Below are 57,671 nucleotides of genomic sequence, written 5' to 3' on the forward strand. Positions count from 1 at the left end.
CCCCGTCAGGCCCGGAAGGGAGCAGCGGTAGCAGTTGATTCGGGTGCCGGGGTGTGGCTCTTAGAGCTGCCGCCCAACTTGTGAAGCCCTATGAGCTATTTGGCATTAGCACGTAAATGGCGACCACGTACTTTTTCTCAACTGGTTGGCCAGGAACACATTAATAAAGCGCTAATTAATTCGCTTAACCAGCAGCGATTACATCATGCTTATCTTTTTACAGGAACCCGTGGTGTAGGAAAGACAAGCATAGCTCGTCTTTTAGCTAAAGCTCTGAATTGTGAACAAGGAATTGGAGCAGAGCCTTGTTTAAATTGTGAAGCCTGTACCTCTATCGAACAAGGACGCTTTTTAGACCTGATTGAAATTGATGGAGCCTCAAGAACACGTGTCGAAGACACGCGCGAATTACTGGAGAATGTTCAGTACGCCCCCACCCATGGTCGCTTCAAAATTTATTTAATTGATGAAGTCCATATGCTTTCACAGCATAGCTTTAATGCCTTACTAAAAACACTTGAAGAGCCACCAACACATGTAAAATTTTTACTGGCAACAACTGATCCACAGAAATTACCTGTAACTGTACTTTCACGCTGTTTGCAATTTCATCTTAAACATTTGACAGCAGAATTGATTAGTCAACATCTGCACTATATTCTTACAGCGGAGCATTTAAATTTTGAGGCAGCTGCCTTGGAGATTTTGGCTAAAGCTGCTAAAGGTAGTATGCGCGATGCCTTAAGTTTGCTCGATCAAGCCATTGCCTGCTGCAATGGAAATTTAGTAGCCTCCGAAGTAAAAGCAATTTTAGGGTATACCCAACAAGATTATGCAATTCATTTAATAGAGGCTTTGGCAACTGCAAACCCCCAAATAATTTTACAGATTAGCCGACAAATTGCAGCCGAAGGCGGGCATTTTCGCTATGTGTTAGATGAGTTTCTGCACCACCTGCATGATATTACTATTTATCAAAGTATTGGGGATAATGATTTATTGGAAATTAGCTTACAAGTTAAATCATTAGCTAAACAATTTACTCCAGAAGATATCCAACTATTTTATCAAATCGGTATAAAAGGTTCGGAAGAGATGTATTTAGCACCCACTTTGGCAATGGGATTTGAAATGACTATCCTGCGAATGCTAACTTTTAGACCGGCTCCGAAAATCAAACCACCTGCTCTAGCTTTTGAGAGGTCAACTGACAATATGCAGGTTACGAATAATGAAGTGAATAATTTCAACAAAGAATCTTCTGCACCAGATTTGTCTGCCTCCTTGCAGAGTACAGACACCGTTGTAAAACTCTCACCAACAGAATCAGAGTCTGCACGCTTTGAAAAACAAATAGATGCGCCTTCTATAGAAAGTGTTAGCACTACAGAACAACTTGCTACCGGAGAAAATTGGGCGCAAATACTAGGCCAGCTTAAACTTACCGGATTAGCATTTAATGCAGCCGAAAATGCTGAACTCCTTGTTAAAACAGGACGTGAGATAACGTTGCGCGTTGCTAAAGGTCATGAGTCGCTATTCACTCCTGCGATTGTTCATCGCATTGAGCAAGCTCTATCAAATTATTATAGAGAAGCAATTAAAATTGCATTAACCTGTGAAGAAGTGATACATTCATCCCCCGCTCAACAAAAGCAGGTCGTACAACACCAACGTCAACAGGAAGCGGAGCTTTCCTTAGAAGAAGATGCTTTTTTTCAGCAATTAAAACAAGAGTTTTCGGCCGAACTGGTCAAAAATTCTATTGAGTCCATTAAAGATGAATTATAATTAATGAAAGTAATCCTAATGAGAGGTCAACATGGATATTAATCAAAATCTTGGCAACATCATGAAAGAAGCGCAAAAAATGCAACAGCGCATGCAGGAAGCTCAAAAGCAATTAAGTCAATTGGTTGTAAGAGGGGTTTCTGGTGGCGGCATGGTGGAAATTGAAATGAACGGTCGTCATGAAACTCATAAAACTAAAATAAACCCCTCATTAATGGATGATGTTGAGATGTTAGAAGACTTGGTAACAGCAGCATTTAATGATGCAGTTCGTAAGGTGGAGCAAGCTTCAAAACAAAAAATCAGTGAATTGACCGCCGGTCTTAATATTCCTACTGATTTCCTGAAAGATGAGGAGAGGGAATAATTCGAGTGATGGATACGTTGGGTCGTTTGGTGGATGCATTGCGTTGTTTGCCTGGGGTAGGTCCGAAATCAGCTCAGCGAATGGTGTTTCATTTGTTGCAGCATCAACGTCAGCGTGGTTTGCATTTGGCTTCTTGCCTTCAAGAGGCCATGCACACTATTCAACACTGTAAGCGCTGTAAAAACTACACCGAATACGAGTTATGCAAACTTTGTCAAAATCCCGAACGTAATTTAAAAATCCTCTGCGTGGTAGAGACACCTGCAGATGTTACAGCCATCGAACAAAGTAACTCATTTAATGGGAGTTATTATGTATTGATGGGGAAAATTTCGCCGCTTGATGGTATGGGTCCAGAGGACATAGGTCTACCGCAATTACGCACTTTAGTGATTGAAGAAAAAATTACAGAAGTAATTCTTGCTTTAAGTCCTTCTATTGAAGGTCAAACTACAGTTCATTTCATTCATGAGTTACTTAATGATCAACCGGTACAAATAAGTCAGCTCGCGCACGGTATTCCTTCCGGGGGCGAACTGGAGTTTTTGGATGGCAGTACTATAAGCAATGCATTGCGAAATCGAGCTATTGTGAATATATAAGATGCAAAAGATTTATCGATTACTACAAGGTTGTAGTTTTTTTATTCTATTTTTGATTAATGCCAGTGTATTTGCTTCATTTAATAAAAGTCTTTGGCCTATCTGGGAAACCAATAATCCTTTATCCGAGAAAACCATCTCACATGCCGAATGGCAGCAATTTTTAAATAAACGCGTGGTTACTAATGAGGAAGGAATTAACCTGGTCGATTATCCAAATCTTACTGATACTGATTATGATCTATTGAAACGTTATCTCACCAGGATGAGTAAAATTGATATAGATGCCTATAATCGGGACGAGCAACTGGCTTTTTGGCTAAATCTTTATAATGCACTTACAGTACAAATCGTTGCTGATTATTACCCGGTAGGAAGTATTGAAGAAATTAATATTTCACCAGGATTATTTAGTATCGGTCCTTGGGGCGCCAAACTTATTACTATCAATGGGACTCCCTTATCACTTGATGAAATCAACAATCGAATTATTAGACCCATTTGGAATGATCCACGTACGCATTACGCCATAAACAATGGCTCCATTGGGGCTGCCAATTTACGTAAAAAAACTTATCATGGCTCAACCATTGAAGCCGACTTAAATGAAGCAGCCTCTGAATATATTAATTCTCTGCGCGGGGCGCAAGTCATTGAAGGTGAGCTTATTGTCTCTAAAATTTATGAATGGTATAACGAAGATTTTGGTGGCTCTAAAGCAGATATTATTACTCACTTAAAACAGTTTGCTAAAGAGCCATTACGCAGTCAATTGAAACATATTAATACTATTGATGGTTATGTCTATAATTGGCATTTAAATAGTACCATCGCACCCAAACCGTGAATAAAAAATTTTTTCCCCATTATTTTACCAATTTTATTTTGTTCAACGCCCTATTTCTAGGTTTACAGTTTATTGCTGTGCTTAGTCAAAGTGGGGGTTTTCTTAATGCGATTCCACTGCCACTGAATGTTTATTTGCAAATCGCTGCTGCTGCCGTCATTCAAGTACTTCTTTATTTTTTATTAGCCTTGATACAATTATTTTGGCTTTGGGGAATAAAAGATAATTATTTAGCCAAAATCTCCTTGGAGCGCTGGCAACTCATTATTTTTGCGTTTTCTGTTATAACCATCCTTAGTGCCAACTGTTACTTCTTTCCTTTGAGCCTGTTTAGTCGCTTGTTTCTACCTGCTATTCCTATTTTTTTCATTCAAATAGTGATGATAATTTCTCTACTATTTCTTGGATTATTCACTGTTATAGCACTTCTCAAGGCTTACTTTCGCTCTCCGATATTGTTGACCGCGGTATTGGGAATAGTAATTTTAATAAGTTTTTTTAATTTTTTTTATCAGCACGTACCCTTTGCAGATCAACGGCAAACTCAACAACCTAATATTATTCTCATTGGTATTGACTCTCTCAGTGCTGAACGAATTAATAAAGTAAATACACCTAACCTCTATCAATTTATTAATAATAGTGTTTCCTTTAAAGAAGCGATTACACCCCTGGCAAGAACCTACTCTGCCTGGGCTAGTATTCTGACAGGACTATATCCCCTTCATCATAAAGCGCGTTATAACTTAATGCCTTCTCATCTTATTAAAAGTTCCGAAAGTCTAGCCTGGATTTTACAAAAAAAAGGATATACCACCATTTTTGCGACTGACGAACGTCGATTCAGTACCATTGATAAGGATTTTGGTTTTCAGAAGATTGTGGGTCCACGTTTAGGGGTTAATGATATTTTATTAGGTACTTTTTATGACTTTCCCTTAAGTAATTTTCTCATCAACTCCTCGCTTGGTCGCTATCTATTTCCTTATAACTATTTAAATCGTGCCAGCCATTTCTCCTACTATCCCAGCAGTTTTGATGAGGCATTAAATCAAACTCTAAAAAAAACTGCCCCACAAAAACCTCTATTTCTGGCTGTGCATTTTGCGCTTCCACATTGGCCTTATGCCTGGGCTGCCTCATCACCAGCAGAGGTAGGTGATGTCTACAGCGTGCAAGAAAGAGAAGGGCTTTATTTTTCTGCTGTTTATGAAGCGGATAAACAGGTGGGGACTCTTTTAGGAAGACTCAAAGAAGCGGGTTTATTACAAAATGCCATGGTGGTTATTTTAAGTGACCATGGCGAATCATTGTATCAATCCGGTAGCAGAAGAACCTCACTGACCAACTACCAAGGCGAGGGAAAAAGCAGCCTTGCTGATTATTTTAAACGTAAAACATCCACAGAACTTGAAATGAGCGCAGGTCACGGCTCAGACTTACTCAGTCCAATACAATTTCATTGTTTGCTCAGTTTTAATTTTTTTAATCACAATAAATTGGTATTACAACGAAAAATAGTCGATGCAAGAGTGGCTTTAATTGATATTGCACCTACCATATACGCTTATTTAAAATTACCTTTAAAACCACACTTTGATGGCATTTCATTGCTAAATGCTATTCTGAGTAATCAACGCCCTGAAAAACGCATTTTTTTCCTGGAGAGTGGGGAGCTTCCCAATATGATTGTATCTCAAGAACGCGCCAGAACCTTAGGAAGGTTATTGTATGAAGTCAATTCAAATAATAATCAACTGCAATTGAGAGAAGATAAATTACCATTACTGGATGCCTTAAAATTATATGCAATTCTTGATGGTGATTGGCTGGTTGCCTTGTATCCTGATGATTATCGATATATTACAGTTATTTTGCGCTTAAGCAATGATCAATGGACCGATAATTTGAATTCACCATTTGCCCGCTCCTCCCCTGCCAAATCAATGCTCAAACAATTACTACAGTTTTATCAGCAGGAACTGTCCTCCTATCCTAAATCAAAGGTGACTCCCGACCTCCTGGAATAACTGCTCAAGCGTTTTATTTTCTAATAGGACAGGATTCGCATAAAGTGCCATAATACGCCTTATAGCTTCCAAATTACGACGACCAGGTTTTAGCGGTTTGTGGGAATTACTTCTTGAATAAGGTGCCGTAGTAATATGTCGGCTTAGTAGCTCTTGACGAATGGCCTCCATGACACAATCAAGTGCATGATAAACTCCGCTAATTGCCTCTTTTTGTACTTGTGTAGCCAGGGGTAAAGCAGCAATTTTCTGATCTTCTAATACCGCTGCAAGACTTCGCATGAGGTAACAGCTATCTTTATTCGCGAAGTAACCATAAAGATCAAGACATTCTGTTGTTGATAATTGCTGAAATAATGCTTGCATGTAAAGGGAAAACTTCATGTAATTATCGCTGGTGTCACAGTTATGGCCTGACTGCTGCTGTAGTGTCATTACCGTATCAATTAAACGATTAGGGTTAAACCAGAACTTATAAGCTCGAAATAAATTATTTAATTTATTTTTAGCCGCCAAATCATCCGAAAGAATAATATTGGGTAGTCGCCATTCCTTGAGGGCTGCAATAATTAATTGATGATTTTCCTCTTCCATTGCAACGGTAATTCCTTGCGGCAAATCATCACCATGCAGTAAATAATCATGCAACTCACCGAGTCCACGCTGCTTTAAAGACTGCATGATTGTTTGATGCATGGTTTCAATAAATTGATGAAGCATAGTGAGTCTGGCTTTTACCGATAACAATTTTTCAGGGTGCAAAACTTGCTTAAAGAGTTGATGCGGATTGGATTTATAGAAAAAGAGATTATTAATGGTGAATATAATCTCCGGTCGTTTAAACAAAGCTGCTAACTGCAGTATTTCTGTGTCATCCAGTTTGGCTAACAGAGCTAATGCAGCAAGAATATTTTCCCCAGTATCATTGGCAAAAGCTACTGTGGCATGAAGCCACTCTGCACAAGACTGAGATTCAATCAAAATTTTAAGTTGTCCCGTTAATGAGCGTTGGGTGTATTCCAAGGACTGAGGTTGAAGTCCATTTAATTGTTCCTGCAATGATTGATAATAAAACTTTAGTTTTCGGACTAGTTTTATCTCATCTGATAAAGTCATACTTGAGTTAAACTGTTGTTTGAGCGTTTGAATTGTTATATAGCATCGAGAGGGACTATTTTCAGAAAGAGGGTTTGTTACATTGCAATCTTGCGAGGAAGCCGGTTTCAGTAAATTTAATAATTCCTCGTATCTGGAGGCCAGTTCGGAGCAGTACTGTGCCGCATCAGCGATACGCAACCTCGTATTTTTTCCATCTCCCATCGCCTTTTGTAAACGATTTTCAATGTATTTGATGGTATATTTGAGTAAAGCCTTGGCGCGGTAGGAATCATTCACCAGCCAATCTTTTGCAAATCCTTTTGCATCACTCATAGTGACTCCTAACTATCCTTGTAGCTAGAAATGCCTTTATACGCAGAGTATATCCAAGACAGAAATAGAGTACTTCTTATTTCATTTAAGCATGATGTGTTTATTTTTGCCACTTCAGAGATGAAAATCAAATAAAAATGATAAACCATTAGAAAGGAGATGCTAAAAGGCATCTCCTGATAGAATCATAGACCAGTGCTGCTATCGGGTAAAATACGCGTCGTTTTACCATATACCACTAATACTTTTTGTTTAACTTTCAGATTTAGATCTTCCGCTTGCGCTACTGAAACAATTGCGCCACTGTTTAGTTTAATCACATAAACATAGCCATGCCCACCGTCAAGATATTCACTGCCAGGGGCTTTATCACTTCTACCCGTACCCACTTGGCTATGGAATTTAACAGGACGCTTGGAAATAATGACGCCGGAAGCTACTTTTTTTAATTTACCCACTTCGTTAACATCATAATCTCCAGGAGGTACATCTTTAGAGCAAGCGCCCAAAACTAAACATAACGCTACTCCTAAAGCATAAAGTAATTTAGTCATTCTTTTTATCTCCAGGTAAAATTTAAAATTAGGTATCAGGTAAAAATCTGCTCTATTCTACAAATTCAGATTCTTTATTGCCAGTAAAGCGACTGAGATTTTTAAATGCTCTAATGAAAATTACTACAGGATGCAAAATCCCCCCCAGGCAGTGTATAATTTCTAATTTAATGCCACTAGTGGAGGGGAATCGACAAATGCTGCATCGAAAATATTTACTTATTATTGACGATGCCCCTCTAGACGAGCAGCTTGTAGATTATTTTGCTAAATTTGATTTTAACATTATTCAACAGTCTGATTTCTCCCAGCTCGATAAGGGGATTAACCCACCACCTGCTGCATTACTGGTTAACTGGGCATTGATTCAAAAAGATGAAAGTATCATTAGTAAATTGTATCATCGTTATACTGTACCACTATTGGTGATTAGCGACAAAGTTGATGAAGACGTTTGTGTGCACATGTTAGAAAGCGGCGCTGATGATTTTTTAGTAAAACCCATTCACCCCAGGGAGTTACATGCTCGTATTAGCGCTATCTCTCGACGAGTGCAACGCGCTGCTAAAGAGGCAGAACAAGAGAAAGAAGTGTTACTTTTTGCCAATTGGCGTTTATACCCTGCTTCCCGACAAGTGTTTGACAGCAATACCCACAATGAATTACAGCTCAGTGCGGGGGAATATGATTTACTGTTAGCTTTTGTACGTCAACCTCAGCGTGTGTTAGGTCGAGAATTTTTATTACAACTCACTAAAAATAGTGATCTTACACCTTTTGATCGACGTATCGATGTACAAATTAGCAGATTAAGGCAGAAAATTGAGACGGATGCAAAAAAACCAGCACTCATTAAAACCATTCGAAATGGCGGCTACTTGTTTACTGCCAGGGTATTATCTATTAAAGAACAAGGTGAGCCCGTTAATTAACTCGTATTAGCGACGTTGCCTGTTGAAATATTTTAAGCCACTAGGCTTGCTAAAATACTTCAACACGATTAAGTAATTATTTTTTTCTTAACCACTTTTAGCATCCGCACTGTTTTAATAATATTTTCGCTAACTTTTAAAATTTCAATTTGAAAATGGTCAATCTGCAAACAACAGTCAGCCGGTGGAATATACCCTAAATATTCGATAATTAAACCACTTAGCGTTCGCGGACCAATCGCAGGTAACTGCCACCCCAGCAACCGCTTTAATTGGCGCAGTGTCACGCTGGCATCGACAATGACCGACCCATCTTTTTGCTGAATAATATCTTTGCTTAAATTGGCCACATCCGTGGTAAATTCCCCCACTACTTCTTCAAGAATATCTTCCATGGTGACCAAACCTAATAAATCACCATACTCATCCACAACAAAACAACTGCGTTTCTTCATTTTTTGAAAATTTAAAATCTGCAAATTGAGGGGAGTAGCCTCAGGAATAAAATACGGAGCGTCTGCAATTTTAAGTAAATTATCCATATCCAAACGCTCTTCGAGCATCAAATTAAGAATACTTCTTACATGAACTAATCCTACTAAATTATCGATAGTGTCTCTATAAAGAGGCAATCGAGTATGTTGTGCTGTTTCTAATTCCTCAAGTATCTCGTGCCAGGGTTGCTCCAGATCAATACCAACAATATCCGCCTTGGGAATCATAATATCTTCTACCGTAGCTTGCTCTAAATCTAGTAAGCCTAAAACCATACTTTTATGTTCAACCGGTAATAACCCACCCGCTTCATGCACCACAGAACGTAACTCTTCTCCAGATAATGACTCTCGTTGATTTTTTTCTATCGAAATACCAAATAATTTCAAAATTAAATTAGTTATCCAGCTAATAACATGGATGATAGGCGCAAAAAATCCTTGCAATATTTTTAATAAAAGAGAAGCCTTAAAAGCCACTTGTTGGGGATGTAATGCAGCTATTGTTTTGGGAACCAATTCAGAGAAAACTAAAATAACTAAAGTAAGAGAAATAGTCGCAACAAGTACACCTACATCACCATAAAGTCGCTGGCCAATTAGTGTGGCAACCATTGAAGCGACAATATTTGCAAACGTATTACCAATTAAAATTACACTCAACAACCTGTCAGGTCTTGTCAGCATCTGATTGACGCGGATTGCCTGCTTATGATTTTGCTTGACTAAATAACGTAGGCGATAGCGGTTTAATGACATCATTCCAATTTCTGAGCTTGAAAAAAACGCTGAAATGAGAACCAATGCCAATAGTACCAGTGAAAGGGTTGTCAGAGAAAACTGCACAGGTCTTCCTTAGGTGATAAGAAATTTCATCATAGCAAACTGCAATTCGTCCATAAAGAAAGTCTTTTATCATTACTAGAGGCTCTAATATCAAGTAAAACGCATCTCTACAGTAAGGAAAAGCTCAGGATTGGTCTCTTTAATCTTATCCATGACCTCTTCGGCTGCTTTTTCAATACCTGTTTTACCAGGACCTTCTGTGTTATTGGTTACGGTTAAATTTGCATGAGTTTTACTGGGAGCAATGAAACTAAAAAATGCAGGACCCACGGTACTACGCTCCCTTGCTTCAGTTTCCTCGGGTGAAGTTGCTCGAGAACGTTGATCTCTTTCTTTTCGACGAGCAAGAATTGCACGATAACTATCAGTTTCTACAAAAACTGACAGCTTATTGGGCAGATTTATCTCTTTGACCTTATGCAGGGCCAGAATCCCCTCAATCACAACCACTTGCACCTCTTTAGGATCAATAGTTTGCGTTTTTTCTAATCTATCTTTGGCTAGAAAACAATAAGTAGGTCTGTGTATTATTTGACCTTCTGACAACAATTGTAACTGGCTCTCTAATAGCTCCCAATTACAAGCTTCAGGGACATCAAAATTAATCTCAACAATGCCACCTCGTTCTTGCTGGCTTTTATAGTAGTGATCCATAGACAGGATTGCTGCTTTTATTTTAATTTGATGAAGCATTTCAACAACTTTATTCGCAATTTCTGTTTTTCCTGAAGCCGATGCACCCGCAATAAATAAAAATAACATCTATTCATCCCAACTAATTTGAACACGGGGGTGATAATAGGAAAATACTACTCGCTTGTACAGCTAGAAATTGTATTTAATTCTTTTGGAAAGAAAGCCTATTATTTCGTCATAGCTCATACTGAAAATTATTTATTTCTAACCTTTGCCAGTTTTGGCAGTACTGTCTACTATGTTATAGTAATCCTTTTGCACTCGAGTAACTGTCATGTTTGAGAATTTAAGCGAACGCTTAACCCGCGCATTTAAAACTTTAAGTGGTCAAGGACGTCTAACGGAAGAAAATGTTCACGATGCCCTGCGAGAAGTAAGACTTTCTTTGCTTGAAGCCGATGTGGCGTTTCCTGTTGTCAAGGAGTTTATCGATGAAGTTAAACAAAAAGCCTTAGGCCAGGAAGTCGCATCCAATCTGAAGCCAGAGCAAGCCTTTGTCAAAGTGGTGCATGATGAATTGGTTCATATTTTGGGCGATTCACGCGCTGAATTAAATTTTAAAACGCAACCTCCCGCTGTTTTTCTAATGGCTGGTTTGCAAGGTTCAGGTAAAACAACCAGTTCTGCCAAACTGGCGCGCTATTTAAAAGAGAGCGAAAATAAAAAAGTTATGCTGGTCAGCCTGGATGTCTACAGGCCCGCTGCTATTGAGCAGCTTAAGTTACTCGCAGAGCAACTTGACGTCGCATTTTTCCCTGCAGAGTCTCATGAACAACCTTTAGCCATTGCAGCCAAAGCCTTGGAGAGTGCAAAAAAACAATTTATTGACGTCGTCATTTTTGATACCGCCGGTCGCTTGCATATCGATGAAGAAATGATGACGGAAATCAAAGCAATTCATAAAGCAGTCAATCCAGTAGAAACATTATTTGTCGTCGACAGCATGACCGGTCAGGATGCCGCCAATACAGCCAAGGCATTTCATGAAGCCTTAGCCTTAACTGGTGTGATTTTAACCAAGATCGATGGGGATGCGCGTGGTGGTGCCGCGCTCTCCGTTAAATATATTACAGGGCAACCTGTTAAGTTTTTAGGAAGCGGCGAGAAAATTGATGCACTTGAACCCTTCCATCCAGACCGAATTGCCTCACGTATTCTTGGAATGGGGGACATTCTTACTTTAATTGAGGAAGTTGAACGTAAGGCAGACAAGCAAGCCAGTGAAAAATTAGCCAAGAAACTTAAAAAAGGGAAAGGGTTTGACTTGGAAGATTTCAAACAGCAGCTACTACAAATGGATAAAATGGGTGGTATTACTGGAATGGTTAGCAAATTGCCAGGTATAGGGCAGTTACCGCAAAAAGCAATGAGTCAAATTAACGATAAAGCAATGGCCCAAACCATAGCTATAATTAATTCAATGACCCCCAAAGAACGACGCATTCCCAAAATTATTGTAGGTTCTCGTAAAAAGCGTATTGCTCTTGGCTCTGGCACACAAATCCAGGATGTTAATCGTTTATTGAAACAATTTGAGCAAATGCAGAAAATGATGAAGAAATTCACCAAACCAGGTGGCCTGAAGCAAATGATGCGAGGCATGGGTGGTATGGCAGGATTTGCCGGATTGAAAGGTTTATTTCCAGAGGATAAGTAAATAATTTCAAAATGGCTTCCAATGCCGAGTTAATTTTCGTACAATACACGGCATTTTTACGTAAACACTCTTAAAGTAGAGGAAATAATGGTAGTTATACGTTTATCACGAGCTGGCGCAAAGAAGCGTCCTTTTTACAATATGGTTGTTACTGATAGCCGCAAACGCCGCGATGGAAATTACATCGAGCGTATTGGTTACTTTAATCCTGTTGCACGTGGCCAAGAAGTTCGTCTCCATTTGGAAATGGATAAATTAGCTCACTGGCAAAGTGTAGGTGCACAACTTTCTGATCGCGTTCGTGCATTAGTTAAAGAATACAACAAGAAGAACGCTCAAGACGCCAAGTAATAGTGGATAAGGTTACAGAGAGAATTATTGTTGGTCGTTTCGGTCGCCCACATGGGATAAAAGGGTTTATTGCTGTACATTCTTTTACAGACCCTCGCGACAATATTCTTCGTTACACTGATTGGCATGTTTACCTTAACAAGCAGTGGCAACCACTTAAAATATTGCATGTAGAAATGAACGAAAAATTCATTCTCGCGCAAATCGAAGGTTATAGTGAGCGTGAGCAGGTAGCTTCACTGACTAATGCTGATATTGCTGTTAGTCGTGATCAATTACCCGCTTTGGAAGAGGGAGAATACTACTGGCATGAATTAATTAACATGCAGGTAGTTAACCAACAAGGGATATTGCTTGGTACAGTGGTGGAAATTATGCCCACCGGTGCCAATGATGTTTTAGTGATCCAAGGCGAAAAACGATATCTGGTACCTTATTTGCCAGGTCAGTTTATTGCTGATATAAACGCCAGCCAACGTATTATTACTGTTGACTGGGATCCGGAATTTTAATGATGTTACATTTGGGTGTAATAACCCTGATGCCCGAAATGTTTGACGTGTTCAAACATGGCGTTGTTGGACGAGCAATCGAGCAGGGTTTAGCTAAGTTAGACTGCTGGAATCCGCGAGAGTGGGCACCAAGGCCGTACCGGCAAGTCGATGATAAACCTTACGGTGGCGGCCCAGGCATGGTAATGATGTATGAACCCTTGCACAATGCAATTAATCATGCAAAAGCCCATCTGCCTGCCTCTTGCAGAACGATTTATTTAAGTCCGCAAGGTAAAATTATTCAACAATCTGAATTGACTCAGATAGTCAAAAAAAATCAGTCGCTGCTTTTTATAGCAGGACGATATGAAGGAATAGATGAGCGTATCATTACTCATCATGTGGATGAAGAATGGTCGCTAGGCGACTTTGTGTTAAGTGGCGGTGAATTAGCAGCCATGGTATTTATTGATGCGATTATTCGTCTCATACCTGGTAGCCTGGGGCATTTATGCTCAGCTGAGCAAGATTCATTTATGAATGGCCTTCTGGATTGCCCTCACTACACAAGACCAGCAATAATTCATGGTCTTGATGTCCCACCTGTTTTATTAGGGGGTAATCATCGTGATATTGAACGCTGGCGCCGAAAACAAAGTCTTGGTAAAACCTGGCTAAAGCGCCCGGATTTATTAGAAAAAATTGAATTGAGTGATACGGATAAGCAATTGCTTATTGAATTTAAAAAAGAACACGGGACTTCCTGTTGAGGGAATGACCAATTTGAGGAGTGACCATGAGCAACATTATTGATCAATTAAACGCTGAGCAAATGCAAGGTAAAAACATTCCTGATTTCAGCCCAGGTGATACAGTCTTGGTACAGGTAAAAGTAAAAGAAGGTACTCGTGAACGTTTACAAGCTTTTGAGGGTATTGTAATCGCTAAAAGAAATCGTGGTTTAAATTCTGCTTTTACCGTACGTAAAATTTCTCACAGTGTGGGCGTTGAACGTGTCTTCCAGACCTATAGTCCCATTGTCGACAGTATTATCGTTAAGCGTCGCGGTGATGTACGTCGTGCGAAGCTCTATTATTTGCGTGATCTAGCTGGTCGTGCGGCGCGTATCAAAGAAAAATTGACTGCAAAAAAAGAAGACTAATTTAATCAATGCTCATCATCACTGCGTTCAATACACCTGTAGGTTGGCTTGAAGTGGCATATGATGAGCATTATATCCATCACGCAACCTTCACTGAATCCCCGCAATTCAACACCAAAACCAATCAGTTAACCCCCTTGCTTGCAGCAGAACTGGAGACTTATTTTAATAATCCTCACCATCGTTTCCAACTGTCCTTAAAACCGCAAGGTACTTCCTATCAACAGCAAGTATGGAATGCCTTACTGGTAATTCCAGTTGGGCGTACGGTAACCTATGGAGAATTAGCAGCTACTCTTCAATCTAGTCCTCGGGCTATTGGACAGGCTTGCAAAAGCAATCCTATTGCCTTATTTATTCCCTGCCATCGAGTAGTCGGCAAAAATAGCCAGGGTGGTTATATGGGACGCACTGATGCGCTTCGATATAAAATTAGTTTATTGGCACACGAAGCCCTTATTCAGGACGAGAAGGGTGCTCTACAGATTCACTCTCCGCAATAGGCAAAATCGAACTAATTACCTTAACCACAAAAAACTGAAACCTTCCTGCTGAACTATCAAAAAACGAAGAAAAAAAAGATTCTTTATTTTTAACAATTAATTGATCTAAAATTTCTTTTTCCCATAAAGCAGGTTCCATTTTAAGAATTTTTTCAGCAAAACGATTTAATGTTTCAATAACATCCGGAGTAGTAATGGTTTTCTCCATTACAAAACGATGCAATGAATTAATCAAACCCTGTCGTACTGGATAAAATCCCTCTTTATTCTCAGCGCTTGCCAACTTAATGACATACTCTTTAAGCATCGCTTGACACTGCAAAATATAATTTATTTTATTACGCGTGATTTGAGCTTGCTTTTTTAAACTAACAACAGATTTGTCCAATGCCGAGTATTTTTCCATTAATAGATCACTATTTTTTGCCGAATCAAATTCTCCCGGATCGCGTTGCAACCATGCCTTTACACCCTTGGCATCCAGACATTGGCTTGTTCTATAGAAATCAAGTAAATCATTTTCTTTGAAAACCAGGTATTGCATTGCTGCAGTGCAAAACACTGCTGCATTATAACCAATTTGCTCAACAAAGGGGGGTAATTGTTCGTATAGAAGTGTATACAGTAATTCGATATGCGAAAAATCCTCTGAGGAAAGATTATGCTGAACTAATTCAAAAATAGCGAGCTGCAACAATGTATCAGCATCACAATCAGCAACGGAGTAATGACTAATCAGACACTTTATCCATTGAAGCGCCCCTAAATAATCTCCTTGTCTTAACAACTCCAGATACCTTTCCGTAGCTTGCATGGCATCTCCTATGTCCTAAAGAATTTCTTAGCGCCGACGATAATACTTAAAAGAATCAGGCGGAGTGGTTACATGAAAACTTTGAATATAGCCACACTTTTATTCATATTGCCATTAAGTAGTGCTTTTGCAAATTGTGATTTGACGCGTTTTCGTTGGGAATGTGATTTACCGGCTCGAGTCAAACCATCCCCCGCTGCTTATTCCCTGGTTTATTGTGGCAACACTAGGCTTTATATTAGCCAAGCTCAATATGAAATATTAGCGCGTTATCAAAGAGCTAATGTGAATATGGTCTTAAAAGTCAATGGCGAGTATATTGACAGCCCTTGTATACCCGCAGATCGCTTTTTATCTTTTCCGGAATAATTCTATTAGCAATTAGTTATCACCTTTAATACCAGCTGGCTTTAATTCTTTTTTTGAAATGTAAATCAGTGTCGCATCGAGTAAACGCACACTCAAGACACGCTTTAAAAAAGCAAAAAGATGTGCCGGGAAAGTCACTCGATATTTCATTCGTGGTGTTCGTGATTCAATAGCATGCACAATTTTATTAATAACAGCGTCAGTCCCTCGCGTAAAAATAGATTGCCTTTTATTTTCTCGATACCCCTCTAACATAGACTGGTATTGCGTTTGAAAATGACTTTGCTTCTGATTAATTTTCTTTAGAGAGTGATCAATCACATTGTCTCGAAAACGACTTTCAATAGGCCCAGGCTGAACGGTGATCACGCTTATTCCAGAGGATTTAAGCTCTAGTCGCAATGTATCACTTAAACCTTCCACCGCATATTTGGAGGCATTATAAGCACCGCGAAAAGGCATGCTAATTAAGCCTAAAATAGAACTGATGTTAATAATCCGCCCATGTCCCTGAGCACGCATAATCGGTATGGCCAAACGAGTTAAATCCATTAAACCAAAAACATTGGTTTCAAATTGAGAGCGTAAAACGTCACGTGATACATCCTCTAATGCCCCTGCCTGCCCATAACCAGCATTATTAATTAAAACATCAAGACGACCGGAGGTCTTCTTAATAATTTCATAAAAAGCAAGGGTAATAGAATGGGTATCATCCATATTCATTTGGACGACTTCCAAGCCTTTCGCGCTTAATCTTTTTATATCTTCTTCCTTACGGCAAGTTGCAAATACTCGATGTCCACGCTTTAATAAAGCCAAAGCAGTATCATGACCTATACCACTTGAACAACCAGTAATTAACACGATTTGGGGTTGCATCACTACCCTCCTTTATGAAAATTCTAAATTATCAATGTTATTATATGTCTCCATTGTAAACGATATTACTCCCCATGAATAAACATACGATTGAAATTGATGGCATTGTCGTCGAAATTTTAAGAAAACCTATAAAAAATTTACATTTGCGTGTTTATCCACCTGACGGACAAGTAAAAGTAAGTGCACCTTTAGGCTATCGTTTGGATGCTATTCATGCGCAAATACAAGCAAAAATTAATTGGATTCATCGTCAACAACAGCGATTTAAAACACAACAATTTCATCCTGGCTATAATACCGGTGAGCAACTCTATTTTTTGGGGAACGCTTATAGGCTGATTAATTTCTCGCAAAGCACAGGCTCCAAAGTTAGTCGAGTAAATGACGCTATACACTGTTATGCCAGAAGGGATGCAACCCGTGAAGAGAGAGAAAAACTGATTCAAGCCTGGCACAGACAAGAGATGAAAGCACTACTGCCAATATTAATTCATCACTGGGAACCTGTTTTAGGGGTTCAGGTAAAAAACTGGGGCATTAAAAACATGAAAACACGCTGGGGATCGTGTAATATTCGCGCACATCGTATTTGGTTAAATTTGCGCTTGATGACAAAACCCATTGCATGTCTTGAATATGTTGTTGTTCATGAAATGGTTCATCTTTTGGAAAAAAATCATAACAAGCGATTTTATGCGTTAATGGATAGATTTTTGCCAGATTGGCGACAACGCCAAACGTTATTAGAGCAATATTAGTTTTATTTTAAAAGTCAGTGCAATGAAAAATAGAAACACCCTTGAAGATGATATTCACCAGTTTGGTTTCCACATCGTTGATAATTTTCTTGAACCCTCACATTTTCAAGCTTTAAGAGCGATGGCTGAATCTTTTTATCATGGAGGCCAGTTTAGACAGGCTAAAATAGGGCAACTGCAAACTGCCGTCCGTAATGATTCAATCAGAACAGATCAGATTTGCTGGCTCGATGAACCTCAGGATAATCCGGCAACTACTGCTTTTCTTACAAAAATTAAAGAAATTGCACACCGGCTGAATCAACGATTTTTTTTAGGTCTCATTGAATTTGAAATGCATTTTTCAATTTATCAACCAGGGAACTTTTATAGAAAACACGTTGATCAGTTTGCTACCACAAAAAACAGACGTATTTCTTGTGTCTATTATCTGAATGAGAGGTGGGAACAGGAATTCGCTGGCGAGTTAATACTTTATAATTGTGACAATTATTACCTTACAAGTATTCTGCCAGAGGGTAATCGCTTTGTATGTTTTACCAGCGATTTACCCCATGAAGTCCGTGAAACAAAAGCAACTCGCTACAGCCTCACTGGATGGATAAAAAGCAGGGCCATTGGCTAATTGACTAAATGGTGCCTGTTAAGTTACCTAGTTTATCGGTCAATTTCACATTCTCAGAATAATCCACTGGACAATCAATAAGAACGAGCTCATTGCTAGCCAGAGCTGATTTTAGTGTTGGTAATAAATCCTTAGCCGCTTTAATGCTATAAGCTTTAATGCCAAAGCTTTCTGCATATTTTACAAAATCAGGATTGCTAAATGTCACATGAGCTGAATGACCAAACTCCAGATCCTGTTTCCATTGAATAAGACCATAGGCTTCATCCCGCCAAATTAAAATCACAAAAGGAATGTTTTCCCGCTTGGCCGTTTCGATTTCTTGCGAATTCATCAAAAAAGAACCATCACCCATTACCGCAACTACTTTTCTTTCGGAATGAACCAATTTGGCAGCAATGGCTCCCGGCAAAGTGAATCCCATCGTAGCCAGGCTATTAGAGATAATGCAGGTATTGGATTGATAACAGGGATAAAGACGTGCCATCCACATTTTTAGCGCGCCGGTATCACAAAGCACAATATCGGAATCGGCCATGGCTTTGCGTAGATCAGCAATAATTCGCTGTGGTTTTAACGGGAAAGCCTCATCTTGTTCATGATCGGTGATTTCCTGTTCAAGCATGGCACGCAAGGCTTGCGTATCTTTTGTGCGATGGTCATGAGGCTTAATTTCCTTTGCCAGAGCATCCAGGGCAGCAGTGATACTCCCTTCAATTCCTACTGCTAATGAATAATGACTATCTACTTCCGCTACAATCCCATGAATGTGAATAATTTTTTTATTAGCTTCTGGATTCCATGATTTTGGTGAATACTCAACGAGATCATAGCCAACGGTAATAACCACATCTGCTTCGTCAAAACCAAAATTACTGTAGTCGTGTCTCATAAATCCAATGGTGCCAATGACTAGCGGATTATCGGCAGAAACCACTCCTTTTGCCATAAACGTAGTGGCCACAGGAATTTTAGTTTGATTAATGAAGCGCGTTAATGCCTCTTCCGCCTGATGACGATAAACACCTGCACCTGCCAAAACAATGACTCTTTCCGCTCGATTAATATAATCAGCTGCTTTTTTTATTTGATCCAAATTAGGCATGGTTTGTTTCGGCCATTGAGGTTTTAGCGGCTGACCTGAGGTTCTTTGTTTGGCAACATCCTCAGGCAGAATTAAAGCAACAGCACCACGTCGTTCTGATTGTGCTAACTTAAATGCCTTACGTATCAGTTCAGGAGCAACGGAAGGCAAAGAAATCATGGCATTCCATTTAGTCACTGGAGCAAATAATCGATTCAAATCAATGATCTGATGAGATTCTTTGTTTAATCGGTCCAAAGAAGCTTGCGCCGCAATAGCAATCAGTGGCGAACTATCCAAATTGGCATCTGCTGTCCCTAATAAAAGATTAATTGCTCCTGGACCTAATGTCGCGAGACAAACTCCTGGTTTTCCTGTTAATCGCCCATAGATATCAGCCATAAAAGAAGCAGCCTGTTCATGGCGTGTTAAAATGAAACGAATTTTTTTGGAACTGGAAAGCGCTTCGATAAAATCAATATTTTCTTCTCCAGGCAATCCAAAAATATATTCAACACCCTCCTCTTCCAAACATTTAACCATTAAATGAGCAACATTCGTGGTATTTTGCGTTTTCATTTTATCATTCCTTGTATGACATCATCTTGATGCTTTGCATAGTGTCCTTTTAAAATTTTAGATGTTGTCTTAACTTTTACAACTCCCAAGATTATTTGTGGGTTTAATTTCTCGTGTATAATCTAGATTTTTCCTGCCAATAAATCTTATGCACGCCCTGGAAATTAAGCAATTACGAAAAATTTATGCGAATGGTATTGAGGCTCTCAAAGGCATTAATTTAGCAGTAAAAAAAGGAGATTTTTTCGCATTGCTGGGAGCCAATGGTGCCGGGAAATCAACAACTATAGGTCTCATTTCAACTCTACTGACCAAAACATCAGGCAAGATTTTTATTCATGGCTATGATCTTGATGAGAATTCGGAAGCCGCCAAATCTTGCTTAGGGCTGGTTCCGCAAGAATTTAACTTAAATATATTTGAAACTTGCCAACAAATCCTTATTAATCAGGGGGGATTTTATGGTATTGGCCAAAAGAAGGCTAGCCTACGTGCTGAATCGTTGCTACAACAATTAGGTTTGTGGGAAAAAAGAAATGCTATCGTCAGACATTTATCGGGGGGAATGAAGCGTCGATTAATGATTGCACGGGCATTAATTCATCAACCTAAAGTTTTAATTCTTGATGAACCAACAGCCGGAGTTGATATAGAAATTCGCCGCAGTATGTGGGATTTTCTAACCCGTACCAATGAAGAAGGAACCACTATCATTTTGACCACTCATTATTTGGAAGAGGCTGAACAACTCTGTAAACACATTGCCATCATTGATCAAGGACAAATTGTTGAAAATACCTCCATGAAAAATTTATTAAAATCTCTCACTCATCAAACGTTTATTTTTAATACCTTAACTCCCATTCAGGAACTCCCTCAGATGAAACCCTTTGTTGTTACTTTAATTGATAATAATACCTTTGAATTACGCGTAGATAATCAATGGTCTCTGAATGAGGTATTTGCTGAACTTACCAAGCATGGGCTTACCATTCAAAGCATGCGTAATAAAACAAATCGCTTGGAAGAGCTTTTTCTGGATCTTATTAATCATGGCCATTAAAACCCAAACTATAGCACTCTATACGCTCGTAAAACGCGAACTGGTCAGAATGTTTCGTATAGCGAGTCAGGTTTTTCTTCCGCCTGTTATCACAACAGCCTTATATTTTCTAATTTTTGGCAGTCTTATCGGTCAACGTATTGGTTCCATACAGGGAGTTAGTTACCCTGAATTTATCGCACCTGGTTTAATCATGATGTCTGTCATCACTAACGCTTACAGTAATGTTTCTACTTCCTTATTTAGTGTGCGTTTTCAAAAAAGCGTGGAGGAAATGTTAGTGAGTCCCATGCATAATGGTCTTTTGTTGTTGGGCTATGTTTTGGGTGGCGTATTAAGGGGATTTATTGTTGCTATTCTGGTTTTTATAGTCTCTTGTTTTTTCTTACCCATTAATTTTACCCATTTGACACTTAGCATCATTGTTGTCCTATTGGTATCAGCACTCTTTTCTCTAGCTGGCTTTACTAATGCAATGGTAGCCCGTAATTTTGATGATGTGATGATTATCCCAACCTTTGTTCTCGCGCCATTAACCTATTTAGGAGGGGTATTTTATGCCACTGACATGCTTTCTCCCTTTTGGCGTACCATTTCACATTTTAATCCCATCCTTTACATGGTCAATGCCTTGCGTTACGCCATGATTGGTCAACAAGAAGTAAATATCTTGACCGCAATGGTCATTATTTGCATAATAGTGATTTTACTCGCTGCTCTAAACATGATTTTGCTGAACAAGGGAGTCGGCTTGCGAGATTAACTGTTGAGGTTATTATGACTGTTGATTTACTTGAGAACTACATTCATAGGTTGAACTTGCTTATCAATCAGGAAAATAATAAAGAACTGGTATCATTAACAAAAGAGTTGCTTGAACAACTGCGCTGCATCACCTCTATTTCAAACTTGCAGAAAGCACTTAACAGGTTCTCTGCCTCTATAGGTACTTATTCAACCTCTCAAGTAGCACGTCAAATTAGTAAGTGGGAAAACGAGTTGCAAGAATTGCAACTCCTTGAGAAAGCAGTTTTAGACAAGTTTCCCGCTTTAACCTTTAGAGAAGAGGTTCAATCTTTTAAAAGAGTGCTGGAAAAGATTTTTGCTCGCGAAGATTATCTTTTTCATGCTCGTGCCAAAAGTTTATTGAGCTATCTCAATGATGAGGCTCTCCAGGTCACCTTGGATTATCTTAATGACTTATCGACAGGAGTGACCTCTGCCTCAGCTATTTTAGGAACCTTTGATCAATCGCCTTCTTTGAGCCGAAAACACACAGCTTGTAAATATTTGTTAACAAAAAATTCAATTAATTTTAATGAAAAGAACAGTAAACAAGTGCTAGCGAATAATATTTTACAATCTGCCCTACTGATTTATCAGGATATGCAGTCTGAGCCCAAACAGGAAGTTAAACAATCAAGCCCATGCATTTTAATTTAAGAATGCAATATTTAAAAGCTGTACTTTTCCAGAGCATAGGTTAGCGTCAGGGCAAGATCATCCTATTTTGAATTAATTTCACACGATTATCTTGCACAAATTACCGTCATCCTGCAAAGCCCGTCATCCTGAGCAAAGCCCGTCATCCTGAGCAAAGCGAAGGATCCCCAGCAGATAAAATCCCGCTCTTTGAACGAAGAGCTCCTTCGCTTTGCTCAGGAAGACGCCTTGTTGCTTATAATTTAGATAAAGTATGATTTTGCCCTGAGGTTAGCGTAGCGCTTAATTATTTTATACAAGCAGGTGTTTTTTTTCTTTGTTTAGAATGCTGTGGCTTTTGTTATTCTGTGTTTATCCTGTGTATCATTGTTGGAATAAATCGCATCAATTATACTTAGTCATTTTCGCCAACCAACAATTGATGTGAATATAGACAAGAACATTGCCGCCATCTATGTAGCAAAACCAGAGTTTCTTAATACATTGTGCGAAGAATTAGGCGAGGTAACGGCGATTATTGAAGATTTAATTTTCTCACCCCGTAAACACCTTAAAGCATGTTTTGCTCAGGATATCTGGCTAGAGCCTAAGCTGGTAAAATTTCAATCCATTTCCGAGGCCGTCAAGATTCTGCGACAAGCGGGTAAATTCTGGTATTTACATCCCATCAGCCAAATCAGACGCTCCCGTTTAATCGAAGCGCAATTGCGTCAATATCCGCCTCTTGAGCGTCATTTTCCCATTGCTGAAATTCCCTCAATCGGTTGCTTTAGTCTTTTGGATCAGCACACGCTGGTTTATAGTAATCAGCGCATAAAGAAATGGCCACAGGGGCAATGCTTTTTTATCGAAGACAAAATAAACCCACCTAATCGGGCCTATTTAAAGCTTTGGGAAGCGTTAACTCTGCTAGAGAAATACCCTAAACAGGGAGAGTGGGCTTTGGATTTAGGAGCCTCGCCTGGTGGCTGGACTTATGTCGTACAATCTTTAGGTGCTAAAGTCACAGCCATCGATAAAGCACCTTTGGATGCCAAAATCGCCAAACTTCCAGGTGTCAATTTTTTACAACAAAGCGCTTTCGCGCTTGAGCCAGCCCATGTTGAGAGGAGCTATGACTGGGTTTTCTCTGACATTGCTTGCTATCCTGAACGTGCCTATACACTGATAAATAAATGGATAGAATCAGGAAAGGCCAGACAGTTAATTTTTACCATTAAATTGCAAGGCAAAACTGATCTCGCGTCTATTAAACCCTTTCAGGCCATCCCCAATTCCTACGTCACTCAGTTATTTTATAACAAACACGAGACCACATTTTTTTATCCAGCGCCTTCTTTTATCTTGATGAAACAAACGGAAGCAAGGGCGCAATAATGATAATTCAGCAAATCAGCCTAAGCAATCAAGAAAAAAAATGGCTACATGAGCAGCGAGTGACGCGTTTAACTGATAACAAAGAGGTGCAAATTTATCCTATGGGGGCAGAAAGGCATTTATCGTCAGTATTATCAGGCCATAAAAAAAGTCAGTATCACATTCGTGAGGATGTTGAAAATAAACATGTTCTTGTCATTCCCGGTCATGGCAATAGTAGTTTTTTATTGGCGGAGGCAGGTGCCAAATTGGTCACTGTTTATGATAAAGATCCTGTTACCATTACTTGGATGAAGGCATTTAAGAAATATTATCACTATCGAGAATTCAGCGCTGGAGGTAAACCTTATCCATCAATTGGCGAATTATTATCAGCACTTACCCGTTGGTACCCTCCTTTTCTTCGCTTGCCGGTAAGACAATCACTTAATTTAGCAGCTTGGATAATTAATCCTAAACTTCTGCGTCGCTCTTATCTTTTTTACATGCTAGACCTTGTTCGCCAAGCACTAAAAGCAAACACTCAGGATAATTTTGAATTAAATAAAAACATTCAATTTCAAGTAGGCGAAATTTCTCAACTAGTAAACACTTCACCACAACCGCTCTTCGATACTGCATTCATTCCTTATTTGCTTGGAGTAAAAAATGGCATTGAAAAAAAAGAAGAAATAATCGCATTTATGAAGCAAATTATTACACTTGTTCCACAGGGGTCGATTTTAATTAGCCCATCCAGAGATATTAAAGAGTTTTATTTTTTTGGCAGCCGCTATTTCATAACCAGTGGTTATGAAACCATTCATGCGATTCCAGAGTTATATCCCTATGCTGTCGCAGAAGATGATTGGTTTCGCTCTCAAGGCCTTACAGTTTTTCGTGCTTCAGCCAACGAACCATTACGCAAGGACAGCGAATGAATGATAAAAGCACTCATCAAAAGCTAAGCCGTGATCTGGGGCTCTCTGGCGCTACCATGCTAGGTTTAGGCTCTATTCTGGGTACAGGTGTATTTGTCAGCATAGGTGTTGCAGCAGGTGTGACAGGACCATCGGTTATTTTTGCCATTATACTTGCAGCGCTGCTTGCTACCTGCAATGCGTTATCGAGTGCACAACTTGCAGCCAATCATCCAGTAAGCGGGGGCACTTACGCCTATGGCTATCGCTACCTTCATCCTGCACTGGGATTCACCGCTGGCTGGATGTTTTTATGCGCCAAAACAGCTTCCGCTGCCACAGCTGCCTTGGGCTTTGCAGGCTATTTTTTACATCTGTGTGGGTTTCAAGCGCCAATTTTCACTATTCCAGTTGCCATAATAGTGATTTTTATATTAACTCTAATTGTATTAAGCGGTATAAAGCGTTCCAGCAAAACTAATTTACTTATCGTATCAATAACCCTTCTTTCTCTGTTAGCTTTTATCTTGTTGGGTTTTCCAAGCTTACAGCAAAATGGTAGGCAACACTTATTTCCCTTATTGCCAAAAATTGCTGATGGAGAATTAAGTCATTTCTTCTATGCAACTGCTTTAATGTTTGTGGCCTATACTGGCTATGGACGCATCGCTACCATGGGTGAAGAAGTTAAAAATCCTGCAAGTACTATACCCAATGCTATCATTCTGACTTTGATAATCAGTGCAGTTCTTTACATGTTAGTCGCTGTCATAGCCATTGGCTCTGTCGGTTCAGCTAAACTGGCCACTGTGACAGAAAGTCAGGCAACACCGCTAGAAATGGCAGCCAGCGCCATGAATATAACTGGACTCTCTATCTTCATTGCTATAGGCGCATGTACCGCTATGTTAGGAGTATTGCTGAATTTAATTTTAGGCCTTTCACGCATGATGCTGGCAATGGGGCGTCAACAGGATTTACCTCAAGTTTTTGCGATTATCTCCAGCAAACATCATACGCCTGTTGCAGCGGTAATTGTTATTGGTCTTCTCATTGCTGGTTTTGCCTTGTTGGGTAGCGTTAAAATCACTTGGTCCTTTAGTGCTTTTACTGTCTTAGTCTATTATTCGATTACCAATCTCGCAGCGCTCTGCCTACCGAAAGAACAGCGGCTCTATCCCACCTACGTTGCAGTAATAGGTCTGGTTTTCTGTTTGTTCCTGGCTTTCTGGGTTCCATTGGGTATTTGGCTATCAGGATTGTCGTTAATCGCCTTGGGCTTACTATGGCATGGATTTAATCGCCACTATTTAAAGACTGATTAAATGGATTAAAACCTCAGCAAATACTTATTAGATAGTACAGCCTCTTCTTGCAATATTAATGCGCGCCTGCTACTTGTTGATTGTGGGATGTATCCTTGTCATTGAATAATTTTCTGGTTAACAGGTAATATGAAACAGTCATTTTTATTGTTTGTGAGAAATTTCTATAAGAATAATAAAAAAGCAGTAACCCTCTTAACGGCTGGTAGCTTATTTTGGGCTTTCACTTTTCCCATTGCACCTTTACTTCTTGGATTAATAATCGATCAACTGAAAGAAATAGTTTCATCAACAACACAAAATTATACGTCGGTTATCGTCTCGGGGCTGGCATTTTTTTTGGTGCAATTTTTAAGAAATTGTAATTACTATTTAATCACAAAAAATTACACCGAAGGGTTAGCAAACAGTCAATCTCTTGCTGTTACTCAACTCTTTTCCTACCTCTGTCATAAGCCTCTCGATTATTTTGATCAACAAGCTTCAGGCGCATTAAGTGGAAAAGTCAATAACGTATTAACTGGACTTGATCCCATCATCACCAGCTTTTTCATTATTATTATGCCACAAATTATTGCTGTCACCTTGGCTGGTATTATTATGTCCTTTATTACTCCCTGGCTATCTCTGCTATTCTGGATATGGGCTGGTTCGGTTATTTATTTGACTTATAAAAGTTCAAAATTATCCCACTATTATGCTACATCGTATGCCCATTCACAAAGTGAATTAAGTGCTAATCTCACAGATACTTTGATGAATATTCAGACTGTTCTAACTCATTCAACCCAAGCCCAGGAACAAGAGCGGTTAAAGCAATCAACTGAATCCATGTCACAACAATATATTAAGCTGCGTATGTTTTTAGAACGGGCCCGATTTAAACAAGGCTTATGTACTGACCTGTTTGTCTTAGCCACTATGATTACCTTACTCTATGGTTTTTGGTTGGGGACTGTAAGTCTCGGGGATTTTGCTTTTGTATTTAGTTTAACCTTTAACATCTCAGGCGTATTTTTTAATTTAGGATCAACTATCGCTGAATTTCATAAAAATTTGGGAAAAGTTCAAGATGGCTATAGTCTTATTGACCGCGTTGAGCCAAAGACTGTAAAAAAATCATTGAATAAACTGGAAGGAAGTGGCATCAATTTTAAAGACGTCAGCTTTCACTATCACGCTCATTCTCCAGTTATACGACATTTATCCTTAGAAATAGCACCCACTGAAAAAGTAGGAATTGTTGGTCTTTCAGGGGCTGGAAAATCAACGCTTCTGAAGCTTCTTCTCCGGTTATATCAACCTAGTACTGGACAAATACTGATCGGCAATACCGATATTCAAACGGTTGATATCGAAACCCTGCATGCTCATCTTGCCTTTGTGCCTCAGGATCTGCGTCTTTTTAATCGCACACTTAAGGAAAATATTACCTATGGCTGTGGTGAAAAATCACAGGAGGCCATTGAAAAAGCTTGCTACCAAGCTAATTGTTTATCCTTTATAAAAGCTCTCCCTAATCAGTTTGATACTATTGTGGGTGAACAAGGTACTCGTTTATCAGGAGGACAACGTCAACGTATTGCCATTGCCAAAGCTATCTTAAAAGATGCGCCTATTTTATTATTGGATGAAGCCACGTCCGCTTTGGATTCGGAAACAGAAGCGAGTATACAACAAGCACTAGATAGCTTAATTCGAGATAAAACAGCAGTCGTTATTGCTCATCGATTATCCACTTTGAAACAAATGGATAGAATAATTGTCTTGCAAGATGGACAGGTGGTCGAGGTGGGTACTCATCAGGCATTACTAAAACGAAAGGGGATTTTTTATTCTCTCTGGCAGCAGCAATCCGAAGGCTTTTTTTAGGTCTTAAAAACCAATTAAAAACCTCCTTAGTGACGCAAGGAGTATTTAAGCTATACAATGGCCACCAATAAAGCAGGAATCAGGGCAGTTTTAAATAAGGGAAATCATCCTCCAGCAATTGTCATACTTTTTTTACATCCGGCTGGCTTTTAATAATTAAGACCACTGTGTCATCTCCGGCAATTGTTCCCAAAACTCCCGAAAGATTCTCTTGCCGATGCTGCAAATGAAAATACAGTTCTGGTATGAGAATGAGAGGATTTCACGTCGTTGATTATTCTGATATTTTTGACAGCATCCTCCTTACCCTCTGGATTATCTTTCCCAAGTACGCTAATTTAAAAGCATTTCTTCTCCAATAGAGATTGGAATGATAGTCGCTTATCTTTATGAACAAATTTTACAAGCGCATGAAATTACCAAAGACAATTTATCGTTAATCGATCAAGCAATATGGCTGGATTTAATTTATCCCACACAGGAAGAAGAGCAGATAGTCGAACACAAACTCGGATTAGACATACCAACGCGTGAAGAAATGCTGGAGATAGAACTTTCAAGCCGTCTTTATAAAAGTAAAGAAGCTCTTTTTATGACTGCCAATATGATTGCTCAATCAGACACCTCTGATCCTAAACATGAAGCTATCAGTTTTGTTCTTACTAAAGAGAAACTCCTTACTATTCGGTATATTGAACCTTTAGCCTTTAAATTATTTTTCATGCAATTACAAAAATCCGAGGAGAATTATAGCAGCGCAGCACTGCTACTTATTACCTTACTTGAAGTAACAGTAGATAGATTAGCCGATATCCTGGAGTCAGTCGGCCATCATTTAGAAAAACTATCAAAAATTATTTTCCATTCCTCTACCTATGTACCGAGTAAAGAAAAAACCGATTACCAGCAAATTATCCAGAAAGTGGGGGTTCATGCGGATTTAAACACCAATACCCGAGAATCACTGGTTACCTTAAGTCGTCTCATTGCTTTTTTTAGCCAATCAGCCAGCTCACAGTTAGACGCAGAAGGACAAATAAGGCTTACAACGCTGAGCAAGGATATCAATTCATTGAGTGATCATGCCAGTTTTCTTTCCAGTAAAATTAATTTCCTCCTAGATGCCACATTAGGATTAATCAACATTGAGCAAAATACGATAATTAAAATTTTCTCAGTAGCTGCTGTTATCTTTTTACCACCTACACTGATTGCCAGTATCTATGGAATGAATTTTAAGTGGATGCCAGAACTGGATGTGAAATGGGGGTATTGGATTGTTCTTATTGTCATGCTGCTTTCTGCCTTACTTCCTTATAAGTTTTTTAAATATAAAAAATGGCTCTAATTAAAATGATGCAATGGGACAATCATGCAGCACAGTCTGGACATGATTGCTGCACTCGCCCTCAGTGGATTATGTCTACGTTTATTGTGGGGCCTTGACTTTTCGTTTAAAGCCTAAGGCACGTAAACGCTCATCCAGGCTTGGATGCGTTGAAAATGCATTGTGCAGTGATTTGATAGGATCAATACTGGATGGGTCAAACAAATAAGAAGCTTGACGCACCTCTTCATGGGGAGTCTGGCCATATTCTTGTGTGTATTGTTCTGCATGTTGTTGGTGATCTTCCGTGATCTTTAGCAAAGCTCTTGCCATAGGTTCATTATCGCGCATAAGCTCGACAGCACCTGCATCCGCCATGTATTCTCGTGTACGACTTAGAAAGAGTGCTAGCACCACAGTGATTAACGGGAGTAAATAGCGCAATAACATAATTACCATAAAAAGACGATTATCTTCGTTACGCCTGTCTCTCTTATAAATCATGGCATAAAACATAATGTCAATTGCAATGAGTAAAAGGTTACTTAATACAGCAACCGTAAGGGTCAATTTAATATCATGATGGCGAATATGGCTTAATTCATGTGACATCACCGCTTGCATCTCCGCACGGTTTAATTTTTCCATTAACCCCCGAGTGATTGCCACCATGGCGGATTTCTCACTATAGCCGCTGGCAAAAGCATTCATGTAATTGGCTTCAATTAAATAAACCCTGGGCATGTATTTTAATCCTGACGCGACTTTCATTTCCTCAACCACATTATACAATTGCTTTTCTTCAAGACTTTGTGCAGTTCCCGGCGTGATTAAACGATAGTTGGTGCCTAATAGCATGATGCGATCATAAAGCGTGTAAGTAATAAATAGTGAGATTATTGCCACTCCGATCATTATTAATGTGGCATAGGGAATGACTTTTAGTGTAATTAGAGCCAAGTAACAATCAAGGAGTGTAGCGCCAGGATGTAAATAATCGAGAATAACTGTGTCGGCCAATAACCCCACCCCGATATACACCGCAAAAAAAATCGCAATAACCATGCGTGTTTTACGTTCATTGCGTCTTAATTGCTCGCGCCAGTCTCCAGCAGAGGCATGATAATCACTTAAGGGCATAATTAAACTCAGAATTTAACCGTATAATCTTCATGTGCTTTAATTTGTTCTTCAGGTAAAGCCCAGTACTCAAATTCTTTGTCTAATTTGCCAGGAAAAATACTTACAACAAAAGATTCAAAGAATGATTTCTTCTTCGCATAATAGCGCTCAATGCTATCGTTATAAGCTTGCTTGGCATAGGAAAGTTTATTTTCTGTATTTACAATTTCCTCTTGTAACTGCAGTGCATTGGTATTGGCCTTTAGATCAGGATATTGTTCGAAAACAACATTAAGCCCCGAAGCTATTTGCGAAATACCATTTTCCGCAGCAATTCGCGTCTTCTCATCTCCTGCAGCCTTGGCTGCCTGAGCCTGGTTACGCAAAGCAACCACATCTTTTAACGTCGTTTGTTCATAATCCATGTACTTTTTGACTGTTTCAATCAGCGATTCAAATACTTTAAAACGACGATCAAGTTGAATATCAATTTGTCGCTTGTTATTGTTAATTGCCTCAATCATTCCAATTAAGGTATTGAAAATCCCAATTGACCAAAAAAATAGGAGTGCGACAATAATTAAAATGACAATAAGAAAAGTACCCATTTTTTCTTCCTGTGATAATCTTTTTCTAATTTATAGCTCTAAAGCATCACAAAAAGCAAACAGTTATTCGGATTTAAAATTTAAACCCTTCGTCTCGTTGGGGCACAGTTTTTAATTCTTCAGGAACTGGCGCATCGTTCATTTTAATATCTGTTTCCTTGATAAAAAAGCCGACACAGCTCAACAGCGAAGGAACTGCTTTAAATCCAAACTCCCTGGCAAGATTCGTCTTTTCATAAGGGGTATTACCAAGCTCCATACCGTCACTGTCGACAAAAAGAATAGTCGCTGCGTTCGGCAGCATTGCCCACAAGGTCTGACGCGCTTCCTCAGTCATTTGACATACTTCATGATAGCTCAGATAGGCCGTTTTTATCTGAGGTAACGCATTTTTTAACTGCTCAAGCTCGGCAATGGATAATTTATCAAACTCAACCTCATGCAGACGGATAATGTCGAGATTTTTGTGTAAAGCCTTTAAGGCTTCGGCAATCCATTTAATTTTTGCAGGGATAAAAACGGTTCTTGCCAAACTTAATGAGGTAACGTTATAGGGGATGGCTGCAAAAATTTTACATACTGCTTCATTGTCTTCTGGGAATAAATCATCGTTATTGTTATTAGATAAAACATTTGTTTTAATGTGCTGAAATAAACCATTTCCTGCTAAATCAAGCGTTTTAATTCTCTCATGAAGCGCCTCGATTATCTCTGCGACCTCAGTACTTGGCCTCGCACCTATATTATTATCTGCAAGATTTAAGTCACTGACTGTTAAAGGAATACTTTTCATAAGTTCAATAAGAGCACGTGTATTTTTATTGAATAACTGATTGTTCTGCAATATTAGTTTTCTTACGGATGGATTTAAATATTTTAAGGCGTTTGCTAATACTCCATCTCTTCCTCGACCAAGAGCAGCTGAATTCAGGCTTAATAAATCAACATTTTCTGACAATGCCATAAAAGCCTGACCCAGTAATTGTCCTGGAAAACCGTATAAGAGGCTACCGTCTAAATAAATTTCGCGCACTCCTTTAGGGAAAGCTCTAAATGCAAAAAAGATATCCGCAGGCAGGACACCAGGATGAAAAGAAATGACTGTGGGTTTAACAGCAGCCATAATATTGACCCACTCTGCTTTTGTTTTATTTGCGAATCGATTACCAATTAATTTGAGAGCAGTAATGTTATTGGGCAAACTCTTCATTAAAGCGATTAAATTGTCCGCAGTCATTTTGTCAAACTTATTAAAGCTTAAATTAAGTTCATGCACATAATTTAGAGCAGCGACCCCTTCTATTAATGCAGAAGCATTTTGCCAAAATCCATTTTCACTTAGATTCAACTTTTTAACATGAGGAGGAATTGCTTTTAGTATCATCCCAAGTTCTTCTTCACTATAGTTGCCGAGATGATTCAAACTTAGATCAAGCGCAGTAATATTAGCAGGAATAGCGGCAAAAATTTCCACTAATTCTTCTGCTGTCTTTTCATGAAGATTATTTTGGGTTAAATAAAGCGAATTAATGCTTTTTTTACTAGCCAAAATCTCTAATGCGGCAATAATGGTCTTGTTTGGCTGGTTTCCCAAATCATTATCGTTTAAATCAAGAGCCGTAGCATAGTCAGGAATCGCATTAAAAGATTCTAAAAAATCATCATAAGACTGTTGATCGAGATTCTTGATAAGAAAATGCATTGGCAAAACTCCCAAGTATTATCAACAAAGAAAGCAAAGTGTTCGGCAAAGGAGTGACGTAATTTGCTACTTTGTGATAATAATATGAATTAAATTGCCAATTTTAAGACGGGTTGTGCGATTTATAAATGGGTAAGACTACCCATTTATTTTGTAATTTTTAATTATTGTTGCGGCCTGGTTATACTGGGTTCGGGAACTTCAGCAGGAATATCTGAGGAAGAGTCAATGCTTTTAGCAACTGGCGTTGTCATATGATAATGGTAAACTAAGGCTAAAACCGCTACTAAAATAATAACACCCATGGTGGTAATCCCAATATTTTTATTCTTCATCACTTACTCCCGACGGCAATAGTGGATTTAACTCGCTCTTGTTCCTTGTCCTTTTATTATAGACAGAGAAGAGATTTTAGAGGATTTCATTGCACGCGAATATTGTGAAATTGCCAGGGGTCAGTAAGATCAAGATTTTCTTTAAACAATTTTTCCCTGTTTTTAAGCGGCGTCCAATCCGTATAATAACCGGCTACTATGCCAAGATAGGGTGTCGCAATTTCCAAAATATAACGATAATCCATTTCTTCTGGTTCAACAACTCCTTGTTGTGGATTGCGAACTGCCCAAATTAATCCCGCTAAAATACCAGCAACCACCTGTAAACTGGTTGCATTATTATAAGGGGCTAATTGACGCGCCTCCTGGATGGATAACTGCGAGCCATACCAGTAAGCACCTTTTTTATGACCCATCAACAGGACGCCAAGTTCATCCGTTCCCTGGACAATTTCAGAGAAAAGAAGACGTTTGCCAGATTGCTCATGCCATTCATTACCCTGAAGTTCTTGCAAGGAAAGCATTGCATCAGGACAAGGAAGATAGGCGTAATGAACAGTAGGATTATAAGGCTCTTGTTCAGCTAACGTTAAAAAGCTGCCGATAGATATTGACTCGGCATGTGTGATTAAATAACCGTGATAAGAACCCAGACTGGGAGTCCAGGAACGAACTCTTACACTGGCACCGGGACGATTAAGGTAAATAGTAGTTTGATTATTAACATCATGGTAGTGAGCCTCTTGTGGCCAATAACGCTCATGAGTACCCCAACTCAATTCCGCGGGTTGACTTGCTTCTGAAATAAAGCCATCCGCTGACCAAGTATTAACAAACTCATTGGGTAATTTAAGTCGATGAGTCTCTTGCGTGTCTCGTTCAGCAACATGAATGACCTTAATTCCCAGCGATTTGGCTAAAGAGGCCCATTCCCGTGCATTAGCTGGATGGTAAGCCTCTAACTGCCACTCATTTACCAAGTTCCACAGTGCCTGCTTTACAAAATGTGAAGCCAAACCAGGATTAGCTCCATGAGTTATCACTGCCGTTGTTTCTTTATTTTTTTTAATTTTAATACCTCTGCCCGCAACGCATAATTGGAGCGCTGTAAAGGGGATAGTGTCTTATTGATATAGCCACCCTTCCATGGTTCTGTACTGGCATCAAGATAAAGTACTCCTTTTTCCTGACAAAGTTTAATCAGGGCCAAACTGGAAACATCTACCGATAAGTTTAATAAGAAATCACCTTTACTAAGCTTGTTGAAGAGTAAAGAAAGATAATTTTCTGGCGTAAGAGTAGCCAATTCTAAAGTCAATCCAAATTCATTAGCGACTTGTATTCCCAAATTATCCTTAGCCATGATAATGACTTGTGAAGGTGTCAGTTTAATATGACGAAATAGCAGCGGTAAGATTGCCTGGCCAAGGCTTCCAAAGCCAATCATGATCAGCTTATTGGGTAAGGCGATGTATTTAGTAAAATGCTCTTCCATGTTTTCCTCATAGCACAATCCAGGTTGCACTATAGCTCTCTTATGGTTTAAGCGTAGAAGAAATTTAAGGGGAAAACAAAATAACCATTACTGGCGTTGCTTATTCAGCATAGAAATTTTTATAAACTGTACCAGTCATTACAATAACTCGATCTCCATAAGCACTATTGACCTCATTTTATTCTTCATGATTTCTTCTAGAAAAATGTTTTAAAACAATTGGTTATGAGCTATTGAAAGAATGAGTTAAATTATTTTATTATGAAAGAACTCATTTATTTAAAAAAATGGACTTTTTTATGCTAAAAAAAGCGCTATGGCTCACCTTACTTTCCTGTAGCTCAACATCAGCTGCTTTTGCTGCAGCGTCTTCTCCAGCAGCAGAAGCAGCAACAGCTCCACCGCCCTCCAGTTATATGCCCGTTGTTATTAAGGAGACGTTTCAAACAATTATGGATCGTATGGTGGCGGCTAAACCAGCCATTAATCAACGGCAGCAAGAGTTGCTCAATCAACGTTATGATTTAAGCAATAATCCTTCCTTGGACACTAAAATGTCTAACGGAAAAGCAATTCAGGAAGGGGTAAGGGTTAAATTACCAGCAGGCATCACCTGGGAAATGTTGGGAAAAATGACGCCAGAGGAAATCAAAGAAAAAGGCGTTTATCCCGAAGGTTTTTTGCCCCTACCTCATCCCAATCATCCTGAAGGTGGAATGGTTTTCCCTAAATTTGCGATTGACGAAATTAATAAACAGGAAAACCGCGATTTAACACGTTTTGATTTAGATTTTGACTTGCCAGATCATTTCTTGCCCCCCTTCCCTGCGCCTATTTTTTTAACAACGCGTCCTGATTTAGGCGATGTCTCACAGGGTCAGTTAGTTACAATTAATAACTTTTTTGAATTGTTTAACGGCATTCTTAACCCCAAACAATTAGAAGGCTTAAGATTACTGGTAACCCCGTTCCCACAACAACAATTTAACCAGACGGATGATCGTCGCACGAAAATTCCCAGCCGTGGTGTAGCATGTTTCGATTGTCATGCGAATGGCCATACTAATGCAGCCACTCATCTTGTCGGCGATATTCGTCCGCAAGAAATAAGACACCGAATTGACACGCCCAGTTTAAGAGGGGTTAACATTCAACGTCTTTTTGGTTCGCAGCGTGCCTTAAAAAGCGTAGAAGATTTTACTGAATTTGAACAAAGAGCGGCTTATTTTGATGGCGATCCAGTCATCGCGACCAAAAAAGGGGTCAATATTCTTGAACGTGGCAGCCAGGTTCATTTTATGGCCGAATTTCAAGAGTTATTGGATTTTCCACCGGCACCTAAACTAGGTATAGATGGGCGCCTGGATCCCTCCAAAGCAACTGAAGCTGAATTGCGAGGAGAAGCACTCTTTTTTGGTAAGGCAAAATGTGCCACCTGCCATGTCCCTCCCTATTACACAGACAATACCATGCACAACTTAAAAACAGAGCGCTTCTTTAAGCCTGTCATGGTGAATAATATGAAAGCTATTGGCGATGGGCCGATTAAAACATTCCCACTCCGGGGCATTAAAGACTCACCGCCCTATCTTCATGATGGCCGCTTGTTAACTTTGGCAGATACGGTAGAATTTTTTAACCTCATTATGCAACTGCAGTTAACTCAACAAGAAAAAGAAGATTTAACAACCTTTATGAAAGCATTGTGAATTTTATAAGAGTGGTGGTGCTGAAAGCTAAATCACTCTTCTTGAACTGCGTCGTTTTTGGATAAGAAGTGGTTTTAAAAATTGCCCGGTGTATGACGCTTTTTGCTGCGCAACCTCTTCAGGAGTTCCAGTAGCAATAATTTGTCCTCCTTTGCTACCACCTTCAGGACCAAGATCAATAATCCAGTCGGCAGTTTTTATCACATCAAGATTATGCTCAATGATAATAATTGTATTTCCTTGTTCTCTTAAGCGGAAAAGCACATTAAGTAGTTGTTTAGTGTCATGAAAATGCAAGCCGGTAGTGGGCTCGTCAAGAATATAAAGTGTATTTCCGGTATCTCTTTTTGATAATTCTCGAGCTAATTTGATACGCTGAGCCTCTCCCCCAGAAAGTGTCGTCGCACTTTGGCCCAAGCGAATATAAGCGAGTCCTACATCAATTAGCGTTTGGCATTTTCTGGCCACTACAGGAATAGCATCGAAAAAACTTCGTGCATCTTCCACCGTCATCTCCAACACTTCATGAATATTTTTGCCTTTATACTGAATTTCCAACGTTTCACGGTTATAGCGCTTTCCTTTACAAACATCACACGCGACATATATATCGGGTAAGAAATGCATTTCCACTTTGATTAAACCATCCCCTTGACAAGCTTCACAGCGTCCGCCGCGAACATTGAAACTGAAGCGGCCTGGCTGATATCCTCGAGCGCGGGCTTCAGGTGTTCCTGAAAATAATTCACGAATGGGTGTAAATAAACCGGTATACGTCGCTGGATTTGAGCGGGGTGTGCGACCAATTGGACTTTGGTCAATATCAATGACCTTATCACAATATTCCAAGCCCTTGATTTCTTTAACCGAACCTGGTGTTAAAAGGCTGGAGCGATTTAATCTATTAGCGGCGATAGGATAAAGGCTATCATTAATTAAACTTGACTTGCCAGAGCCAGAAACACCCGTCACACAGGTAATAATTCCCAAGGGGATAGTTACATCGACACTCTGCAAATTATTACACCGTACCCCCTTTAACTGTAGTAGCCGTTCTTTATTTATGGGAAAACGATGCTCAGGAACAGGAATCGCTTGAGTGCCGGCCAGATATTGCCCGGTAAGCGATTGTTTATTTTCCATGATTTGTTCAGGTGTTCCTTGAGCAACAATTTGACCACCATGCACACCAGCCCCGGGTCCTATATCCAATACAAAATCAGCTGCTCGTATCGCATCTTCATCATGCTCTACTACAATGACAGTATTGCCCAAATTGCGTAAATGCAATAAGGTTTTTAATAAACGCTCATTATCACGTTGATGTAGTCCAATGGATGGTTCATCCAAAATATACATAACACCCACTAAACCTGAGCCAATTTGACTGGCTAAGCGAATGCGTTGTGCTTCCCCACCTGATAATGTTTCAGCACTACGCGACAGTGATAGATAATCCAGCCCCACATTAACCAGGAAACCTAACCGCTCAACAATTTCTTTATTAATTTTGGCAGCAATTTCTCCTCGATAACCGGTTAACTCGAGCCCTTGAAAAAATGCATAAGCCTGTTCAATCGAGTAAGCAGTAATTTCTGGTAAGTTTTTATCAGCCACAAAAACATGTCTTGCTTCCTCGCGTAAACGCGCGCCCCCGCACAGTTCACAAGGTCGTGAGGAAAGGTATTTGGCCAACTCTTCGCGTACCATAGAAGAATCCGATTCCCGATAACGCCGTTGCATGTTAGGAATGACACCCTCAAAGCTATGTCTTTTAGACATAAAGCCACCATTGGGACGCTGATAATGAAACTCTATTATTTCCTCACTACCATAAAGGATGGTAGTTTGAATAGTCTCTGGCAGATCACAAAACGGTGTTTCTATATTAAAACCAAAATGCCTTGCCAATGATTCCAGCATGGGAAAATAATAAGTTGTTTTTTTATCCCAACCGCGAATAGCACCTTCCGCTAAACTTACAGTCGGTTCATGAATAACTCGTTCAGGATCAAAAAACTGATTGACGCCTAAACCATCGCAAGAGGGACAAGCACCCATGGGATTATTAAATGAAAAAAGCCTGGGCTCTAACTCACTTAGGCTATAACCACATTCGGAACATGCAAATTTTGAGGAAAAAGTCATTTCCTCAAATTCCTGATCCACAGGCGAAACGATTGCCAATCCATCTGCCAAATTTAAAGCATTTTCAAACGATTCACTTAAACGTTGTGCCAGGTCTTTGCGAACTTTAAAACGATCTACAACCACTTCAATGGTATGCTTTTGCCTTAAACTAAGTTTTGGTGGCTCGTCCAACTCATAAATCTCACCGTCAATACGCGCCCGAACATAGCCTTGAGCCTGCAACTGTTGCAAGAGCTGTACATGCTCACCTTTACGTTCACGCACAATTGGAGCAAGAATCATTGCCTTTACGCCTTCAGGCAGTGCTAAAACTTGATCAACCATTTGACTGATGGTTTGTGCGTGTAAACTAATACTGTGTGTTGGACAACGCGGCTCACCCACACGCGCAAATAAGAGGCGCAAATAATCATATATCTCGGTAATCGTACCGACTGTTGAACGAGGATTATGTGATGTCGCTTTCTGTTCAATAGAAATTGCTGGTGATAATCCTTCAATTGCATCCACTTCTGGTTTTTCCATCATGGATAGAAATTGACGGGCATAAGCAGACAAAGACTCAACATAACGACGTTGTCCCTCAGCATACAAAGTATCAAACGCTAATGATGATTTTCCCGAACCTGAAAGGCCTGTAATAACTGTTAATTGATCACGAGGAATTTTTACATCGATATTTTTTAAATTGTGAGTTTTTGCGCCGCGTATACTAATGTAATGCATGGGACATGTTGGTTTAAAAAAAAACAAATTATAGCTCTGCTATACTTTTTAAACAAATAATTTTGCGATTAGTAGTTTAGAATAAAAATCCGGGCATGAATATAAGGAAATATCATGAGGTACGAGCGACTAATCCTTTTAATCTTTATTTATTTTTTTATCCCCTCTACCCATTATGGCAATGACATTGATTATGACGTTAAAAGTTGGACCCAAGAAACCCTAATGGCCACGTTATCTATCAACTACACTGAAACTCCAGCTGATTTTGCGAACTTACAAAGGCGCTATACGGTCAATGCCTGGTCTGCATTACACAATTTTTTTAACAAAGAAATTAATGAAATAAGAGAGAAACATTTCACTACACACCCTTCTCCTTTAACACCCCCTATCATTGTTGAGAAAGGGGTGACTTCCGGGATTGCTTATTGGCGGGTTAATCAATCATTTATGATTTCCGAAATGAATTCCAGATTAGATTTTTCTCTTATTGTCATAAGAGCAAATAACCCACCCTTTATCATTCAAAGTGTTAATGTAGTACGACATTAACTAGAATAGGATAAACCTGTTGTTTCTGGTACTTCATCCTCCATTTGCCTTTCATGCACGATAAGTGTTTTTTCTGGCTCACCAGGACTAATAGTCGCACACTTTAAATCCCCTTGCTCATAAAAATTAAAAAACCAATAACCATCTATTTCCTCATGATTGGAAACAGTAAAAACGAGTTCTCCTAAAAGAGGATATTTTTCTGGAAAATTCTTTTGGCGTTCTGTCGCATAGCACAATAAAGCCAGCTCAATGCGTTGCTCTATTTGTCGACGGCTATACTCTTTTGATTTAAAAGTCCAGGCACTAGGGAAATATTTAACGGTTACTATCATGTATGTCTCTAACTAAACAAGGAGAAAAATAATAATCACCACGACTCAAAAAGTAAATATTAATCCAGGGCAAACCAGAGTGAGGATCATATTATTTTGAATTAATTTCACACGATTATCTTGCACAAATTATCACCACCTGAGCAAAGCGAAGGATCCCCAGCAGATAAAATCCCACTCTTTGAGTGATCTTCTGCAAGTCGAACCACATCTATATTGAGTCTTCGCTTTGCTCAGGATAGCGCCTTGTTTATAATTTAGATAAAGTATGATTTTGTCCTGTAGCATCTAATAGCAAATGCCTACATTTCCACCTTTAAACGCGAAATCTAGCATCGCTATTGATAAAAGATGGCATGAATGCTTGAAAATTTATACAGAGAGCAGAAAAAAAGCCTTTTGCTCTCGAATTAGAGGCCTCTACTCTGATATTTTATCTCTTATTATTGACTGATTAAGAATAGCTTCTTGAATTGTTCAATAGGACATTTTTCCCAAATTTTATAGGCTTATAGAACCTTAAAATTTTGTAAATTCCTCCCAAAAGTCCTTGGTAGACGGGATTAAAATGGTATACTCTTCTCATAATTTTTTAACGGAACCTGGCATGCAAGCAATACTGAAATTGGTGGTGAGCCTTGTACTTGTTATTGGGGTTGCCATTGCACACGCTGAGAATAATTTAAAAGAGTTTGAGCAAGAACTTAGTGACTCGGTTATTACCACAAAAATTACTGCCAAATTTACCAAAAATCGTAATTTAAATCCCTTGAAAATTTATGTGTCTACTGAAGATGGTGTTGTAACTTTACGCGGCCATGTTAAAAATCGCCAAGCCTTTGTTGATGCCCTGCGACTGGCAAAAATGACAAAGGGAGTTAAAGAAGTAGACTCTGATGAGTTGGTGATTAAACAAGTAAATACTGCTTTTACTGATGCTTATATTACAGCCAAAGTTGAAGCGGCAGTTTTGAAGGCAAAAGTATTTGATGATGAGTCCATCCCTTTGGTCGGAATTAATGCAAGCACGACCAATGGTACAGTCACATTATCAGGGCGCCTGCAACAAGAAAAAGCTATTAGCGCTATTATAAAAAGGGTGGCAGCCGTACGTGGTGTTAAGAAGATTATTTCAAAACTGCAAATCGACAAGGAAGCCTCATGAAAACTCTTACCCGGTTTAAGCTTTTTCTTCTGACATTTGGACGCTTTAAAGTTCCTTTAATTGGTCATCTTAAGCCTAAGCTCATTAAACTGAATGCGCAGGAAATTGTTGTTAAATTACCCTTAACTCGCCGCAGTAAAAACCATTTGAATTCGATGTATTTTGGAGCGCTAGCCGTTGGTGCTGATTTGGCAGGAGGGATGCACAGTTTCTACCATGCCAATCAGGCAAAGGTTAAAGCTTCTGTTGTTTTTAAATCTTTTCAAGCCCAATTTTTACGTCGACCTGAAACTGATGTTTACTTTGTTTGCTCTCAAGGTGATACTGTCAAAGCAATGATTGACGAATCTAAAGCGACACAGCAACGGGTTAATCAACCCATAGAAATTAAAGCCTTTATTAATTATCCAGACAGTCCTGAAGAAGTTGCCAATTTTATTCTTGAATTATCAGTAAAAATTGTTTAGTCGGGAATTAGCGCAACCTCTTTCATTTATGATGCATTGGATTTGCAATTTTTATTGAATTATCAATACAATGAAATTCTGGTGACAATCAAGCTACCCAATGAATTTAGCCTCTTGGCAGCGCGCGGCATTTTTATTTCTCCTAGCTAGCTATGGCGTGCTTTTTTATTTTATTCTCACGTTCCAACAAGGAATAGATTTTGCCTCCTTTTATTCCTCCGCCCAAATGTTAATCACAGGGAATAATCCTTATCAAACCTTGGTAGCCCACTATCTACCCGTAGTAAAAAAACTTGCCTGCAATTTAAATCCTCCCTTTGTATTGATGTTATTTAGTCCTCTGGCCAAGCTGAATTATCATTCAGCCCTTGCTATTTGGTGGATCATCTCTCTGATATTATCACTGATTGCTGCTCGACTTGTCTTCAAACATGCTTTTTCTGTCCACTTTTATCAACAAAATTGGCCCAATCTTTATCTCCTTTACCTGGCTTTTTTTGGCATTTTAATGGATAGAGCGATTACGCAACTTGGTGCTCTGTTAGTATTTTGTATTATTCTTGGTTATCACTTTTATTCTAAAAAAAAGGATTATTTGGCAGGGGCACTATGGGGATTTGTTATTGCTCTTAAATTCTTCCCTGCCTTATTATTTTTCTACGTTTGCTTGCAAAAACGCTACCAGGCCTTTGCGATAATGCTGAGTGTGGCTTTGCTCTTGTCTCTTCTTCCTCTTATGGTGTACGGTACACAGATTTATAAAGATTATCTGGCAATGATGCCTCAAGTTCAATGGTATGGTGATAATTGGAATGCTTCTGTTTATGGCTATCTTTTCCGTATTTTTGTTGACGTTCACGATAAAACGCAAAGTCGTTTATATGTAAGTATTTTTTACGGGATTTTATTTATTGTCTTTTTTTTATGGTATTTAAAAAAAGCCAGTAACCTGCTAACACCCTCAAGCGACAAACAATTCTTCGCATTAACTTTGGCGATGATGTTATTATTAAGTCCATTTGGTTGGCTCTACTATTTTTCTTTGCTTATTTTTCCACTGGCTTTAACCTGGGAAGCTATTTTTTTGTACGGCAATAGTCTCAAGCCAAAAATTTTATGGCTCTTAAGTCTATTTTTACTTAATTTTCCTATTGATTATCTTTCCAGTAAAAAAATGACGGAGTTATTAAATAAATTTTTAATTTATTCGTTCTATTTTTACGGTTTACTCCTCCTCATCTATCTCTTGTCTCGCCCACAAATACATTTTACACGCTCCCATCCTGCTCCAATAAGTGCCAGATATTATCCGGTAATTATTATTATTTTTGCCTTTGGTTTTTTAATTCCACTTTTAAGCTTTATAGAGCGACTCTTTGATATTCCCTTCATAAAAATAAGCCACTGAAACTAAAAAATTTTTATTTTTTCCTTCATAAAAGGGTAATTGACAAATGACTATCCGAAGTCTAACGTTAACCCATAAAGGGATTAATAGTTTGTTGAACTTGGCCAAGAATGATTGATCTGACGATACATACACAACCTGATGATGAAACATGCGGCCCCACCAGCCTACATGCAATTTATCGTTACTATGGTCTAAGTCTTGATTTGTCAGAAGTCATTAAAAATGTGGAGCGCTCTCTTTCAGGAGGTACCTTAGCTCCTATGTTAGGTAAACATGCACTTCTACATGGATTCCAAGTGACAATTTATATCAATAATCTCAATCTTTTTGACCCCACATGGTTTGATTTCGAACAAGGAAAGGCCTGCCAGGATCTATTGAAAATTAAGCTAAATGCACAAATGAAATATAAAAAAACAAAAGCAATTTTACAGGCAAGTCAAGCTTATCTTGATTATCTTGCACTTGGTGGTGAGGTGCGTTTTCGCACTCTGAGTGTCCAGTTGTTGAAAGATTATTTTTCGCAAAAAATTCCTATTCTCACAGGTTTAAGTGCTACTTACCTCTACCGTAGTTCCCGTGAGCGTTATATAAAGGGTGAAGCAATTTACGATGATATTCGTGGTGAGCCTTGTGGACATTTTGTTGTTTTATGCGGTTATGATGACAAAAAACGACTTGTCGTTGTCGCTGATCCGCACCGGGAAAATCCTATTTCCCAAGACAATTATTATAAAGTAAGTAGTAATCGTTTAATTAACGCTATCATGGTAGGTGTTCTGACCTATGATGCTAATTTAATAATAATTCAACCAAAGAGTGATTAAATGGAAACATTAATCGTAACGGATGATCCTTCGGGGTGGAAATTTCTAGACTCCCTTGCTGCTATTGTCAAAGCTTCAGATTATTTGTCCAGTGAAAACTATTACCAGAGTAAATCCATTCGTGTGCTTAATCTTTGTCAATCTTATAATCATCAGACCATCGGCTATTACGTGTCTTTGCTCGCTCATGCCCGTGACCATAAAGCCATTCCTTCTGTGCACAGCATTCAAGATGCTCTTAATGCGGAGTTATCCAAGTTTATTTCTCAGGATGTCGATGAAGAAATTCAACACAGTTTACATGACATTAAAGGAGAGGAATTTGTTTTAAGCTTATATTTTGGACAAAACATGGCAAAATGTCATGCCAATCTTGCTAAAAAATTGCATGGTTTATTTCCCTTGCCACTAATGCGTTTCACGCTGGAAAAAAAGAAGCAATGGCGAATTAAAACACTTCAGGTTCTAGCATTAGCTGATGTTCCCGAACACCATAAAGCATTTATGCAGGAGGCGGCAAAAAATTATTTATCTAAAAAGCGCTTTCACCAATGGCGCAAAAAACAACGCTATCATGATCTAGCTATTTTAATTGATCCTGCTGAGCCCAACGCACCTTCCAACAAAAAAGCCCTGGATACGTTTGCAACTACTGGAGAAGCGATGGGATTAAATGTTGATTTTATTGAAAAAAGCGACACCAAATCGCTTGCTGAATATGATGCTCTTTTTATTCGAGCGACTACTTCAGTTAATCATTACACTTATAGAATGGCAAGACGAGCAGCCCAAGAGAATTTGGTGGTTATTGATGATCCCCAGTCCATTATAAAATGTAGCAACAAAGTTTATCTGGCTGAGCTAATGCGAAGTCATCAAATTTTAACGCCAGAAACTATTTTTATTAGCAAATATGATAAAGAAATTCCAAACGTTGAATTTCCTTGCGTGTTAAAAAGACCTGACAGTGCCTTTTCGCACGGCGTCATTAAACTTGATAACAGTAAGGCGTTACAAAAATCACTCACTCAATTTTTTAAAATCTCCGATTTAGTATTAGTGCAACCATTTATTCCCACAGAATATGACTGGCGCATTGGTATCCTGGATAATAAACCAATTTTTGCCTGTCGCTATTATATGGCAAAAAATCACTGGCAAATTTATAACTGGGACGCTATTAAGGGAAAACGGGAAGGCGATACAGAGACTATTCCCTTACATGAAGTGCCGGAAGCCATCATTAAAACTGCTTTAAAATGCACGCGCTTAATTGGTGATGGCTTATACGGTGTGGATATTAAAAGCCAGGGTGATAAACATTATGTTATCGAGGTCAACGACAATCCAAATATTGATTTTGGCATTGAAGATAAAATTTTAGGGGATTCACTTTATGAACTTGTTATGAGTGTTTTCTTGCAACGCATCCGCAGGAAACATGGCTATGTCTGATTATGCAATATTTTCAGTATTAGGCATTGAAATTGAATATATGCTCGTTGACTCTCAGTGCTTAAATATCCAACCTCAAAGTGATCTTATTCTTGAAGAATTGGCAGGAGAATTAGTCAACGAGGTGGCATTAGGAGACATTGCCATTAGCAATGAACTGGTACTTCATGTGCTGGAACTAAAAAATAATGGACCTAAACCACCTGATGCTTCTATTGTTCAACAATTCCAACGAGCCATTGACCACTTGCAACCCCACCTTGCTGCAAGAAATTTACAATTATTGCCAACAGGTGCTCATCCCTGGATGAATCCCTTACGAGAAACCAAGCGATGGCCCCATGGTAACAGGGACATCTATCATCAATTTGATGCTATTTTTAATTGTCAGGGGCATGGCTGGGCCAATCTGCAAAGCATGCACGTTAATTTGCCCTTTGCCAATGATGGAGAATTTAGGCAATTACACAATGCAATTCGTTTATTGCTTCCTTTATTGCCTGCCTTGGCTGCGAGCACTCCTTTTTTAGAGGGCAAAAAAACCGGCTTAAACGATTCACGCTTATACTTTTATGGAAAAAATCAACAAGCTATTCCATGTATCAGTGGCGATATTATTCCTGAGTTTATTGAAAGCGAACGACAGTATCGTGAACAAGTACTGGCACCCATGTATCAAGCGATTAGTCCTTATGATCCGCAGGGAATTTTGCAACATGAATGGCTTAATTCCAGAGCGGCTATTCCAAAATTTGGATCCAAAGCCATTGAAATTCGCATTCTCGACTCCCAGGAATGTGTACAAGCAGATATAGCAATTGCCTTAGCGATTCATGCGATTTTAAAACATTGGCAAATGACTTCATCGTATTATTTAGACAGACCCTGCGAAACCCAGCGCTTGCGAGCTGTTTACGATAAAACCATTAAGAATGGTTTGACTGTATGGATAGATGATGCAGAGTTAACCAAACAATGGCAATTGCCTCAACGTACCATGATTACCCGTACTATTTGGTCTAATTTGATTGAAAAAGTAAGCTCTACACTTGATAATTCTACTCAGAAAACGCTGGAATTTATTTTAAGCCAGGGCAATCTAAGTGACCGCTTGCTAAATGCCTGTGGCAACGAAATTAATCAGTCAACCCTTACACGTATTTACAGGCAGCTTTCCCACTGCTTAATGACTAATCAATTATTTAATCCAACATGAACACGCGTATCCTTGTGTTAAGTTGTGAACATGCGGTGAATACCGTTCCTGCAGCTTATCAAAAATATTTTATTGATCATGAAGCGTTGTTGAATACGCATCGTGGAATAGATTTTGGTGCCCTTGCGATTGCCAGACACTTAAGCAAGGCATTTGATTGTGATTTGGTACAAGCCAAAGCGACCCGATTGCTTATCGACTGCAATCGTCGCTTAACTAATCCAGCCTGTTTTTCAGAGATAACCGCGGGATTACCTAAAGCAGAAAAGCAAGCCATCATTGAAGAATACTATCTACCTTTTCGCGAACATGTAATTAGCATCATTAGCAATTATATTGCCTTAGGTTATGAGGTGTGGCATTTTTCTATTCATAGCTTTACACCCGTTATGAATGATTTGCCGCGTAATGCCGACATTGGTTTTCTTTATGACCCTAAACGAATCAAAGAAAGAATGTTGGCACGAGCATGGCAATCAATCCTTAAAGCCGAGACAGATCAGTTCCGTGTGCGCCTTAATTACCCCTATCTCGGAATTACCGATGGCTTCACAAGCTTTCTCCGCAAACAATTTGATGGAGCGATGTATGTAGGTTTGGAGGTTGAAAACAACCAAGCTCTAATGGGCAATGATCACTCTCTAATGCAAGTGGCTGAAGCATTAGTTTTAACGCTTAGACCCTTACTGGCTACTCCATACAATGTGCTATCTGCCTACAAATAGTTAACCAGTCCCTCCTTAAAATTCAGTATCGGCAGTAGCTTGTTGCCAGATGCCTTTTATAACCTTCGAAGCACATGGATGTGCTTCGAGAGCGCCAGGAAGGCTTCATGCGTTTACAAAAGGCATCTCGCAACAAGCCATTGCCGCTATCGGTGGAAATAAGCGAAAATTCCTGTAGCTTAACGTTTTCGCTTAACACCTAGAGCAGACATAACCGCACGCATCAGATCACGCATAATTTGTCTTATTATTTGACGAAATAATGTGTTTTTAGTAATTTGTTCAACCACTGAAGGCTCTTCTTTTGTCTTTTTAGTTTTTGCCTGGGCAGGTGATACTTGCTGATTACTGATAGCAGTCCTGGTGGCTAAAATTTCCTTTGCTGAATGTGGTTCTTGCCGTTGTTCGTATTTTGGCAGCAAGGTCGAGGTTGTAATGGCCTGATTTAACTCTTGTTCATTAAGCACTCCCATACGCGACTCTGGTGCTCGCACCAGACACTCAATCAATGGCGTTGGTTGACCCTCTGCATCTAAGGCACTTACCAAAGCTTCTCCTATTGCCAGAGAAGTTAATATCTGTTCTGTTTGGTAGTATTTAGATGGAGGAAAATTTTGTGCTACCAGTTTCATTGCTTTGCGATCTTTTGCGGTAAATGCACGCAAAGCATGTTGAATTTTTAAGCCTAGCTGACTTAACACTGAATCCGGCACATCATTGGGTGTTTGTGTGCAAAAAATTAAACCAATACCCTTTGAACGAATTAATTTAACCATCGTATTCAATAAATTGAGCAAGGCTTTGCTGGCATTACTAAAGATTAAGTGCGCTTCGTCAATGAATAACACTAGTTTTGGTTTGGGTGGGTCTCCTAATTCCGGCATCAAACGATAAACATCCGATAGTAATTTAAGCATGAATGTGGAGAATAGCTTGGGCTTATCTTGCATGTCACTTAGACGTAGTATAGAAATTATTCCCATACCCTCTGAGTTGGTGCGCACCAGATCCAATACATTAAACGAAGGTTCACCAAAAAATTGACTACCTCCTTGGGCTTCAAGTTCAATAATTTTACGTACAATAGTACCTACTGAAGCGCTTGCCACCCCACCAAACTGGCCTTCTATCTCTTCTTTACCCGCATCAGTTTGCACAAACTGCAATAGAGACTTCATGTCAGCCAAATCAATTAAGGGTAAATTTTTGCTTTTTGCATATTCAAAAAGAATAGTAATAACACCCTCTTGTGTTTCATTTAAGTCCAACATTCGTGAAAAAAGAAGTGGACCAAACTCTGTGACGGTAGAACGTAAGGGAACTCCCTCATGTGAATCACTTAAAGTGAGCATTTCCACTGGGAAGGCGCGCGGTGTATAAGTCAGATTGAGTGATTGACTGCGCGCGATCAGCGTATCAGTGGCTTCACCAGGTACAGCTAATCCTGAAACATCCCCTTTAATATCCATAACCAGACTAGGCACACCCGCTAAAGACAACTGCTCACTCAAAACTTGCATGGTTTTGGTTTTACCACTACCCGTGGCACCTGCAATTAAACCATGGCGGTTCAGTGATTTGAGCACTAAATTAACGGGCGCATCGGGGAGTAAATGCTCATCCACTAAGATGCCACCTAACTGCAACATAGGGAGCCCAGAAGCCCGATAAGGAGCAATTAAATCTTCATACATAAAAATAACATCCATGTTAGGGAGGGATAACTTGATTATAGTGAAGTACTCACAAAATTTACATGGGTATTTAATGTAACATTGCGTAATGAGCACTCACCGGAAACGATCATCCAATCATTTAAGATTCGTTTCTTATAAAATTTATCGACCACTATACCATCTCAAAATTAAGAGTAACTTAAGAGGGATTTTGACATTCCGGACAAAAACCATAAATATTTAACGCATGGTCAGTCATTTTGAAATTTGCTTGTGTTGCAATCATTTGCTGACGCTGTTCAATAATTTCGTCAATAAATTCTTCAACCTTTCCGCATTTAATACAAACCAGGTGATCATGATGTTCGCCTTGACTAAGCTCGAATACAGAATGTCCACCTTCAAAATTATGGCGATTCACAAGGCCCGCTGCTTCAAATTGTGTTAAAACGCGGTACACTGTTGCTAATCCCACATCTTCCCCCATTTCTAATAATGCTTTATATACACCTTCAGCACTTAAATGATGATCACGGGACTGCTCTAAAATTTGTAAAACTTTCAAGCGGGGCATTGTAATTTTTAATCCAGCCTCTTTTAGCTGTTGACTCTCTTCCACACAATATTCCTCAATGACTATTCACCTTTTCCAGGACCAGATAAATGCAGCTAATTTTGAGCACAAAAACCTCTCTTTCGCCTACTTGCTGAGCTTTAGGTGCAGCATTCCTATAATCTCGTATCACTATCTATGACATTCGCGTATAAAGCGCGGAATGAGAGCATTTTGCCTTTAGTTTGCGCTATTAGCTGCGTTTACCCTGTCTCAAGTGTGAATTCTATGACTGACATGGTATTATGGCCAAATTTTTCGAAACAGGCAAAAAAAATGCGAATTAAAATTGTTCTCATCACGGTCATAACTATAATGTTATCTTTTAGTTTAACCAATTGTATTTCTTATGATTATGCAAGACGTATTGTGCAACAAGGTAATTTGTTACCTCAATCCAAGATTGAACGTCTAAAGTTAGGCATGAGTAAAAATGACGTCGCTATTTTAATGGGTACGAGTTTATTAAGTCCTACGTTTAATAACGAGCGTTGGGATTATGCTTATACCTGGCGTAGAGGAGCAGGCCCTTTAACTGTGCGGTACTTAAGCTTGTATTTTTCTCATAACCGACTTGTTAAAATTGAACATAAGCCTTAACCCGGTTGGTGTTGGATTATTTCATTTCGGAGCAAATAATATTTCCTTGCACGCCGAATAATTTAATTGTTGACACCCTGTGGCTTGTCTACAGAATTCAGCGATGTGAAGAGATTTCTGGATCCCGCGGACAAGCCCTGAGAGATGGTCACAAAACGAATGAGTAATTGATTGTTGAGTACGATAGTTTATAGACTGCCTACGTACTGCGCTTTACGATTTCGCAAAACTACTTTTCTTTTGTCTTAGCCCGCAATCTTCGTTTCTCTTTGGGATCAAAAGAAAGAGGCCGATAAATTTCTATGCGATCACCCGGTTTTAATACGGTGTCCAGCGTTTTCTGTTGGGCAAAAATTCCCACTGGGAAATTTTTTATTTCAGGATGAGCAGTGAGTAAATTCGACTCCTGCAATGCATCGCCAATAGTAGATCCTGGCTGAAGATTCAATTCCAGATGAATAGTTGAACCTTCTTCAGGAATATAAATTATCTCAACCTTGACCATAGAGAGCCTCGGCACGCTCACAAAAAGCATCTACCATCTTTTCCGTGACCTGTTCAAATACGGGCCCCAATACCACAGAAAACATCCAACCAGCAAATTCAAACTCTAAATCAAAGGAAATTTTGCAACCCTCGGGCACTTCATCAAATCGCCAAAACCCCTCAAGGTGCTTAAATGGACCATCAATTAAACGAATTTCTATCATTTTATTGGCTTGCAAACGATTACGCGTGGTAAAGGATTTACTCATTCCAGCAGCAACAATGACTAAGGTTGCCTGAACTTCATCCTCATCGCGATGATGCACCATACTTTGTGAGCAATAGGGTAAAAATTCGGCATATTCCTCTACTTTATTTACTAGACCATACATTTGTTCGCAGGTGAAAGGAACGACTCGCATCTTTTTTACTATGGTCATGCCAAGTTCCCCTTCATCAAATTGGAAAGCCATGTTGAAAGTTCCTTAATTTCCTCCATGCAAATGGAATGCTCCATTGCATAAGTATGCCAGCTCAAGTTTTGATACCCCTGTGCCAAAAGCCAGTCAATAGTCATTTTGCTCCAGGCAGGTAAAACAATCGTGTCATACGTCCCAAACCCAAGGAATATAGGCGTACCTTTTGCAAGAGAAGGCCTACATTCTGAAGCCAGAGGTAGATAAGCTGACAAGGCAATTACTCCTCCTAAAGGATAAGTAAGGTGTAGCGCTGTATGCAGCGCCATTGCACCACCTTGAGAAAAACCTGCCAAAAATATTTTGTCTGAAGGCATTCCCTGCTCGGTCTGTGCATGAATAACTTGAAGAATTTCTTCTTCTGAATTTAAAATTCCTTCTTTATCTTCCCTTGTAGTAAACCTAAGCTCAAAAATATCATACCAGGCACGCATGGCCATGCCACTATTAATGGTTACTGGCCGCACCGGAGCGTCAAGAAAAACATGACGAATAGGCGTATTGTTTAACATTAACTGATCAGCCAGTCCTGCCATATCAGAAGCATCCGCACCCAGACCATGCATCCAAATTATGCAAGCCACAGCCTGCTGCTTTGGTTCTTTGATATAACTCTTTAACACCTTATCTCCAGCAGAAAAAACCTAAATTATTACTAAAGCATTGAACTATAGCAAGGCTAAAATCCTTTATAATGGTAATTCATTAGTCAGTTTAATATTCAATAGATCTGTTGGGCGGTTGAATGAGAGTTCATAAAATACAATAAGATCTCATACTGAGCAAAAGACGAAGGATTGTAAGCAGAAAAATCCTGCTCTTGAATGAAAAGCTCCTTCAAGCGACGAGGTCGCGGTAGTTTTATGCAAGACAATGGGTGTGAAATTAGCATTGCCCTGAAAATTACAATGAATAACCTTTTTCACTCAAACTGACTATGTTATAATCAAAAAGATCGGGGTACTAATTTTTTATATTTATGTTTTTAAAAATTCACGCATTCCTTGCCGCGTTATTCAAACAGCCAGCAGACTATCAAATTAATGAAGTCAATTGGCAGAATATCACTTATTGGTATACGCAGAGCGATGAGGAGAGTAAAAACTATCTAGTTCGTGGCTTGGCTTTACATTCGCAAATCAGCGTGGAAACTATCCATACCCATTTGACAGCAGGATCCTCACTTGAATTATTTAATAATATGCAACAAGAGGCTCAGGCTGAGGCAAAAATCAGCTTTATGAGACGCGTCCAAAAAAATATGCCCCAAATCAAAGAGTCTTCTTTGACTTCAGGACAATGGCTGGAGTTGTTACGCCGTTTCACTCGACAGAATACACCTCGTTTAACTGTCTCTTTTCTTACTCACCATTTGTCCGAGATTGACCCCTCATTGATCATCCGGAGTAAAACACCACGCCCAATGCGAAAAGCAAAAGAGTTCCGCCATAGTAATAAAGTCCAACCCCAAGCAAAACGGCGCAAATACAAAGAGGTTGATACTGAGACGAACTGTTTAATTTTGGATGAAAATTCTGAAAATCGAGATTTGCACACAACTTTGGTGCAACATGGTGTGAGATTAGCCCAATTAGAACCAGCAACACCTGAGAAACCTTATAAAACTGTCTGTCGCACTCCCGGAGGCAGGAAAGCACGTCAACTGTGGCACCATAAATCAGGAGAAAGAGAACTTACATTTTTTAAGCCCATCACTCCATCTCCCAAAAAAGTAGAATTGACCCGTACCGTGCATGAAGTGACTAAAAAAATTCCCAGATTACGATTATTTCGTCATACAGAGCCTGTTGGCTTTGTGGCTACTTTAGAAAAAATTGAGCAACGAGAACCAACCCGCCGTATAGGCCAAAATCAACTTACAGGCACAAGTTGTCAACAGGTTTTTGCAGCCTATAACCCGACTGTTGTTATTGAAAGTCATAGTAAGTATCACTGGTCTCATCTTATTGCTCATTATTTTGGTGGTGAGCAAAACATCAAAAACCTTATCGCCGCAACAGCCGCTTCAAATTATAATGTACTGGATATGGTTGAACATTTTATTGCCAAAAAGCTGATCGATGATAAAGTTGCAGCGATTAATATCCATGTTGAGCCTACCTATAACGATAATGAGGATATTCCGACTGCACTTGTATTTTCTTTGACTTGGGAAGAAAATACCTTACTACGAGCGGAAACTATTTGCATTAATCCTCGCTCTCATGAACGGTTTACAAGTGCTACGCTTAAAAGCGTTAATTTTGTTCGGGAAAAATTTGCAGACTTTGTAGTAGAAGCCGAAACCAATTTAACTTCTCCAAAACTTTGATAGCGGTTTTCCATTGAATTTCTTATACTTGATTTTTTATACACGATAATTAGAAATGCGTGCATTCGTATTAATTTGTATTACTGTATTGATTTTATCAGCATGTGGACAAAAAGGACCGCTTTATTTACCGGCGTCTAAATCACCACAAAAGCCAAATACGATGACAAAGTGAGTTGGAAAATGACCATCCGATTTACCAAAATGCATGGCTTAGGCAATGATTTCATTGTTATTGATGCCATCCGTCAATCCGTCAATTTGCCGCCAGCAACCATTGCAGAACTTGCCCGACGCGATACAGGGATTGGGTTTGATCAATGTTTGATTGTTGAGCCTGCTAAAGACGAGCTGGCAGACTTTTTTTATCGCATTTTTAATGCCAACGGGCAAGAGGTAGGGCAATGCGGAAATGGGGCGCGTTGTCTTGCACGCTTTCTCGCTCATTATAAATTAACCGCTAAAAAACTTATATCGGTAGCCACTTGTACGACCAAAATGCAGCTACAAATTAATGAAGATGAATCCGTTACCGTAGACATGGGAGTTCCTGAGCTTACTCCGCAAAAAATTCCATTCAATGCGACAAATTATTCTGCAAGTTATCAATTACCTTTAAAAGATGGCTCTTTTCATGCGATACATGCTCTTAGTGTGGGCAATCCTCATGCGGTAAGTGTGGTCGAAAATCTTGATAGCGTGAATGTGATAACGCTTGGCAAGGAAATTAGTGAGCATGTCTTGTTCCCCCAACAAACGAATGCAGGATTTATGCAAATTGTTAATCATCATCAACTGCGTTTGCGCGTTTATGAGCGAGGATGTGGGGAAACACGAGCCTGTGGTAGCGGTGCTGTTGCAGCTGCAGCTGTTGGCCGACTTTACTATAATTTGGCTTCCACCATTGAAGTTGCTCTTCCTGGAGGAGAGTTAATTGTTGAATGGCCAGACATCCATCAATCCATCTACTTGAGAGGCCCTGCCAGTTTTGTCTATGAAGGGGTATTGATGGCATGAGAATAGTAATTCTTGGTGCAGGGCAAGTGGGTGGTACTCTCGCACGAAATCTTGCTCGCGAAGACAATGACATCACCTTGGTAGACTTGAATGAAGAGCGCTTGCGCGAGCTTCAACATCGGCTTGATATTCGTACGGTACACGGTTCTGCAGCTCATCCTAAGATTTTGATTGAAGCAGGTATTGAACAGGCAGACATGTTGATCGCGGTAACTAATAGCGATGAAATTAATATGATGGGCTGCCAGATTGCTTACAGCCTATTTCGGACACCCACCAAAATAGCGCGTATCCGTTCTCGCGATTATTACGATTACCCACAGCTATTTTGTAATGATCATGTTCCCGTTGATGTTTGCATTAGTCCAGAAAAACTTGTTACAGAGCATATTGAAAATTTAATTATTTATCCCGGTGTCACTCAAATTCTTGAATTTGCTGAAGGCCAGGCTCTATTGGCAACCATCAAACCACAACCCGGTGGTCTTATGGTAGGCAAAACCATTCAACAACTTTATGAGCATCTACATCCCATTGAAGCCAGAGTCGTTGCTATTTTTCGTGATAAAAATGCCATTGCGCCTGATGAAAATTGCCGGATTGGCATTGGAGATGATGTACTTTTTATCGCCTCACCTCCCGCTATTCAACAAGTCTTAATCGCTTTGGGCCGTTATACTCACCCTAATCGCCGCATTATGATTGCCGGAGGTGGGCACATTGGTTCTAAACTTGCGCAAACCCTGGAAAATAACTACCGCATCAAAGTGATTGATCGTAATTTATCCCGTGCCAGTGAACTAGCCTCCCAACTGCATAAGGGAACTGTTCTGCAGGGAGATATTGCTGATAGAGATTTGTTGTTAAATGAGAACATTGAGTTCACTGATGTATTTTGTGCCGTTACCAACGATGATGAGGCGAATATTATGTCCTGCCTGCAGGCTAAGCGCCTTGGGGCCCGTCATGCTATTGCGCTAGTCAACCGTAATGCGTATGTCGAATTAATTGAAGACAGTAATATTGATCATGCAATTTCTCCTCAATTGATCACTATTGGCAGCATTTTAACGAAATTGCGACGTGGCAATATGGTAAAAGTCTATCGCTTACAAAACGATGAGGCAGAAGCCATTGAATTGATAACCCATGGTGATCGCCTAACCTCTCAAGTTGTAGGGCGTACTCTTGCGGAAATTGGACTTCCTCCAGGAAGTTTTATTGCCGCAGTGATGCGAGAAGAAAAATTAATTATGCCACACGCACAACTTGTACTGGAATCAGGTGACCATGTGATACTGTTGTTACTCAAAAGACGGTATGTGCGACAAATTGAATCACTTTTCCAAGTCAGCTTGACGTTTATGGGTTAGCCATGCAAATCAAAACAATTCTGCGTTTGTTAGGCCTGCTTTTGATGATGTTTAGCGTGAGCATGCTGACGCCACTCATTATTAACCTTATTTTTCATGAACAATTTTGGTTGCCTTTTGTCGCTGCTTTTTGCTGTACGTTTACTACAGGTGCGGTATTTTGGTTCAGCTTTAAGAAAGAACATCAAGAGCTTAAAATTCGGGATGGCTTTTTACTCGTTGTACTCTTCTGGTTTGTTCTTTGTTTGTACGCATCCTTACCCTTTATCTTTGCTATCAAACATCATAATCACAGCATGACGGATGCACTGTTTGAATCGGTTGCCGGTTTTACAACAACTGGAGCAAGCATTATCCGTCATGTGGAAGGCTTACCTCATGCGGTATTATTTTATCGCCAACAGTTGCAATTTTTGGGTGGCATGGGAATCGTGGTGTTAGCTGTAGCCATTCTGCCCATGCTTGGTGTAGGTGGCATGCAGTTATTTAGAGCAGAAACGCCTGGTCCAATGAAAGACAGCAAGTTAACCCCACGTATTGCTCAAACAGCAAAAGCACTCTGGTCTTTATACCTGCTATTAACATTCATGTGTTGGCTTAGCTATTGGATTGCCGGAATGGATTGGTTTGATGCATTAGGTGAGAGTTTTGCTACGGTATCAACCGGCGGATTTTCCATGCATGACACAAGCTTTGCCTACTATCAAAATGATTGGATTGAATTAATAGCCTGTTTTTTTATGTTACTGGGAGCAACCAATTTTGCCCTTCATTTCCTTGCCTTAAAAAAAAGAACATTCTCACCGTATTGGTATGATGAAGAATTTCGCTTTTACCTTCTTTTTTTGTTTGGTGCCAGTTTACTCATTAGCATAAGCCTGGTGGTTTATGGTTTTTTTGAAGCGAATCCTCATGCTTTGATAAAAAGCTTATTTAATGTCATTTCTCTGGCGACTACCACAGGTTTTGTCTCTGCTCCTTTTAGCACCTGGCCTACCTATGTACCGGTTTTTATTATGTTATTGGCTATTGTTGGTGGTTGTGCAGGCTCTACCAGTGGAGGTGTAAAGGTCATTCGTGCACTTTTAATTTATAAACAAAGTAAACGAGAAATGATTCGCTTACTGCATCCTCACGCTCTAATTCCCGTTAAATTTGGCAAACATAGCTTACCAGAACCCATTTTGGAATCGATGTGGGGTTTTATTTCCGTGTTTATTGCTCTTTTCTTAAGTCTAATGATTTTATTAATGGCATTGGGTAATGATTTTATTACCTCTTTCTCTGCAGTTACGGCAACCCTTGCTAATGCAGGCGCAGGACTTGGAGCGGTCAGTGATAATTTCGCCGATCTTAATCAATTGAGTAAATGGCTATTAATTTTCGCAATGCTCGCTGGTCGATTGGAAATATTTTCTCTGCTTATTCTATTTTCACCTCATTTTTGGCAAAAATAACACAGATATTGAATTTTTTTTTCAAGTCGTTATGCTGGATCTAACTAAGGATTGGAATCTTTACGTCTTCACCTTTTTCTAAAGAGAAGTTACCGCTATTCAAGTCTAACTGGGAGTTGGCTATGGGTAATCACTTTGTGACATCATTTCTCTCCACTATTGATCTTGCCACAGCACGAAAACTGTTTATAGAAGAGCAACCAGAATCAGCTACATTAAATTTCATCATTGACAAACTTATTGAACAGCAAGCCAATGAGAATCTTGCAATCATGCTAGCGCTGATTGATGAGTATGAAATTATTCGCTATCTTGAATTAAAAGTTAAAATTCTCCTGCATCTCTTAATTGAAGCGTTAACTAGTTCCTGCGACACGAAAATTGCAGAACTGTTTAAAAAATTGGAATCACTTCTCTCTGATAATCAAACCTATTGGCACCCTATTATTTCACGTCTTAT

The 57,671-nt window shown here is 39.4% G+C and carries 59 protein-coding genes, 1 other RNA gene and 1 pseudogene (2 of these 61 cut by a window edge); 40 read left to right on the top strand and 21 right to left on the bottom strand.

All coding sequences use genetic code 11. The features are described from left to right. From ffs to clem_RS12740, 6 genes are all read left to right on the top strand, one after another. An RNA gene (gene ffs / locus clem_RS12715) (signal recognition particle sRNA small type) lies at positions 1–66 on the top strand; it begins 31 nt to the left of the window's first position. 24 nt (positions 67–90) lie between these two features. After that, the gene (gene dnaX, locus clem_RS12720) at positions 91–1,791 is read left to right on the top strand and encodes a DNA polymerase III subunit gamma/tau (protein WP_094091891.1); all 1,701 of its coding nucleotides are present in this window, start codon (positions 91–93) and stop codon (positions 1,789–1,791) included. A 31-nt stretch (positions 1,792–1,822) separates the two neighbouring features. Further along, positions 1,823–2,158: a YbaB/EbfC family nucleoid-associated protein gene (locus tag clem_RS12725; RefSeq protein ID WP_094091892.1), complete on the top strand. Its 336-nt coding sequence runs from the start codon at positions 1,823–1,825 to the stop codon at positions 2,156–2,158. Positions 2,159–2,166: 8 nt separating this feature from the next. Further along, on the top strand, positions 2,167–2,760 hold the full coding sequence (gene recR, locus clem_RS12730; protein ID WP_094091893.1) for a recombination mediator RecR: 594 nt from the start codon (positions 2,167–2,169) through the stop codon (positions 2,758–2,760). 1 nt (position 2,761) lies between these two features. Further along, on the top strand, positions 2,762–3,607 hold the full coding sequence (locus tag clem_RS12735; protein WP_094091894.1) for a DUF547 domain-containing protein: 846 nt from the start codon (positions 2,762–2,764) through the stop codon (positions 3,605–3,607). After that, positions 3,604–5,637 (top strand): sulfatase-like hydrolase/transferase, encoded by a 2,034-nt coding sequence (locus clem_RS12740; protein ID WP_094091895.1) that lies wholly within the window; start codon positions 3,604–3,606, stop codon positions 5,635–5,637. The genes clem_RS12735 and clem_RS12740 overlap by 4 nt, the downstream gene beginning before the upstream one ends. Here the strand turns inward: clem_RS12740 and clem_RS12745 are convergent. Both clem_RS12745 and clem_RS12750 read right to left on the bottom strand, forming a co-directional pair. Then, positions 5,608–7,068, bottom strand: coding sequence for a hypothetical protein (locus tag clem_RS12745; RefSeq protein ID WP_094091896.1), 1,461 nt, complete (start codon positions 7,066–7,068; stop codon positions 5,608–5,610). The genes clem_RS12740 and clem_RS12745 overlap by 30 nt on opposite strands. A 185-nt stretch (positions 7,069–7,253) precedes the next feature. Further along, positions 7,254–7,622, bottom strand: a complete 369-nt coding sequence (locus tag clem_RS12750; protein ID WP_094091897.1) for a hypothetical protein — start codon at positions 7,620–7,622, stop codon at positions 7,254–7,256. Positions 7,623–7,819: 197 nt separating this feature from the next. Here clem_RS12750 and clem_RS12755 point away from each other — a divergent pair, with 197 nt between their 5' ends. Further along, positions 7,820–8,554, top strand: coding sequence for a winged helix-turn-helix domain-containing protein (locus tag clem_RS12755; protein WP_094091898.1), 735 nt, complete (start codon positions 7,820–7,822; stop codon positions 8,552–8,554). Positions 8,555–8,622: 68 nt separating this feature from the next. Here clem_RS12755 and clem_RS12760 read toward each other — a convergent pair whose 3' ends face one another. Further along, positions 8,623–9,894, bottom strand: coding sequence for an HlyC/CorC family transporter (locus tag clem_RS12760; RefSeq protein WP_094091899.1), 1,272 nt, complete (start codon positions 9,892–9,894; stop codon positions 8,623–8,625). Between the two features lie 90 nt (positions 9,895–9,984). Continuing rightward, positions 9,985–10,656 carry a uridine kinase family protein gene (locus tag clem_RS12765; protein WP_094091900.1) on the bottom strand — a complete coding sequence of 224 codons (672 nt, stop codon included), beginning with the start codon at positions 10,654–10,656 and terminating at the stop codon, positions 9,985–9,987. A gap of 208 nt (positions 10,657–10,864) precedes the next feature. Between clem_RS12765 and ffh the strand changes: the two genes are divergently transcribed. From ffh to clem_RS12795, 6 genes are all read left to right on the top strand, one after another. After that, positions 10,865–12,247: a signal recognition particle protein gene (ffh, locus tag clem_RS12770; RefSeq protein WP_094091901.1), complete on the top strand. Its 1,383-nt coding sequence runs from the start codon at positions 10,865–10,867 to the stop codon at positions 12,245–12,247. An 87-nt stretch (positions 12,248–12,334) separates the two neighbouring features. Beyond that, positions 12,335–12,598: a 30S ribosomal protein S16 gene (gene rpsP, locus clem_RS12775; RefSeq protein WP_094091902.1), complete on the top strand. Its 264-nt coding sequence runs from the start codon at positions 12,335–12,337 to the stop codon at positions 12,596–12,598. 2 nt (positions 12,599–12,600) lie between these two features. Then, a complete protein-coding gene (gene rimM / locus clem_RS12780; RefSeq protein ID WP_094091903.1) occupies positions 12,601–13,110 on the top strand; it encodes a ribosome maturation factor RimM in 510 nt (169 codons plus the stop codon). Next, entirely contained in the window at positions 13,110–13,862 is a 753-nt protein-coding gene (trmD, locus tag clem_RS12785; RefSeq protein WP_094091904.1) for a tRNA (guanosine(37)-N1)-methyltransferase TrmD, read from the top strand. The genes rimM and trmD overlap by 1 nt, the downstream gene beginning before the upstream one ends. A gap of 26 nt (positions 13,863–13,888) precedes the next feature. Beyond that, positions 13,889–14,254, top strand: coding sequence for a 50S ribosomal protein L19 (gene rplS, locus clem_RS12790; protein WP_094091905.1), 366 nt, complete (start codon positions 13,889–13,891; stop codon positions 14,252–14,254). A gap of 8 nt (positions 14,255–14,262) precedes the next feature. Then, positions 14,263–14,757: a methylated-DNA--[protein]-cysteine S-methyltransferase gene (locus clem_RS12795; RefSeq protein WP_094091906.1), complete on the top strand. Its 495-nt coding sequence runs from the start codon at positions 14,263–14,265 to the stop codon at positions 14,755–14,757. On the opposite strand, the gene clem_RS12800 is transcribed toward clem_RS12795, so the two are convergent. Further along, positions 14,711–15,571: a helical bundle domain-containing protein gene (locus clem_RS12800; RefSeq protein ID WP_094091907.1), complete on the bottom strand. Its 861-nt coding sequence runs from the start codon at positions 15,569–15,571 to the stop codon at positions 14,711–14,713. The genes clem_RS12795 and clem_RS12800 overlap by 47 nt on opposite strands. 72 nt (positions 15,572–15,643) lie before the next feature. On the opposite strand from clem_RS12800, the gene clem_RS12805 reads away from it, so the two are divergent. Continuing rightward, the gene (locus tag clem_RS12805; protein ID WP_094091908.1) at positions 15,644–15,940 is read left to right on the top strand and encodes a hypothetical protein; all 297 of its coding nucleotides are present in this window, start codon (positions 15,644–15,646) and stop codon (positions 15,938–15,940) included. 12 nt (positions 15,941–15,952) lie between these two features. Here the strand turns inward: clem_RS12805 and clem_RS12810 are convergent, their stop codons facing one another. Continuing rightward, positions 15,953–16,822, bottom strand: coding sequence for an SDR family NAD(P)-dependent oxidoreductase (locus clem_RS12810; protein WP_094091909.1), 870 nt, complete (start codon positions 16,820–16,822; stop codon positions 15,953–15,955). Between the two features lie 74 nt (positions 16,823–16,896). On the opposite strand from clem_RS12810, the gene clem_RS12815 reads away from it, so the two are divergent. Together clem_RS12815 and clem_RS12820 are read left to right on the top strand one after the other, a co-directional pair. Then, positions 16,897–17,583 (top strand): M48 family metallopeptidase, encoded by a 687-nt coding sequence (locus clem_RS12815; RefSeq protein WP_094091910.1) that lies wholly within the window; start codon positions 16,897–16,899, stop codon positions 17,581–17,583. 22 nt (positions 17,584–17,605) lie between these two features. After that, positions 17,606–18,208 (top strand): 2OG-Fe(II) oxygenase, encoded by a 603-nt coding sequence (locus tag clem_RS12820; RefSeq protein WP_094091911.1) that lies wholly within the window; start codon positions 17,606–17,608, stop codon positions 18,206–18,208. Between the two features lie 4 nt (positions 18,209–18,212). On the opposite strand, the gene clem_RS12825 is transcribed toward clem_RS12820, so the two are convergent. Beyond that, positions 18,213–19,871 (bottom strand): acetolactate synthase large subunit, encoded by a 1,659-nt coding sequence (locus clem_RS12825; RefSeq protein WP_094091912.1) that lies wholly within the window; start codon positions 19,869–19,871, stop codon positions 18,213–18,215. 148 nt (positions 19,872–20,019) lie between these two features. Here clem_RS12825 and clem_RS12830 point away from each other — a divergent pair, with 148 nt between their 5' ends. The 7 genes from clem_RS12830 to clem_RS12860 all read left to right on the top strand — a co-directional run bounded on the left by clem_RS12830 (position 20,020) and on the right by clem_RS12860 (position 27,850). Continuing rightward, positions 20,020–20,934, top strand: coding sequence for an ABC transporter ATP-binding protein (locus clem_RS12830; protein ID WP_094091913.1), 915 nt, complete (start codon positions 20,020–20,022; stop codon positions 20,932–20,934). Further along, entirely contained in the window at positions 20,924–21,697 is a 774-nt protein-coding gene (locus tag clem_RS12835) for an ABC transporter permease (RefSeq protein ID WP_094091914.1), read from the top strand. Before clem_RS12830 ends, clem_RS12835 begins: the two co-directional genes overlap by 11 nt. A 14-nt stretch (positions 21,698–21,711) precedes the next feature. Further along, a complete protein-coding gene (locus clem_RS12840) occupies positions 21,712–22,377 on the top strand; it encodes a hypothetical protein (RefSeq protein ID WP_094091915.1) in 666 nt (221 codons plus the stop codon). Positions 22,378–22,806: 429 nt separating this feature from the next. Continuing rightward, entirely contained in the window at positions 22,807–23,754 is a 948-nt protein-coding gene (locus clem_RS12845; protein ID WP_094092358.1) for an SAM-dependent methyltransferase, read from the top strand. After that, positions 23,754–24,674 (top strand): ABC transporter permease, encoded by a 921-nt coding sequence (locus clem_RS12850; protein WP_094091916.1) that lies wholly within the window; start codon positions 23,754–23,756, stop codon positions 24,672–24,674. The genes clem_RS12845 and clem_RS12850 overlap by 1 nt, the downstream gene beginning before the upstream one ends. After that, complete coding sequence (locus tag clem_RS12855; RefSeq protein WP_094091917.1) at positions 24,671–25,978, top strand: APC family permease; 1,308 nt, start codon at positions 24,671–24,673, stop codon at positions 25,976–25,978. Before clem_RS12850 ends, clem_RS12855 begins: the two co-directional genes overlap by 4 nt. 129 nt (positions 25,979–26,107) lie before the next feature. Further along, the gene (locus clem_RS12860) at positions 26,108–27,850 is read left to right on the top strand and encodes an ABC transporter ATP-binding protein (protein WP_094091918.1); all 1,743 of its coding nucleotides are present in this window, start codon (positions 26,108–26,110) and stop codon (positions 27,848–27,850) included. A 121-nt stretch (positions 27,851–27,971) separates the two neighbouring features. Here clem_RS12860 and clem_RS15450 read toward each other — a convergent pair whose 3' ends face one another. Further along, positions 27,972–28,076 (bottom strand): hypothetical protein, encoded by a 105-nt coding sequence (locus clem_RS15450; protein WP_408606870.1) that lies wholly within the window; start codon positions 28,074–28,076, stop codon positions 27,972–27,974. Between the two features lie 144 nt (positions 28,077–28,220). Here clem_RS15450 and clem_RS12870 point away from each other — a divergent pair, with 144 nt between their 5' ends. After that, positions 28,221–29,198: a magnesium transporter CorA family protein gene (locus tag clem_RS12870; RefSeq protein WP_094091920.1), complete on the top strand. Its 978-nt coding sequence runs from the start codon at positions 28,221–28,223 to the stop codon at positions 29,196–29,198. An 81-nt stretch (positions 29,199–29,279) separates the two neighbouring features. On the opposite strand, the gene htpX is transcribed toward clem_RS12870, so the two are convergent. The 6 genes from htpX to clem_RS15205 form a co-directional block, all read right to left on the bottom strand. After that, entirely contained in the window at positions 29,280–30,317 is a 1,038-nt protein-coding gene (htpX, locus tag clem_RS12875) for a zinc metalloprotease HtpX (protein WP_094091921.1), read from the bottom strand. Between the two features lie 8 nt (positions 30,318–30,325). Next, the gene (locus clem_RS12880) at positions 30,326–30,907 is read right to left on the bottom strand and encodes a LemA family protein (protein ID WP_094091922.1); all 582 of its coding nucleotides are present in this window, start codon (positions 30,905–30,907) and stop codon (positions 30,326–30,328) included. Between the two features lie 73 nt (positions 30,908–30,980). Continuing rightward, complete coding sequence (locus clem_RS12885) at positions 30,981–32,609, bottom strand: leucine-rich repeat domain-containing protein (RefSeq protein WP_094091923.1); 1,629 nt, start codon at positions 32,607–32,609, stop codon at positions 30,981–30,983. A gap of 164 nt (positions 32,610–32,773) precedes the next feature. Then, positions 32,774–32,944 (bottom strand): hypothetical protein, encoded by a 171-nt coding sequence (locus tag clem_RS14915; protein ID WP_157698250.1) that lies wholly within the window; start codon positions 32,942–32,944, stop codon positions 32,774–32,776. 86 nt (positions 32,945–33,030) lie between these two features. After that, positions 33,031–33,987, bottom strand: a complete 957-nt coding sequence (locus clem_RS12890) for a saccharopine dehydrogenase C-terminal domain-containing protein (protein WP_232505489.1) — start codon at positions 33,985–33,987, stop codon at positions 33,031–33,033. After that, entirely contained in the window at positions 33,984–34,439 is a 456-nt protein-coding gene (locus clem_RS15205) for a saccharopine dehydrogenase NADP-binding domain-containing protein (protein WP_232505490.1), read from the bottom strand. Before clem_RS15205 ends, clem_RS12890 begins: the two co-directional genes overlap by 4 nt. 299 nt (positions 34,440–34,738) lie before the next feature. Between clem_RS15205 and clem_RS12895 the strand changes: the two genes are divergently transcribed. Continuing rightward, a complete protein-coding gene (locus tag clem_RS12895; protein ID WP_094091924.1) occupies positions 34,739–36,148 on the top strand; it encodes a cytochrome B6 in 1,410 nt (469 codons plus the stop codon). A gap of 27 nt (positions 36,149–36,175) precedes the next feature. On the opposite strand, the gene uvrA is transcribed toward clem_RS12895, so the two are convergent. Next, a complete protein-coding gene (gene uvrA, locus clem_RS12900) occupies positions 36,176–39,025 on the bottom strand; it encodes an excinuclease ABC subunit UvrA (RefSeq protein WP_094091925.1) in 2,850 nt (949 codons plus the stop codon). A 114-nt stretch (positions 39,026–39,139) separates the two neighbouring features. Between uvrA and clem_RS12905 the strand changes: the two genes are divergently transcribed. Then, the gene (locus tag clem_RS12905) at positions 39,140–39,580 is read left to right on the top strand and encodes a DotI/IcmL/TraM family protein (RefSeq protein ID WP_094091926.1); all 441 of its coding nucleotides are present in this window, start codon (positions 39,140–39,142) and stop codon (positions 39,578–39,580) included. Here the strand turns inward: clem_RS12905 and clem_RS12910 are convergent. Further along, complete coding sequence (locus tag clem_RS12910) at positions 39,577–39,915, bottom strand: hypothetical protein (RefSeq protein ID WP_094091927.1); 339 nt, start codon at positions 39,913–39,915, stop codon at positions 39,577–39,579. The two genes, clem_RS12905 and clem_RS12910, sit on opposite strands and share 4 nt — an antisense overlap. A 607-nt stretch (positions 39,916–40,522) precedes the next feature. Between clem_RS12910 and clem_RS12915 the strand changes: the two genes are divergently transcribed. From clem_RS12915 to clem_RS12945, 7 genes are all read left to right on the top strand, one after another. Beyond that, a complete protein-coding gene (locus clem_RS12915) occupies positions 40,523–41,080 on the top strand; it encodes a BON domain-containing protein (protein ID WP_094092359.1) in 558 nt (185 codons plus the stop codon). After that, positions 41,077–41,547 (top strand): PaaI family thioesterase, encoded by a 471-nt coding sequence (locus tag clem_RS12920; RefSeq protein WP_094091928.1) that lies wholly within the window; start codon positions 41,077–41,079, stop codon positions 41,545–41,547. Before clem_RS12915 ends, clem_RS12920 begins: the two co-directional genes overlap by 4 nt. Positions 41,548–41,647: 100 nt before the next feature. Further along, the gene (locus clem_RS12925) at positions 41,648–42,955 is read left to right on the top strand and encodes a glycosyltransferase family 87 protein (protein WP_094091929.1); all 1,308 of its coding nucleotides are present in this window, start codon (positions 41,648–41,650) and stop codon (positions 42,953–42,955) included. Positions 42,956–43,065: 110 nt separating this feature from the next. Continuing rightward, positions 43,066–43,785: a cysteine peptidase family C39 domain-containing protein gene (locus tag clem_RS12930; RefSeq protein WP_094091930.1), complete on the top strand. Its 720-nt coding sequence runs from the start codon at positions 43,066–43,068 to the stop codon at positions 43,783–43,785. Beyond that, on the top strand, positions 43,786–45,240 hold the full coding sequence (locus tag clem_RS12935; protein WP_094091931.1) for a RimK family protein: 1,455 nt from the start codon (positions 43,786–43,788) through the stop codon (positions 45,238–45,240). Next, positions 45,233–46,456: a glutamate-cysteine ligase family protein gene (locus clem_RS12940; RefSeq protein WP_198333132.1), complete on the top strand. Its 1,224-nt coding sequence runs from the start codon at positions 45,233–45,235 to the stop codon at positions 46,454–46,456. Before clem_RS12935 ends, clem_RS12940 begins: the two co-directional genes overlap by 8 nt. Continuing rightward, positions 46,453–47,181, top strand: coding sequence for an N-formylglutamate amidohydrolase (locus clem_RS12945; protein ID WP_094091933.1), 729 nt, complete (start codon positions 46,453–46,455; stop codon positions 47,179–47,181). The genes clem_RS12940 and clem_RS12945 overlap by 4 nt, the downstream gene beginning before the upstream one ends. 179 nt (positions 47,182–47,360) lie before the next feature. Here the strand turns inward: clem_RS12945 and clem_RS12950 are convergent, their stop codons facing one another. Together clem_RS12950 and fur are read right to left on the bottom strand one after the other, a co-directional pair. Next, the gene (locus tag clem_RS12950; RefSeq protein WP_094091934.1) at positions 47,361–48,875 is read right to left on the bottom strand and encodes a helicase HerA-like domain-containing protein; all 1,515 of its coding nucleotides are present in this window, start codon (positions 48,873–48,875) and stop codon (positions 47,361–47,363) included. Positions 48,876–49,056: 181 nt separating this feature from the next. Then, entirely contained in the window at positions 49,057–49,476 is a 420-nt protein-coding gene (gene fur, locus clem_RS12955; RefSeq protein WP_094091935.1) for a ferric iron uptake transcriptional regulator, read from the bottom strand. A gap of 239 nt (positions 49,477–49,715) precedes the next feature. On the opposite strand from fur, the pseudogene clem_RS12960 reads away from it, so the two are divergent. Then, a pseudogene (locus clem_RS12960) lies at positions 49,716–50,070 on the top strand (outer membrane protein assembly factor BamE). A gap of 229 nt (positions 50,071–50,299) precedes the next feature. Here clem_RS12960 and clem_RS12965 read toward each other — a convergent pair. From clem_RS12965 to clem_RS12975, 3 genes are read right to left on the bottom strand one after another with little or no spacing between them, the layout of a single operon-like run. After that, the gene (locus clem_RS12965) at positions 50,300–50,575 is read right to left on the bottom strand and encodes an RnfH family protein (RefSeq protein ID WP_094091936.1); all 276 of its coding nucleotides are present in this window, start codon (positions 50,573–50,575) and stop codon (positions 50,300–50,302) included. Beyond that, positions 50,562–50,996, bottom strand: a complete 435-nt coding sequence (locus tag clem_RS12970; protein ID WP_094092361.1) for a type II toxin-antitoxin system RatA family toxin — start codon at positions 50,994–50,996, stop codon at positions 50,562–50,564. The genes clem_RS12965 and clem_RS12970 overlap by 14 nt, the downstream gene beginning before the upstream one ends. Then, a complete protein-coding gene (locus clem_RS12975; RefSeq protein WP_198333278.1) occupies positions 50,993–51,640 on the bottom strand; it encodes an alpha/beta hydrolase in 648 nt (215 codons plus the stop codon). Before clem_RS12975 ends, clem_RS12970 begins: the two co-directional genes overlap by 4 nt. 371 nt (positions 51,641–52,011) lie before the next feature. Here clem_RS12975 and clem_RS12980 point away from each other — a divergent pair, with 371 nt between their 5' ends. From clem_RS12980 to clem_RS13005, 6 genes are all read left to right on the top strand, one after another. Next, a complete protein-coding gene (locus clem_RS12980) occupies positions 52,012–53,364 on the top strand; it encodes a DNA/RNA non-specific endonuclease (RefSeq protein ID WP_094091937.1) in 1,353 nt (450 codons plus the stop codon). Between the two features lie 55 nt (positions 53,365–53,419). Next, positions 53,420–53,539, top strand: a complete 120-nt coding sequence (gene lptM / locus clem_RS12985) for an LPS translocon maturation chaperone LptM (RefSeq protein WP_094091938.1) — start codon at positions 53,420–53,422, stop codon at positions 53,537–53,539. 8 nt (positions 53,540–53,547) lie between these two features. Further along, positions 53,548–54,381: a diaminopimelate epimerase gene (gene dapF / locus clem_RS12990; protein WP_094091939.1), complete on the top strand. Its 834-nt coding sequence runs from the start codon at positions 53,548–53,550 to the stop codon at positions 54,379–54,381. Next, on the top strand, positions 54,378–55,754 hold the full coding sequence (trkA, locus tag clem_RS12995) for a Trk system potassium transporter TrkA (RefSeq protein WP_094091940.1): 1,377 nt from the start codon (positions 54,378–54,380) through the stop codon (positions 55,752–55,754). The genes dapF and trkA overlap by 4 nt, the downstream gene beginning before the upstream one ends. A 2-nt stretch (positions 55,755–55,756) precedes the next feature. Continuing rightward, complete coding sequence (locus clem_RS13000) at positions 55,757–57,211, top strand: TrkH family potassium uptake protein (RefSeq protein WP_094091941.1); 1,455 nt, start codon at positions 55,757–55,759, stop codon at positions 57,209–57,211. 122 nt (positions 57,212–57,333) lie between these two features. Further along, positions 57,334–57,671 carry the 5' portion of a hypothetical protein gene (locus clem_RS13005; RefSeq protein ID WP_094091942.1) on the top strand. It continues 8,212 nt past the right edge of the window, so only the first 338 of its 8,550 coding nucleotides appear in the window; it begins with the start codon at positions 57,334–57,336; its stop codon lies off the right edge, out of view.

It is taken from the genome of Legionella clemsonensis, from assembly GCF_002240035.1.
GTDB lineage: Bacteria > Pseudomonadota > Gammaproteobacteria > Legionellales > Legionellaceae > Tatlockia > Tatlockia clemsonensis.

Coding starts and splice junctions, on each gene's coding strand:
- clem_RS12825 (WP_094091912.1), bottom strand. CDS start 19,871: ATGAAAACGCAAAATACCACGAATGTTGCTCATTTAATGGTTAAATGT.
- clem_RS12805 (WP_094091908.1), top strand. CDS start 15,644: ATGAAAACTTTGAATATAGCCACACTTTTATTCATATTGCCATTAAGT.
- clem_RS15205 (WP_232505490.1), bottom strand. CDS start 34,439: ATGGAAGAGCATTTTACTAAATACATCGCCTTACCCAATAAGCTGATC.
- clem_RS12980 (WP_094091937.1), top strand. CDS start 52,012: ATGTTTTTAAAAATTCACGCATTCCTTGCCGCGTTATTCAAACAGCCA.
- clem_RS12725 (WP_094091892.1), top strand. CDS start 1,823: ATGGATATTAATCAAAATCTTGGCAACATCATGAAAGAAGCGCAAAAA.
- trmD (WP_094091904.1), top strand. CDS start 13,110: ATGATGTTACATTTGGGTGTAATAACCCTGATGCCCGAAATGTTTGAC.
- clem_RS12920 (WP_094091928.1), top strand. CDS start 41,077: ATGAAAACTCTTACCCGGTTTAAGCTTTTTCTTCTGACATTTGGACGC.
- clem_RS12800 (WP_094091907.1), bottom strand. CDS start 15,571: ATGCAAGCTACGGAAAGGTATCTGGAGTTGTTAAGACAAGGAGATTAT.
- clem_RS12835 (WP_094091914.1), top strand. CDS start 20,924: ATGGCCATTAAAACCCAAACTATAGCACTCTATACGCTCGTAAAACGC.
- clem_RS12915 (WP_094092359.1), top strand. CDS start 40,523: ATGCAAGCAATACTGAAATTGGTGGTGAGCCTTGTACTTGTTATTGGG.
- clem_RS12855 (WP_094091917.1), top strand. CDS start 24,671: ATGAATGATAAAAGCACTCATCAAAAGCTAAGCCGTGATCTGGGGCTC.
- clem_RS12840 (WP_094091915.1), top strand. CDS start 21,712: ATGACTGTTGATTTACTTGAGAACTACATTCATAGGTTGAACTTGCTT.
- clem_RS12965 (WP_094091936.1), bottom strand. CDS start 50,575: ATGGTCAAGGTTGAGATAATTTATATTCCTGAAGAAGGTTCAACTATT.
- dapF (WP_094091939.1), top strand. CDS start 53,548: ATGACCATCCGATTTACCAAAATGCATGGCTTAGGCAATGATTTCATT.
- clem_RS12925 (WP_094091929.1), top strand. CDS start 41,648: ATGAATTTAGCCTCTTGGCAGCGCGCGGCATTTTTATTTCTCCTAGCT.
- recR (WP_094091893.1), top strand. CDS start 2,167: ATGGATACGTTGGGTCGTTTGGTGGATGCATTGCGTTGTTTGCCTGGG.
- lptM (WP_094091938.1), top strand. CDS start 53,420: ATGCGTGCATTCGTATTAATTTGTATTACTGTATTGATTTTATCAGCA.
- clem_RS12895 (WP_094091924.1), top strand. CDS start 34,739: ATGCTAAAAAAAGCGCTATGGCTCACCTTACTTTCCTGTAGCTCAACA.
- clem_RS12945 (WP_094091933.1), top strand. CDS start 46,453: ATGAACACGCGTATCCTTGTGTTAAGTTGTGAACATGCGGTGAATACC.
- clem_RS12860 (WP_094091918.1), top strand. CDS start 26,108: ATGAAACAGTCATTTTTATTGTTTGTGAGAAATTTCTATAAGAATAAT.
- clem_RS12850 (WP_094091916.1), top strand. CDS start 23,754: ATGATAATTCAGCAAATCAGCCTAAGCAATCAAGAAAAAAAATGGCTA.
- clem_RS12885 (WP_094091923.1), bottom strand. CDS start 32,609: ATGCATTTTCTTATCAAGAATCTCGATCAACAGTCTTATGATGATTTT.
- clem_RS12815 (WP_094091910.1), top strand. CDS start 16,897: ATGAATAAACATACGATTGAAATTGATGGCATTGTCGTCGAAATTTTA.
- clem_RS12870 (WP_094091920.1), top strand. CDS start 28,221: ATGATAGTCGCTTATCTTTATGAACAAATTTTACAAGCGCATGAAATT.
- clem_RS12910 (WP_094091927.1), bottom strand. CDS start 39,915: ATGATAGTAACCGTTAAATATTTCCCTAGTGCCTGGACTTTTAAATCA.
- rpsP (WP_094091902.1), top strand. CDS start 12,335: ATGGTAGTTATACGTTTATCACGAGCTGGCGCAAAGAAGCGTCCTTTT.
- clem_RS12735 (WP_094091894.1), top strand. CDS start 2,762: ATGCAAAAGATTTATCGATTACTACAAGGTTGTAGTTTTTTTATTCTA.
- clem_RS12970 (WP_094092361.1), bottom strand. CDS start 50,996: ATGACCATAGTAAAAAAGATGCGAGTCGTTCCTTTCACCTGCGAACAA.
- trkA (WP_094091940.1), top strand. CDS start 54,378: ATGAGAATAGTAATTCTTGGTGCAGGGCAAGTGGGTGGTACTCTCGCA.
- clem_RS12765 (WP_094091900.1), bottom strand. CDS start 10,656: ATGTTATTTTTATTTATTGCGGGTGCATCGGCTTCAGGAAAAACAGAA.
- clem_RS12880 (WP_094091922.1), bottom strand. CDS start 30,907: ATGGGTACTTTTCTTATTGTCATTTTAATTATTGTCGCACTCCTATTT.
- clem_RS12750 (WP_094091897.1), bottom strand. CDS start 7,622: ATGACTAAATTACTTTATGCTTTAGGAGTAGCGTTATGTTTAGTTTTG.
- rplS (WP_094091905.1), top strand. CDS start 13,889: ATGAGCAACATTATTGATCAATTAAACGCTGAGCAAATGCAAGGTAAA.
- clem_RS12935 (WP_094091931.1), top strand. CDS start 43,786: ATGGAAACATTAATCGTAACGGATGATCCTTCGGGGTGGAAATTTCTA.
- clem_RS12795 (WP_094091906.1), top strand. CDS start 14,263: ATGCTCATCATCACTGCGTTCAATACACCTGTAGGTTGGCTTGAAGTG.
- clem_RS12905 (WP_094091926.1), top strand. CDS start 39,140: ATGAGGTACGAGCGACTAATCCTTTTAATCTTTATTTATTTTTTTATC.
- clem_RS14915 (WP_157698250.1), bottom strand. CDS start 32,944: ATGAAGAATAAAAATATTGGGATTACCACCATGGGTGTTATTATTTTA.
- uvrA (WP_094091925.1), bottom strand. CDS start 39,025: ATGCATTACATTAGTATACGCGGCGCAAAAACTCACAATTTAAAAAAT.
- dnaX (WP_094091891.1), top strand. CDS start 91: ATGAGCTATTTGGCATTAGCACGTAAATGGCGACCACGTACTTTTTCT.
- clem_RS12810 (WP_094091909.1), bottom strand. CDS start 16,822: ATGCAACCCCAAATCGTGTTAATTACTGGTTGTTCAAGTGGTATAGGT.
- clem_RS12940 (WP_198333132.1), top strand. CDS start 45,233: ATGTCTGATTATGCAATATTTTCAGTATTAGGCATTGAAATTGAATAT.
- clem_RS12950 (WP_094091934.1), bottom strand. CDS start 48,875: ATGTATGAAGATTTAATTGCTCCTTATCGGGCTTCTGGGCTCCCTATG.
- clem_RS12830 (WP_094091913.1), top strand. CDS start 20,020: ATGCACGCCCTGGAAATTAAGCAATTACGAAAAATTTATGCGAATGGT.
- clem_RS12745 (WP_094091896.1), bottom strand. CDS start 7,068: ATGAGTGATGCAAAAGGATTTGCAAAAGATTGGCTGGTGAATGATTCC.
- clem_RS13000 (WP_094091941.1), top strand. CDS start 55,757: ATGCAAATCAAAACAATTCTGCGTTTGTTAGGCCTGCTTTTGATGATG.
- htpX (WP_094091921.1), bottom strand. CDS start 30,317: ATGCCCTTAAGTGATTATCATGCCTCTGCTGGAGACTGGCGCGAGCAA.
- ffh (WP_094091901.1), top strand. CDS start 10,865: ATGTTTGAGAATTTAAGCGAACGCTTAACCCGCGCATTTAAAACTTTA.
- clem_RS12930 (WP_094091930.1), top strand. CDS start 43,066: ATGATTGATCTGACGATACATACACAACCTGATGATGAAACATGCGGC.
- clem_RS12820 (WP_094091911.1), top strand. CDS start 17,606: ATGAAAAATAGAAACACCCTTGAAGATGATATTCACCAGTTTGGTTTC.
- clem_RS12755 (WP_094091898.1), top strand. CDS start 7,820: ATGCTGCATCGAAAATATTTACTTATTATTGACGATGCCCCTCTAGAC.